Raw genomic sequence first — 57,671 nt, forward strand, 5'->3', positions numbered from 1 at the left:
CCGTTTTAGAGTCAGAGACTCAAAACAAATGAAAGGAGTTAGTCGAAAGGCTGACTCCTTTTTTGTTTTATAAAAACCATTGTCCTTGGAATTAATATTAATCAGCTTCTTTTTGCACGAATCAAATAAGATATATATCTTCGCTATCTAAATCTGTATTCATAGAAAAACATATTATGAAAAGAAGAACTTTTCTTAAATCATCACTTCTGGCTGGTGCAGGGGTTGGAGTCAACCATTCTGTACGGTCTGCTATATTTTCTCAGGGACAAAAAGAAACAAAAAAGAAACCTCATGTTATTTTTATCATGACTGATCAGCATCGTGGGGATGCTTTAGGTTGTATGGGAAATAAGGCAGTTATTTCTCCGAATATTGATAAGTTGGCAGAAGAAGGAACATTATTTGTAAGCGGTTATTCATCGGCCCCCAGTAGTACTCCCGGGCGTGCCGGTTTATTAACGGGGTTATCTCCTTGGCATCACGGTATGCTGGGATATGGACGAATGGCTGAACAATATAAATATGAAATGCCGCAGATGCTTCGTAATCTGGGCTACTTTACTTTTGGTATAGGAAAGATGCACTGGTTCCCTCAAAAAGCACTTCATGGTTTCCATGCAACATTGATAGATGAAAGTGGAAGAGTCGAATCAAAAGATTTTGTCAGCGATTATCGTGAATGGTTTCAACTGAATGCTCCCGGACAAAATCCGGATTTGACGGGCATCGGTTGGAATGATCATGGGGCAGGTATTTATAAACTGGATGAGAAATTGCATCCGACTACCTGGACGGGACAGACTGCCTGTGAACTGATTCGCAATTATAATAATGATAAACCATTATTTATGAAAGTGTCTTTTGCACGTCCTCATAGTCCTTACGATCCACCGAAACGTTATCTGGATATGTATAAAAATGCTGATATCCCTAAACCTGTTATTGGGGATTGGTGCAGTAAGTATGCAGAACGCTTGGACCCGGAAAAAGTAGCTTCGGATGCTCCGTTCGGGAATTTTGGTGATGACTATGCTGTAAATTCCAGGAGACATTATTATGCGAATATCACTTTTATTGATGATCAGATAGGAAAGATAATTGCAGCATTGAAAGAGAAAGGAATGTATGATGATGCGATTATTTGCTTTACGGCCGATCATGGTGATATGCTGGGCGATCATTATCATTGGAGAAAAACATATCCTTATGAAGGTTCAGCCCATATTCCTTATGTTGTGAAATGGCCGTCGTTTGTTAAAAAAGCAGTTCCGAATGGTGTGAAAATAGAACAGCCGGTTGAACTTCGCGATTTTCTTCCTACATTTATAGATCTGGCTGGTGGAACCGTTCCTCCTGATATGGACGGAAGCTCGTTGCTGAAACTGGTACAGGGACATTCGGACGAATGGCGTAAATACATTGATCTGGAACATGCCACCTGTTATAGTGCCGACAATTACTGGTGTGCACTGACAGATGGAAAGTTGAAGTATATATGGAATTTCCATAATGGTGAAGAGCAATTGTTCGATTTGAAAAAGGATCCGGGCGAATTGACGGATTGTTTAGGGAAAAAGGCATATTCCAAGCAACTGAAGGAACTCCGTAAAGCAATGGTTGACCATCTTTCAGAGCGTGGAGATGATTATGTGAAGAATGGCGAATTAGTTACTTTGGGAAAGACTATACTATATAGTCCTAATTTCCCTCAAAAAATATGATTCTTATAAATTCTTTAAACTGCATAGTGTATGGTCAGAAAATGGATACTCCTGCTTGTAGGAGTGAATTGTGTAATTGGATCAGTTATGGCACAAGAAAATCCGATCCTGTTGTTCCCGAAGGGAGCACCCGGTGAGACAACCCAGCTGATAGAGAAAGCAGATAACGATGGAGGGAAAACTGGAGGTGAAACCGTATTACGTATAACCAATGTAAGTGAACCCACAATTACCGTTTATCCGGCTCCGGATGAAGTTGCAACGGGTGCGGCTATGGTTGTTTGTCCTGGTGGTGGATATAATATCCTAGCTTACGACCTGGAGGGAGATGAAGTTTGTGAATGGTTGAACAACCTCGGTATAACCGCAGTATTGCTAAAATATCGTGTTCCCCGCCGGGAAGGTTTGGAAAAGCATACAGCCCCTTTACAGGATCTTCAACGTGCAATCGGTTATGTCAGGGCTCATGCAGAAGAAATGAATATCGATCCGCAGCGTATAGGAGTAATGGGGTTCTCTGCCGGTGGACATCTTTCGGCAATGGCAAGCAATAACTTTGATAAACGTACCTATCCGGCAGTGGATGCAGCCGATAAGGTCAGCTGTCGTCCGGATTTTTGTCTTTTGGTTTATCCGGCTTACCTGGATGGTGAAAACTTCAAGCTGGCTCCGGAGCTTAAAGTGAGTGCAGCTACACCTCCGACTATGCTCGTTCAGACAGAGGATGATAAATCGTATATCAATAGTAGTCTCTTTTATTATTATGCATTGAAGGAGGCGGGTGTTCCTGCACGGATGCATTTATATAGTAAAGGAGGACATGGTTATGGCCTGAGAGATACGGGAGCTGCAGTGAATGAATGGCCGGACAGAGCAGAAGACTGGTTCCGTGAGTTAGGCGTGATAGAATAAAAAAACTAAATAGAGTACGGGGATACAGAGATTCTTTGTATCTTTGTACTCACAAATCATGGGGATGACCGGTTTAGACAGCGGGTAGAAGTGGTTTGTAAGCATGTAGTGCGTGGTTGGCTTGCACTTAAATCTCAGACAACGAACAATTAACTGGCGAAAACAATTACGCTTACGCTGCTTAATCGAAGTATAGTAGATTCAAGCTTAATCCCTGCAAAAGTTGCGGGGACGTGACATCACCCGGATGCTGTGGCTCCGAAGCTTTCCGATTAGGTGGTGCAGCAATATCGGAGATAGTCTGAAATGAGCCTCGGGTCTCAGGCGAAAATTAAGAGGATAAGGATTAAGTGGGTGGCTTCGGTCTTGCTTGATCCCGACAATCGAAGGCGAAGATAAACATGTAGAAAGCAGATTAGTTCCTCGTTTGGACGAGAGTTCGAATCTCTCCATCTCCACAACAAAAAGGCTCACAATTTTATTTGCGAGCCTTTTTGTTATTTATATGATTATAAATCTATTCGTTTGTTGTTCTCCGGCTGGGTAATTCCTGTATAGGAGTATTGGTAATCACCTGCACTTTGGTGAGGAAGTATATTCACTGATTTTACAGCTATGTTTTTTCCAGTCTTAGTTGCTACCAGGCATGTATTATGTAGCTTTCTGTTTTCCAGATCGAAAACTTTCTCCGGATTGAAATGCTGGCCGTTAATACGAACCTCAAAATGTAAGTGTTCAGTAGTGGCTCTTCCGGTACGTCCGGTCAGTCCTACAGGTTCTCCGGCTTTTACACGATCACCTACCTTTACCAGATTCTTGGAGTTATGGCTGTAAACTGTTTCTAATCCGTTATAATGGCGTATAACAACGACATTTCCATAAGCGGCATACGATTTGGCCATGCGAACGATCCCATCGAAAGCGGCAACGATCGTATCGTTGGCACATGTTTTCAGATCGACTCCCGAATGATGTCTTCTACGACCGGCATAAGGAGATATAACTTTTGCACCTGGCAGAGGAAATGCGTAATCTTCTTTAGATATTAATGCCAGGTCTATGATCAATGAATTTTCGTTTGCCAGTAATTTAGGATCGGGAACGGCTATATCTGCTTTTTCCCGGGAAGAGAAGTTCTCTGTTATATCTTTGCGGGCATATTCCGTTTTTTCTAATTCCGGTGTCGGTTGAAGAAATATATATTCTACTGCAGGTAGAGGAATATCTGTTGAAGGAGGTACTATAACTGCTTCCGGTTCAAGGGTAGGAGGCAACGTTTGTACTGTGGAACAGGTACTTAGTGTTAGTATTGTAATGAATGATAATATATAACTATGGATATTAGACATTATAAAAATTCTTTTTGACGAACAAAAATAGAAAAAACTATCCAGTCTAAAGTCTTAATTGGGAATACTTTATAATTCTTTTTTATTTCTTTATGCTTTTCTGAGAATTGTAGGATGATTTTCGAAGGCAATAATACAAAAAGGCGCCAACCGAAGTTTAGCGCCTTTCTTCTATAAATCGATAAGAAATGAAATGTATAAGTTGTTTTATTTCTTAAATAATGATTTGGCTATACCCATTTCGAGGCCTCGAAGTTCAGCTAAACCTCTCAGGCGGCCGATACAGGAATAACCCGGATTTGTTTTCTTTTTCAGATCGTCTATCATCTGATGGCCGTGGTCCGGACGCATAGCAATGGAACAACCGCGCCTTTGCTGTAACTCCAATAGGGCTTTCATTACGCCATACATATCCACATCTCCTTCCAGGTGGTTTGCTTCATAGAAGTTCCCTTCCTCGTCACGCTGTGTGCTGCGGAAATGAACGAAATCAATACGGTCGCCGTAACGTTCCATGATTCCTGCCAGATCGTTGTCACTGCGTACCCCGAATGAACCGGTGCATAAGCACAGTCCGTTACTCTCATTGGGAACCGCTTCAATTAACTTCTTGAAATCTTCTTCCGTACTCAGGATACGCGGCAATCCGAGAATAGAGTAAGGAGGGTCATCCGGGTGGATAACCAGTTTTACACCAGCTTCATCGGCAACCGGAGCAATTTCCTGCAAAAAGTAGATCAGATTGGCACGCAATTTTTCTGCATCGATATTTTTATATCGGTCTAATGCCTCTTGGAATTGTTCTATCGTAAAACTCTCTTCTGATCCAGGCAGACCGGCAATCATGTTACGGGTAAGCAAGTGACGGTCTTCTTCGCTCATTGAGTCGAAGCGGGCTTTTGCTTTTGCTTTTTCTTCTGCCGAATAATCGTTCTCTGCTCCCGGGCGTTTCAGAATGAAAAGGTCGAATGCAACGAAAGCAGCCCGCTCGAAGCGAAGAGCTTTTGAGCCGTCCGGCATGGTATAGGCCAGATCGGTACGTGTCCAATCGAGTACCGGCATGAAATTGTACGTTACAACATTCACACCACATTTACCCAGGTTACGCAGACTTTCCTTATAGTTGTCGATATATTTCTGAAACTCTCCGGTTTGCGTTTTAATGTGTTCATGAACAGGCACGCTTTCCACAACAGACCAGGTTAATCCGACTTCTTCGATCATTTTTTTACGTTTCATGATCTCCTCTACCGTCCATACTTCCCCATTGGGAATATGATGTAAAGCATTTACAATACCGGTTGCGCCGGCTTGTTTGATATCCCAAAGGCTGACGGGGTCATTCGGACCATACCAGCGCCATGTTTGTTCGCATAAATACATATTATGTGTCGTGTTATTGGGTTATTAGATTGAGAAAGCATCGAAACCACCGTCTACGATAGCAATTGTGCCCGTAACGAATTTAGATGCGTCGCTTATTAAATATTGAATGGTTCCAAACAATTCCTCCGGTGCACCCAGACGTCTGAACGGAGTATGAGCGATAACAGATTTAGCGCGGTCAGTATAAGAACCGTCCGGATTTGTCATCAATGTTCTGTTCTGTTCTGTCAGGAAAAATCCGGGAGCAATCGCGTTTACACGCAAACCTTCACCGAATTTGATAGCCAATTCACCAGCCATATATTTTGTCAGGTTGGATATAGCAGCTTTGGCTGCGCCGTATCCTACCACACGTGTCAACGGGCGCAGGGCTGATTCGGAAGAGAAGTTGACGATTGCACCTTCTTTCTGCTGAGCCATAACTTCCGCAAATACCATAGTGGGGAGAACTGTTCCGAACAAATTCAGGTCGACAACTTTTTTGAATGCATCGATCTGTAAATCGAAAATATTACTGTCGGGTCCGATTGTTGCACCTGCCATGTTTCCTCCGGCAGCATTCAATAATGCATCGATACGGCCATATTTAGCAAGGATATCTTTTTTATTCTGTTCAAGGATCTCTTTATTCAGGACGTCTGTCAGAAAAAAGCAAGCTTCTCCGCCTTTTGCTTTGATGTCTGCAACGATTTTTTCACCGATTTCTGCGGCACGGTCAAGGATGACAACTTTAGCTCCTTCTTCAGCCAGGTGACCTGCGATTCCGCTACCTAAAATACCGGCTCCTCCGGTAATAATGACAACTCTGTCTTTAATACAAAATAAATTAGCCATTTTCTATATGTTTTTTATTGTGATATTTTCATTTGTATGCACAATCTGTGCGCGAACACACATCGACTGCAAATGTATACTATTTATTTGTCAAACAAAAAAAATAGAGGATAAAAATGACCGTTTATGTCATTAAATATAATTATTGTAATACTTAATATTCTCTTTTATAAGTATATCAATAGGCATGTAATTGATTTGTTCGACTTTCTCCTTCAGTACCAGATGACGGAATAAGGCTTTTACGCAATTGAATCCCTGCACTTCCGGTCGTTGGGCGATCAGGTGGGTGATGTGCCCGCTATTCAGATAGTTCAGATTAGAGTCGATCACATCATAACCTATCAGTCTGAAACGTCTGTCGGTATCCTGTTGTTGGAAATAATCGCCTAATACATGTGCTCTCGAATTAAAGATGATTCCGGCTTGTATTTCTTCATGTGTGGCAAAGAATGAATCGAGAATATCCTTATTCTCGTTTGATTCGTCTGCATGGATATGTACCGGGAATATCTTACCCAGAAAATCGTGTCCATACAGATAATCACGGAAACCTTCTTCACGTTTCATAACCTGAGTTGAATGCATGTCGCCTTTCCGGATAAAACGGAAGATCGCAATATTGTCTTCTGGCTGGATCTGTTCGAATAACAGGCGACCGGCGATATATCCTGAATCATATGAGTTAGTACCATAATAGGCAATGCAATTCGTATTTTCGATAAATGCATCTATCAGTACGTAAGGTATTTCCAGTTTATCGAGTTGCTGGGTAAGCTGCAAGACACTTTCCTTAAACAAAGTAGCAATGATTACTCCTTGACAATCTGATTTTTCAATCACCGGTATCAGGTTATCGAAACTACTTTTGTCATACTGGTTGAAACACAAATGTTCGATTTCGACATTATAACTAAACAACTCCTGCTCGGCTTTATCAATACCTTCCGATAGTTTGGCCCAGTATTCTCCTTCTGCAAAAGAGGGAGTTAGTGTAATGAAGCGATATTTCTTCTTCAAAGCTAATGAACGCGCTATCAGGTTCGGATGATAGTCTATTTCTTTTAGTACTTTTTCGACCTTTTTCTGAGCTTCTTCAGAAACTTTGCCACGATTGTGCAGGATACGATCGACTGTTCCGGTAGAAACTCCGGATAACTCTGCAATATCTTTTATTCTGTAAGTCTTCCCCATAGGGCTTTTTATTATAATAAATAACCCGCAGTAATAAAAACTGCGGGCTGTTTCGTATTACTATTATGTTATATTTCTTCTGTAATTTGTAAAGGTGCATTCAATTTACGGAATGCATAGGCATACATCATATATATAAGTGGCATTGCCACAAAAATACCTATGCCTAACAAGATAAGCCCTAAAATGCAGATACCGATCATAGCCAGCATCAACATAAAGAGCGACATCCCTTGCCCACGGGTTATTTCCCAGCTACGTTGGAGCGATTCGATTATACCTGCATCATCTTCAACGATCAGAGCCGCATAAAATTGCAACCTGAGGGCCAGATAGATTCCCGGGATAACGAATAAACAGATTCCGAGAAGGACGATAATTCCCATGAGTATATTGGCTACAAGGTAAGTGATGATTTTACGAGCCTGCTGTCCGTAAGCCGAGAACTGCGGCTCTTCTCCGTCCAAAGCCTGGAATATGTTCTTCATATATCCTAAAGCGAAGATTGAAGAAATAATACAACTAATCAGATTGATAATGATCGTTCCTGTTACCGATTTTTGTATAGGCATAGCAAATGCCCCTAATGTAAAAGAAATGATGCTCATGCCTATTATCAGTCCGGCTAAAACCCAGATCTGAGCTTTGGTCCGTTGCCATGAAGTACTACACACTTCGGAAATTGAAAATTTAGGTCCCATCAGATTGTAGATTATTAAGTTTAAAGATAGCTGTAAATTTAAGGTAAATTATTGAATAAACAAATAATGTCCAGACTTTGTATAGCAATTTGGACTAATTTACTTTCGAAAGGTCAAAAAATAAGCTATCTATTTGATCTCTACAGATAAATAAGCTGTTTTTTAGTATAAAAGAATGTATAAACGGGAAAAGTGCAATGAAAAAAAACTAAATTTGTACGCTTTTTTAGATATGAGTCCTTCAATTATCAAGCCTGATAAAACAAGACTTCGAATAGGATGTATACAATGACAGTGGGCAGAAAATATATTAAATAATGAATATGAATAGACAAATGTTGAAAACTACTATTACCCAATTTAGGCAAATTGCGTTATTTGCAGTGGGAATGTCTTTATTAACCGCCTGTGGAAACAGTCAGAGTGGTATGAAATTAGGCGACAGCGAATATGCTGTTTTAGCTGTAAATTCGTCTTCCAGTAATCAGACAACCTCTTATCCGGCAACTATCAGAGGTACGCAGGATATCGAGGTACGTCCTCAGGTGTCAGGGTTTATTGTTAAGTTGTGTGTAGATGAAGGGGCAACTGTCCGTAAAGGCCAGGCCCTGTTTGAGATCGATCCGACGCAGTATAAAGCCGCTTATAATCAGGCAAAAGCTGCTGTTGAAATGGCTCAGGCGAATGTCAGTACATTGGAATTGACAGAGAAGAACAAGAAAGAGTTGTATAATAAGTCTATTATCAGTTCTTTTGAATATCAGACCGCTGTTAACCAGTTGGCATCGGCTAAAGCTACTTTGGCACAATCGGAAGCTTCAAAAGTGAGTGCAAAGCAGAATTTGGATTTTTGTACGGTTACCAGTCCTTCCAACGGAGTAGTTGGAACTTTCCCGTATCGTATTGGTAGTCTGGTCAGTCCGTCTATCTCTGATCCGATGACCACTGTATCAGAGATTGGAGAAGTATATGTTTATTTCTCAATGACGGAAAAGGAATTGCTGCAGCTGACTAAAGCCGGCGGTACCCTGAAAGAACAATTAGATAAGATGCCGGCTGTTCAGTTACAATTGGCAGACGGAACTATGCTGGAAGAGAAAGGAAAGATCGATGCAGTAAGTGGCGTGATCGACCAGTCTACCGGTTCCGTAAGTATGCGTGCCGTATTCCCTAATGACAAGAAAATATTGAGAAGCGGTGGTACGGGAAATGTCGTATTCCCTTATACAATGAATGATATCATTATGATCCCTCAGTCTGCTACGGTAGAAATTCAGGACAAGAAGTTTGTATATGTACTGCAGTCTGATAATACGATCAAGAATACGGAAATTCAGATATCTCCTTTGAGCGACGGGCAGATTTATCTGGTGACCGGAGGATTGAAGGCAGGCGACAAGATTGTTGTCGAAGGTGTCCAGAGCCTGCATGACGGCCAGGAAATCAAACCGATCACTAAAAGTGAACAAGCTGAAAAATTCCAGCAGGCGATGAAAGATCAGAGCGAAGGAAATTTAAAAACAGCTTTTAATTAATTAGAGGTATAGAAAGGATTAGGTTTTGCCTGATTATTTCCGTATATAAAAAAGTAAAATATGAAATTAGATAGATTTATTAACCGTCCGGTGCTTTCAACGGTGATCTCCATCCTGATTGTCATCCTGGGTATATTAGGTTTGCTCACACTGCCTGTAACCCAATATCCGGACATTGCACCTCCTACCGTTTCGGTACGAGCCACTTATACAGGAGCTAATGCGCAGACTGTATTGAATAGTGTGATTGCACCTTTGGAAGACCAGATAAACGGGGTTGAGAACATGATGTACATGACCTCAAATGCCTCTAATAATGGTTCTGCCGATATCTCGATATATTTCAAACAAGGAACAAACCCCGATATGGCGGCTGTCAATGTGCAGAACCGTGTATCTATGGCTCAAGGTCTGTTGCCCGCCGAAGTAACGAAAGTCGGTGTGACGACTCAGAAACGTCAGAACTCCATGTTGATCGTTTTCGCCGTTTATGATGCCGAAGACCGTTACGATCAGAAGTTCCTTGAAAACTATGCAAAGATCAACCTGATCCCGGAAGTACAGCGTGTTCCGGGTGTGGGTGATGCCAACGTGTTGGGTACCGACTACTCTATGCGTATCTGGTTGAAACCGGATGTGATGGCACAATACAAACTTGTTCCTAACGATGTTTCGAATGTATTGGCTGAACAGAACGTGGAAGCAGCTCCGGGTTCTTTCGGTGAACAGGGAAATCAGACATTCCAGTACACCATCCGTTACAAAGGACGTTTGCAGACGGCTGACGAGTTCGAAAATATTGTTGTAAAAGCTCTTGCTGACGGTGAAGTGCTTCGCCTGAAAGATATCGCAGATATTGAACTGGGACGTTTGACTTACAACTTTGTCAATAAAGTAAACGGACATAGCGCCGTTACCTGTATCGTATACCAGATGCCTGGAACGAATGCTACGGAGACTATCAACGAAATTCAGGATCTGTTGGTAAAATCAGAAAAGACGATGCCGCCGGGAATGAAGGTGGAAGTCTCCATGAATGCCAACGACTTCTTGTATGCTTCTATCCATGAAGTATTGAAGACCTTGCTCGAGGCATTTATCCTGGTGTTTATTGTTGTTTATATCTTCCTGCAGGATTTGCGTTCGACCTTGATCCCGGCTATTGCTATTCCGGTGGCCCTGATCGGTACCTTCTTCCTGTTATCATTGATCGGATTCAGTGTAAACTTGCTGACACTTTGTGCGATGGTGCTTGCCATTGCGATTGTGGTCGATGATGCGATTATCGTCGTCGAGGGGGTCCATGCCAAGTTGGACCAGGGTTATAAATCGGCGAAGCAGGCATCTATCGATGCGATGAGTGAACTTGGCGGTGCTATTGTTTCCATTACATTGGTGATGATGTCCGTGTTTATCCCTGTAAGTTTCATGGGAGGTACGGCCGGTATATTCTACCGCCAGTTTGGTGTGACAATGGCTATTGCGATCGGTCTGTCGGCGTTGAATGCCTTGACATTGAGTCCGGCACTGTGTTCTATCTTCCTGAAACCTCATGATGAACATGGCGAAAAGAAATCTACTTTTGTATCCCGTTTCCATACTTCTTTCAATGTGGCATACGATTCATTATTGAAGAGTTATAAGAAACGAGTTTTATTCTTTATACAGAAAAAATGGCTGGCATTCGGTACGGTAGTTGCTTCTATTGCCTTGTTGATTTTCTTCATGCAGGTAACGCCGACCGGTATGGTGCCGAATGAAGATACAGGTACCATTATGGGTGCAGTGACATTACCTCCGGGTACTTCACAGGAACGTACACAGGAAATCATGGAACGTGTAGATAGCCTGATCGCTTCTGACCCGGCCGTTAAATCACGTACAGCCATTACCGGTTTCAGCTTTATCGGTGGTCAGGGACCGTCTTACGGTTCATTCATCTTGAAGTTGAAAGATTGGGATGAACGTTCGATGACACAAAGTGCCGAAGTTGTTTACGCCAGTTTGTTCATGCGTGCCCAGAAAGTAGTGAAGGATGCGCAGGTATTGTTCTTTACTCCGCCTATGATCCCGGGTTATTCGGCATCCAGCGATATCGAGTTGAACATGCAGGATAAAACCGGTGGTAGCCTCGACAGATTCTTTACCGTTTCCAAAGATTATATGGCAGCATTAACAAACCGTCCGGAAATCAAATCGGCACAGACTACTTTTAACCCGAACTTCCCGCAATACATGATCGATATCGATGCGGCAGCCTGTAAGAAAGTAGGCATCAGTCCGAGTGATATTCTTATGACCCTGCAAGGTTACTATGGTGGTTTGTATGCTTCCAACTTCAACCGTTTTGGTAAGATGTATCGTGTAATGGTGCAGGCCGATCCTTCCATGAGAGCCAATATGGAATCGTTGAAGAATATCAAGGTAAGAAACGGAAACGAAATGGCTCCGATCTCCCAGTTCATTACGATCGAGAAAGTGTACGGGCCGGATATCATCAGCCGTTTCAATATGTATACCTCTTTGAAAGTGATGGTTGCTCCGGCTGAAGGATTTACCAGCGGCCAAGCATTGAAAGCGATCGAAGAAGTGGCAAGCACAACGCTTCCTGCCGGTTTCGGTTATGAATTGGGAGGTATGGCACGTGAAGAGGCAGAGACAAGCGGTAGTACGACCGGGTTGATCTTTATCCTTTGTTTCGTGTTCGTCTACCTGTTGTTGAGTGCACAGTATGAAAGTTATATTCTTCCGTTGGCTGTAATGCTTTCAATTCCGTTTGGTTTGATGGGTAGCTTCCTGTTTGTACAAGGTTGGGCTGCTTTAGGAAGCATTCCGGCGTTGAAGATGATTCTGGGAACGATGTCGAACAACATTTATATGCAGATCGCATTGATCATGTTGATGGGGCTGTTGGCAAAGAACGCAATTTTGATCGTAGAGTTCGCCCTCGAACGTCGCCGTATGGGTATGAGTATTACCTGGGCTGCCGTATTGGGAGCTGCCGCCCGTTTGCGTCCTATCCTGATGACCTCTCTGGCGATGGTAGTCGGTTTGTTGCCGATGATGTTCGCCTTCGGTGTAGGTGCACATGGTAACCGTACGTTGGGTACTGCCGCTATCGGTGGTATGTTTGTCGGTATGGTCTTCCAGCTCCTCATCGTTCCGGCACTGTTCGTAGTCTTCCAGTATTTACAGGAAAGACTTAAACCGATCGAGTGGGAAGATCTGGATAACAGCGATTTGAATACGGAAATAGAACAGTACGCTAAAAAATAAGTGAGAAGATAATGAAGAAGAAACAAATTATATATATGATGTGTGCAACCGCTCTATTGAGCAGTTGCCATATCTATAAAGCATACGACCGTCCGGATACGATTAGTACAGACGACATCTATCGCGATCCGGTATCGGCTACCGAGACACTAGCAGCAGATACGACGAATATGGGAAATATACCCTGGAAGGATATTTTTCGTGATCCTAAACTGCAGGTGTTGATTGAAGAAGGTTTGGCTAATAATGTAGATATGCAGGCAGCCGTTCTCCGTGTGGAAGAAGCGAAAGCGTTGCTTACTTCTGCGCGTCTGTCGTTCCTGCCGTCGCTGAACCTTGCCCCGCAAGGATCTGCTACAACAATCGGAAGTTCCAGCTATGCCAAGGCATATACTTTGCCTGCGGCAGCAAGTTGGGAGGTTGACTTGTTCGGTAAGTTGCTCAATGCGAGTCGCGACCAGAAAACAATCTATCTGCAAAGCCAGTATTCGCAGCAGGCAGTACGTTCCCAGTTGATCAGCGGTATTGCCAACTCTTACTTTACTTTGCTGATGCTCGACCGTCAGGTAGAAATCACTACTGAAACTGTCGATATCTATAAAGAAAATGTACGCGCGATGGAGGCAATGAAAGAGGCCGGTATGACTACCGAAGCTGCCGTTGTCCAGATGAAAGCCGTATACCATCAGGTATCCTCGTCACTGATTAACCTGAAACGTCAGGTTCGTGAAGTAGAAAACTCATTGTCGGTACTGTTAGCAAAAGCACCGCAGCAGATCGAGCGTGGAAGACTGGAAGATCAATATATTCCGGATGAACTGATGGCCGGTGTTCCTTTGCAGTTGCTGGAAAACCGACCGGACGTGAAGATCGCAGAAATGTCGCTTGCAAGCGCTTATTATACGACAAACAAAGCCCGTGCTGCTTTCTATCCGGGACTGAACATTACGGCAACAGCCGGTTGGACAAACGGTTCGGGTATCACAGTATCCAATCCGGGACAATTCATGTTTCAGGCATTGGCCTCTCTGGCACAGCCTATCTTCAACAACGGCAAGCTGATGGCTAACCTGAAAGTGTCGAAAGCAGAAGAGAAGATTGCCCAGATGAATTATCAGCAGAAAATTCTGGAAGCCGGCAAGGAGGTAAGTAATGCACTGCATCTGTATGATGCAACCAATAAGATGCTGGCTCAGGATAAGGAGCAGATCGAGCAATTGGAAAAGGCGGTAGAATATACAAAAGCCCTATTCCAGTCAGCCCAGTCCACTTATCTGGAGATTTTATCGGCTCAGCAGAGCCTGCTCAGTGCACAATTGACAGAAGTATCCGACAACGTTCAGCGTATGCAGGCTGTTATCAATCTGTATAGTGCTGTCGGTGGAGGAAGAGAGTAATAACCATTAAAACTTTAGATTATTATGATTAGTCCGTTAGCTTATGTAGATGCCGGGGCCAAACTGGGAGCGAACGTAACTGTTCATCCTTTTGCCTACATCGATAAAAATGTAGAGATCGGTGATGGTTGCGAGATCATGCCTCATGCCAGCATCATGAGTGGTGCACGTTTAGGTAAGAACAATCGCGTGTTCAACGGGGCAGTGATTGCAGCAGAGCCTCAGGATTTCAAATATAAGGGTGACATTACGCTGGTTGTTATCGGCGATGACAATGTGATCCGTGAAAATGTTGTGATTAACCGTGCTACGAATCCGGAAGGACAGACAGTGATCGGTAATGGTTGTTTCCTGCACGAAGGCGTACATGTTTCGCATGATACCCATGTCGGCAACCATTGCGTATTCGGCTATGGTAGTAAGATTTCCGGCAACTGTTTCTTTGAAGATTATTCGATCTTCGGAGGTAACGTGCTGGCAAGTCAGGGAAGCCGTGTCGGAACCTGGTCGATGGTGCAGACCGGTTGCCGTTTCCGCAAGGATGTTCCTCCTTATATCGTGGCAGCTTTAGAGCCGACTTCTTATTATGGAGTTAACTCCGTAATCCTGTCACATCAGGGAGTAAGTGAAAAGATCATTAAGCATATCAGCCATGCTTATCGTATCATCTACCAGGGCAATACAAGTATTTTCGATGCCTTGCTGATGATTAAGGATCAGGTTCCGATGAGCGATGAGATCCAGCATATTATTGATTTTATCAATGACTCGAAACTGGGAATTATCGGAAGATAAATACTCGGTTAAATATATGAAAAGCGGAATCTTCAATTATGAAGGTTCCGCTTTCTTATTGTATTTCCGGTATGTAATGAAATGCTAATGCAGAGGTGGCGCTAATTTCCTCGTTAGGAAGCTCTAATTTCCTGCCGAGGAAATTAGAGTTCCCTGCCCGGGGAATTGCAGTTTCCTGCGGAGGGAACTGGAGTTTCCTGAGATGAAATTATCAGGAAACTAGAGTTTCCATGGGGCGATGCGTGTGTGCATGGCCTCATACCATGTGTATAGTACGCCGTTATCGGCATTCAGTTGTCGGAATATATCAGGCATTCTGTGAAAATGACGGATTATTTCAGTTCTTTGATCTTAACGTTCTTGAAGTGAACTTCATCTCCATGATCCTGTAAAAGGATATGGCCTTCCTCTGCTTCTCCGAAGGCGGGCCAATCGGCATATTTACTTCCGGCTACGAGCGCTCTCCACATTTGGTCGTTACGGTTGTATTCTACTATCAGCATGCCGTTTAGCCAGTGTTCGATATGATTGCCTTTCACTACAATACGGGCGGTGTTGAATTCATTTTTCTTAAACGGTTTCTCCTGGCAGGCCGGGATCAGGTCGTATAATGAGCCGACCGTGCGGTTCCCTTTTCTGCCCAATTTGGCATCCGGATGCTTGTCGTCGTCCAGGATCTGGAACTCGCAACCGATGGCCGATCCTTTTCCTTTATTCAGTTCCGGGTCGACGAAATATTTGATACCGCTATTGGCTCCTTCCGTGATCTTGAAGTCGGCAACCAGTTCGAAGTTTTTGTATGTTTTGATAGTGACGATATCGCCTCCGTTGCCCGACTCTTCTCCTTTGGCTTTCTCTACCACCAGTTCATCGCCGATGATAGTCCAGCCCTTTTGGGGAAATTCCTGCAATTTGGCACCGCGCCAGCCATTGGTTGTTTTTCCGTCCCAGAGAAGTTCCCAGCCTTCATTCTTTTCCTGGCCGGTCAATACGTTATCTGCTTGTGCAAAAGCACTTACAGGAGCTAAAGTGCAACTCATCAGAGCTAAATAGATGAATCCTTTTTTCATGATAAATGAATTGTAAGTTTAATATTTAATTAAATGATCTTATTAATAGTAACCTTCATTCTGCTCTTCACTGATCTCTCCGACTGGGTTCAGGCGGTCGATATGTTTCTGCGGGATCGGACGAAGTTTGTGATATGGTTTTATATGAATAGCTTCCGGATTATATTTCTTCACCCAATCATACAATAATTCGCAACGAACCAGATCTTCCCAACGATTTGTTTCTCCCAGCAATTCGCGTCCCCGTTCGTTGAGGATGAATGTGATAAAATCGTCTTTCAGGTCTGCCACCGTAACTTTCAGCTCCTCATAAGTACTTTTAGTATCGTTTGCGCCTCCTTCGAAAAGCCAGATTTGCTGTTCTTTCTGTTCTCCTTCAGCCCATGCGGCACGTTTACGGATCACATTGATGTATTCGGCAGCTTTATCGAACTCGCCTTTGCGGCCTGCTGCTTCGGCTGCCAATAGATATGTTTCAGCCAGACGCATACGAACCCATTCGCGTGAACCCTTTTCTTCCGAAACAGAAGGACGGTTCGGGTCCAGATATTTGACCAATGACGGGAAATAACGGATCGAATGCATTTCACGGGGGAAGTAAGAATAAGTATAGTTGGCACGGAATTTACGCATGTTATCGCTGTTGGATTCGAATCCGGTCTTTTCCATTGTGTAATAGATAGCCGTATCACCATGCTGGAACTTCAGTTTGCCGTCGATCTGTCCTTTGGATGGGTCCGGGTTGAAATAAACAGTACCATCATACGACAGCGGTCCCCATACGGGCAGCGTGTTTACGTTATTGGCATAATATACCCATTTAAAACTTTTGTAAAAACGTGAATCGTGCAGACGGTCGAACAAGTTGTCCATCGTTTTCTTCGTTGCTACATGGCGACGATACGGACGGCCGTTTGCAATATCACGCAACATGCCTGGCTGGTCTTCATACCAGGACAGCCAGAATAGATGCTGTTTGTTTCCATCGCCGTTAAACATCGGTTCTGTCGTGAACTGTACGGCAAATACGACTTCCGAATTTCCCTGGTTACTGATATCCCACAGGGAAGAGAAGTTTTCCTGAAGGGAAAAGGCTCCGCTATTGATCACTTTTTCAGCATAATATAACGTACTGTCCATGTCTGTTGTTTGCTGGCCGCGCTGGTCGTTGATAGCACTGCCCCTGGTCAGATAAACCTTCGACAATAAATGTGCGGCAGAATAGCAGGTGGCACGTCCTTTGGTCGCAACTTTTACCGGCAGATTTTCTGCGGCGTTGCGTAAATCGCTTATAATTAGATTATATATGTCGGCTATCGGAGCACGTTTGAAATTCGTACGGATATCGAAACTACCTTCAGTCACCAGCGGTATGCGTCCGAACTGTTGTACCAGGTCGAAATAAAGGTAAGCACGGATGAACTGCATTTCTGCGTAACTCTGCGATTTCACATTTTCAAGCAAATCCTGTGAATCCAGAATTTTCTGCATGGCGATATTGGCATCACTGATCCCTTTATAGTGGTTCTCCCACATCTCATATAAAATACCGTCATCCGGATTCAGCTGTGTCGCATACTTGTTATATGATTCGCGGTGACTACCGTCTTCCCCTTCCGTGAACAGGTCCGTACCATGTTCGGTCAGGACATCAAAACGTTCACCTCCGACTCCCCAGCGAAGAAAGCCGTACGCGGCCGTAATGGCTGCATTTACTCCGGCTTCCGTTTCGTAATAGTCGTACGACATTACCGGAGCATCATCTTCACTTAACCAACTGCTGCAACCTGACGTAGAGAGTGTCAAGCCTGCCAGCATATAGTAATATATAGATTTCATTTTCATTCTTTATTTATAAGGTTAAAATTACAAAGTCATGTTTATACCAAATACCCAGGAACTTACACTCGGAGTACCGAAGCCGCTACCGTCTGTTTTAGGATTACCGGAGTCGTCCACCTTGGCTGCTTCCGGATCGATACCTGTGTAATTGGTAAAAATAAACGGATTCTGGGCGGTAAAGTATACGCGTAGCTTTTCTACCATGAACTTCTTGGTAAGATTTTTGGGCAATGTATATCCCAGTGTCATTGTTTTTACACGCAGGTAATCGGCCTTTTCATAATAAGTGGATGTAATATAGATCGGACGTTCTTCATCGATACTGGGACGAGGATAAGCGTTTGTCGGATTATTCGGTGTCCAATAATCTACTTTTACACCACCGTTACGGCCGCAATGTTCCACTGCATAAATATCGTTATACAGCATGGCTCCCATACTGGCATATAAAAAGACCGACAGGTCGAAATTCTTATAATTAAAGGTATTTACCATACTGGCAATCAGTTTCGGACGCGGATTTCCAAGTATCTGCTTATCGGCATCCGTAATCTTATGGTCACCGTTCACATCCTCGATTTTGATATCTCCCGGAACAAAGTCGGTACCGTTGGCTGCAAATTTAGCCATTTCTGCCAGGTCGGCTTCGGTGTTCTGCCAGATTCCAACCTTTTTGTAATCATAATGTACATTGACCGGCTGGCCGATGAACCATTTACTTCCTATATCATCATTTTTACCGTTGTATAATTCGACGATTTCTTCTTTGTTTGAGGATAGCATCAAATCCGTGCTCCACTGGAAGTCTTTCGTATTAATATTCATTGTATTAATAGAAACTTCTATACCTTTATTACGGGTCTTGCCCACGTTTGACAGCACGTTTGGGAAGCCGGAAACAACCGGCAACTGGCGTTCCAGCAGCAGATCGTGTGTGTTCTGCATATATAGATCGATCGTACCGTTGACACGTCCTTTCAAAATTCCGAAATCCAAACCGAGGTTCCACTGGTCGGTCGTTTCCCATGTCAGCAAACTGTTTGCCATGATATTGGGGGCATAACCGATTGTTTCCGAAGCGCCGTTGTCAAACGGATACCGGATCAATGTCAAACGGCCTTTTGTCTGGTAAGGATCTACAGCCGAGTTGCCGGTCTTACCAAAGCCGAGTCGCAGTTTCAGGTTATCCAGCCAACCGGATGTATTAGCCATGAAAGACTCTTCGTTAATACGCCATGCCAGGGCGGCGGAAGGGAAAAGAACCCATTTGTGTCCGTCTGCCAAACGGGAAGAACCGTCGTAACGGGCAGATACAGTTAACAGATACCGTCCTAAATAGTTATAATTGATACGTCCCATGAACGATGCCATATTCCATTTAACCATCGAGCTACCGATCGTGTTGGTCACCAATCCTGATCCTAAATCGTAATATTTAAGATTATCCGACGGCAGGTTTTCCATAGCGACATTGACATTTTCCTTTTTATCTTCCTGGATCGATTGCAATAAGGTTACACCCAATGTGTGTTTATCGTTAAAGGTCTTATCATAGAAAAGCATATTTTCCAATGTAAACATCGTATACTTGTCTACGGCATTTTTAGCGTAGGAAGTACCCATACCCCGGTTACTTGTTTTTGCTGATCTGAATTCGTAATCTTGTACGGTACGTGAGTCGATACCTAAGTTCGAACGGAATTTCAAACCGTCGACAGGTAATTTGATATCCAGGAAATAGCTACCCAGATAGCGGGTCGTTTTCAACGGACGGTCTACTGCTCCAGGAACGAGATCCATCATCGTATTATATACATTGTAAGAACCAGGTAGCGGGATAAGCTCTCCCTTGTCATCCCACAACTGGGCCAGGGGGCTTAAACGCCAACCACTGGCAAGTCCGGAACCGCGTTGTTGAGTAGCGTGTGAATATTGTGTCTGTGCCCCGATCTTTACATACTTGTTGATCTCATGATTCAGGTTCAAACGAATAGAGTAACGTTCATAATCTTCATCTTTAAAAATACCGTTATTATTATTGTAAGTAGCAGAAGCCAGGAAGTTGGTCCGTTCGCCGCCACCGCGGATACTCAGCTGATGGTCGGTCACCATACCGGTACGGGTTACGTTATCCATATAATGCGTAGTACGTACCCGGGACGGATCATAAACGCCATTGTCGCCCCAACCCATCATTACAGATTCCATGATAGACGCGTCACGTGTGAATCCCGGACAAACCAGGTCCTGATCTCTGGAAGCTACATCCGAATTGTATCGTATCGCAGAGTTTGCTGTGTTGCGATAAGCTTCACGAGTGTATTCCGCATATTCTCCGCCATCCCATAATTCCAACTGGTTCAGGATGGTTTGTGCGCCCACATAGCCGTTGTAGTCAATTTGGGTTTTGCCGGATTTGCCTTGTTTGGTACTGATCAGGATAACACCGTTAGCACCACGGGCTCCATAGATGGCTGTTGCGGAGGCATCTTTCAATACTTCCATGGACTCGATATCCGAAGGGCTGATCTCTCCCATGCCACCGGTAACGGGCACACCGTCGATTACATACAATGGGTCGTTGCTGGCTTTAATAGAACGTTTACCACGGATCATTACACTGGGAGTTGCCCCCGGCGACCAGTTGGAGTTGGATACTACGACGCCCGGGATACGTCCTTGCAGCGCTTCGGCAGCAGTGGTAGTCGGAACAGCCGTGATCTTGGCGGCATTGACAGAGGCGACAGCTCCGGTCAGGTCTCTTTTCTTAACGGTACCATAACCGACAACAACCACTTCGTCCAGTCCCTGCGCATCCTCTTTCAGCAAAACATCTATTTTGCTGGCGTTCGATACCTTAACTTCTACGGGAAGGTAACCGATGTAAGAGATCAGTAATGATTCTCCGGATGCTGTGTTAAGGGTGAAATTACCGTCGATATCGGTTATTGTTCCATTGGTCGTGCCTTTTACAACAACATTGGCACCAATCACAGGTATACCTGTTTCGTCCAGTACAACCCCGGTAATTGTTTTTTCCGCTTGTTTGCCGGAAGCTTTAGCCGGAGCTTTGACGATTACGATTGTCTTGTTACTGATTTTGTAAGAAAGACCTTGTTTTTCCAGTACTAGATTCAGGACCTCCTGTAAAGGACGGTCTGTTACTGAAACTACAATATTCGGATTTTCACTCAGGATAATATCCCGGTAAACAACGGATAAAGAAGATTGAGCTTCTATTTTATTAAAGAACTCTTTCAGCGTGACATTCTGCAGATTCATTGATATTTTTTGCGAAATGTCCTGCGCATACATTGTTGAACAGAAGAATAGGAGTACAATACTCCAAAACACTTGCTTCATGATTACTTTAAATTAGATTTAAGTTGATATTTAATATTAATACATACTCTGTTGATAGATAAATACTTCATTTCATAGGCTTACTTATTTTTTTTATTTATTAGACTTATTGATTACTACTTTGTTTCCTGTTATTTCATAATTGAATCCGTATTGAATTTTCAAAGCCTCCATTACATAAGGCAATTGTTCGTTCTTGAAGGAACCGGAAATACGGTCGTTGGCTATTTCCGGACATTTCAATTCAATATTTACACCATACCATCGCTCTATTTTATGGAATACGGAGCTGAGCTTTTCTGATTCGAAAACCAGGTGGTCGCGTGTCCAGGCCGTTTCTTTTACATTATCCGTATTGTAAAGGCTGATTTTCCGGTTGCCGGAATAGATTGCTTTCTGGTTGGGTTTTAATATGAATGTTTCGGAAGGATATTTCGAATCATAAAGACGGATAGACCCTTCTATCAGGGATGTTTCGATCGAATTATTGTCGTTGTCGAGACAAACGTTGAAGCTGGTCCCCAGTACTTCTATGTTTAAATCTCCCGTTTGTACGACAAAAGGATGTTCCTTATCTTTTGAGACATGAAAATAGGCTTCCCCTGCCAGTTTGACGACACGTTTTCCGTTTTGATAGGTATATGACAGGGTACTTTCCGAATTTAATTTGACGGAGCTTTTATCCGGTAATGTTAATTGTACTTTGTTTCCTGCCGGAACTTCAGCCAGGAAGGGATCATCCGAGTCCTTTTTTTGCATAACGGATATGTTCCAGACTGTTACGGATAGTAATGCGATCACTGCGACGGTCGCAGCAATATGACGCCAGTACATAAACGTTTTCTTCTGTTGAGGCATTATTTGCTCGTGAAGTTTTTTGTGGATATTTTGTTTATGCTGTATATCCATAGCCGGATAGTTCTCATTTTCCAACCAGAATTTTTCCATCTTTTGGGATAGTTCGGTATCCGGAAGTCGATTCAAAGACTCTTTGAAGTCTTTGAATCTTTCCCGATCGGTATTTCCATTTAGGAATTGAGAATATAATTTGTTGAATGAATCAGTCATATTTTTGTCATCGTTTATAGTTACACGTAATAGCATCAAAATAGTACCACCTATTTTGATGTGTTGTAAAACATATTTGTTCGGACTTAAATAAAAAGGGCAAAGATGAAGTTGTATTTGCGTAATTCGGTGCGCAGTATCTTTAGTGCGGCGGATAAATGATTCTTTACTGTCTGCTCCGACAGGTTTGAGGCTGCTGCTATTTCAGCGTTACTCATTCCTTCTTCACGGCTGAGTTCGAAGATATTCCGTTGGGCAGGAGTAAGCTTTTGTTTGGCAATCGCCAACTTTTCCAGAAAATCGTCGTAATATATTTTCTCGACGGAGGTATTATCGAGCAAGTTTTCATCTTCACAGAAAGAAATGTAATCTTCGAAATTCGGCCGGTTTATTTGTTGGCGGAAAATATCGATCACATGATTTTTTGCAATGGTGAACAACATGGATTTGAAAGATCCTTCCACAGATAGGGAAGCCCTCATGCTCCACAATTTAAGGAAAGTCTCCTGAACAATATCTTCTGCTTGTACAACCGACTTGGTATGTAATAAGGCAAACCCGTACAGGGAATCTGCGTATACATTATATAATGTATCAAAAGCTTCGTGAGAACCTTCACGAAGCTTATTTATAGTTTCGCTATGTATGGATTTTTCATGCATAATATAATACTGGCTTGTCTTAGGCATGTAAAGATAGAAATTGTTATAAACAAAAAAAGAGAATTCCACCCGGAATCCTCTTTTTTTGTTTATTTCAGTCGTTTACCTGCTTATAAGGCACCAACTTCTTTCAATGCTTCGTTTGTGCTCTTAACAGCAGCAGCGCTCTTAGCGAACAATTCTTTTTCTTCAGCAGTCAGTTCCAGTTCAACGATCTTTTCAACACCGTTGCGGCCGATGATAGCCGGAACACCGATACAGATGTCTGACTGTCCGTATTCGCCTTCCAAGGCTACGCAAGAAGGAATCATCTTCTTCTGGTCGTGAAGGATAGATTCTACTACATAGGCTCCTGCTGCACCCGGTGCATACCATGCAGAAGTACCCAGCAGTTTAGTCAGTGTAGCACCACCAACCATAGTAGAAGCAACCACTTCCTGCAGCTTTTCAGCGCTCAACAATTTGCTGACAGGGATACCTTTGTAAGTAGCCAGACGAGCCAACGGAATCATTGTAGTATCACCGTGACCACCGATTACCATACCTTCTACTTCATTAGCATTGCATCCCAGCGCCTGAGACAAGAAATATTTGAAACGTGAGCTATCCAGTGCACCACCCATACCGATGATACGGTTTTTCGGCAGACCCAGAGATTTCAATGACAGGTAAGTCATTGTATCCATCGGGTTAGAGATAACTACGATAATTGCATTCGGAGAATATTTCAGGGTGTTTTGAGCTACACTTTTAACGATACCAGCGTTAACACCGATCAACTCTTCACGAGTCATACCCGGTTTACGAGGAATACCTGAAGTGATAACTACAACATCAGAATTTGCAGTTTGAGCATAGTCGTTAGTGCAACCTACAACTGTTGTATCAAAACCCAGCAGCTGAGCTGTCTGCATCATATCCATTGCTTTACCTTCGGAAACACCTTCCTTAACATCAAGCATTACAACTTCGTCTGCCACTTCATTGAAGGCAAGAACATTTGCGCAAGTAGCACCTACATTACCGGCGCCAACAACTGTTACTTTAGACATAATAATAAGTTTTATATGTTATTACTTATAAAAATACTTCCTGTTTTTAACGTGGACAAAGGTACAATGTATTGGCGAATAAAGAAATATTTCCGTAAATAATTTATCGGCTCCTATTATTAATTATCACTAAATGCTAATCGCTATTCCTTCTTCTACAAATGACACGTTGCGTAGACGATAGAAGGAGAGCGAACAAATTGTGGATATAAATGAACAATCATTGCTGTTCCGGCGTTTTTATCATAAGGGGTCTTTTAATCTTAAATCAGTTGTAATATGACTAATTCATTTAATACCTGTTTAAGGGGGGTAATCACCTTCACTTTCCTGTTGTTTCTTGGTTGCCGGTTTACGGCTCAGGCGCAGATCGCTCCGTTATTACCGGATACGTTCCGGACGACTGTTCCCGACAGTGTGATAATGGATGATGAGATGGCTATCGGGTATGCTACTGGTAGCCAGCGGACTATTTCCGGTTCAATCGATAAGGTTTCCGAGAAACGTATGAATAAGGGCTTTGTATCCAGTTCACTGAATGCTCTGAGCGGGCAGGCAGCGGGTGTCAGTATTTCTACGGGAGCCAACAGGGCGGCTGCTTTGAGTTCCGTCCGGGTGAGGGGGACAACTTCACTGACAGGTGGTAACGATCCGTTGGTCATTATCGACGGGGTTTCTTCCGACCTGAATACGCTTAGTGCCATTTATCCGGCGGATATAGAGAGTTTTACTATCCTGAAAGATGCTTCCGAAACAGCGCAGTATGGTTCGCGTGGTGCTTCGGGGGTGATCGAGGTGGCGACGAAGAAAGGGAAAGGCGGTGCGTTCAGTATCAGTTATGACGGTAGTTTCGGGGTTGAGGCTGTCTATAAGAATATGAAGATGTTGTCGGGGGATGATTTCCGGGTAGTGGCGGCGGACCGCAATATCGATATACTCGATCTGGGATATAATACGAATTTCCCGGATGAGATTACTCGTACAGGGATCGTACAGAATCACCATATCGCTTTGGGCGGTGGTTCGGAGACTTCCAATTACCGTGCATCCCTGGGTGTTATGGATCGTGACGGGGTGGTTCGGACAAATGATTTCCAGAATTTTACCGTTAAACTGGATATTTCCCAGAAGGCTTTCAACGACAGGCTGAAGATCGATATGGGAGTATTTGGTTCTCTACAAAAGAACAGTTACCTGAATGATATTCAAAAGACGTTTTATTCGGCGGCGGCGTTCAACCCGACATTCCCCAATCACCGGGATGAACAGACCGGAGGATGGAACGGGGTAACCAATGCCAGCCAGATCACCAATCCACTAGCCTGGCTGGAGGTGAAGGATGACGATTCGAATGCTCATTTTAATACGCATTTGAAGTTTACGGTCAACCTGAATAAATATCTTAAGTTTTCGGCATTCGGCTCCTATACTTATAATGTAATAGACAATTCCCAATATCTGCCTACTACGGTATGGGCGCATGGGCAGGCCTATAAAGGAGAAAGGAAGATGGAAGATATATTGGGGAATATCATGTTGAGTTACTCCAACAGTTGGGGTAAGCATCAACTGGATGCGCTTGGGCTGGCAGAGGCACAGAAGAATATCCTAACCGGCTTTTATACGACGGTAACGAATTTCTCGACGGATAAATTCGGTTATAATAACCTGCAGGCAGGTGCGGTTCGTTTGTGGGAAGGTACCAATTCGTATTATGAAGATCCCCGACTGAGTTCTTTCCTGGGACGTGTGAATTATGTTTATGCCGGGCGTTATGTGGCAACGGTCAATGCCCGTGCGGATGCTTCGTCGAAGGTCGGGAAAAATAATAAATGGGGATTCTTTCCTTCCGTTTCGGCTGCCTGGGTGGTGAGTGAAGAGGCGCTTATGAAGCAATTTACGTTTCTGAATAACCTGAAGATACGTGCCGGTTACGGTTTATCCGGTAACCAGGATGCTATCGACTCTTATAACTCCCTTCAGTTGGTTAAACCTAACGGGGTTGTTTCTGTCGGAGGAACCCCGACCGTGACGATGGGGGTTATACGAAACGCTAATCCTGATTTAAAGTGGGAGGTGAAGCGTACGGTGAATGCAGGTATAGATGTCGGCTTTTTCCGTAACCGGCTGTTGATGACTGTTGATTATTATAATTCGAAGACGAGTGATATGCTTTACCTGTATGATGTGAGCGTTCCGCCCTTTGCTTATAATAAATTGTTGGCAAATCTGGGAGCTATGCGTAACAGTGGTGTCGAACTGGGGTTCGGGGTTACTCCTTTACAAACAAAAGACCTGGAGCTGAGTGTAAATGTCAATGTGACCTTCCAGCAGAACAAATTGCTTTCCCTGAGTGGAGTTTATAAGGGAGAACAAATGTCGGCTCCCCAATATACCAGTATCTCCGACTTGAACGGGGCAGGTTTCCACGGGGGATATAATCATATTGTCTATCAGGTGGTAGGACAACCGTTGGGTGTTTTTTATCTTCCTCATTGTACCGGGTTGACACAGATGGAAAATGGTGGTTATAAATATGAAATAGCCGACCTGAATGGTGGTGGTGTGAATATTGAAGATGGGGAAGACCGTTATATAGCCGGGCAAGCTACTCCTAAAACAATGCTGGGGTCGAATATCAGTTTCCGGTATAAATACTTCGATATTTCTTTACAGATAAATGGTGCTTTCGGCCATAAGATTTATAATGGTACAGCTCTTACCTATATGAATATGAATAGTTTTCCCGATTACAACGTGATGAAAGGAGCACCAGAACAGAATATCCAGGATCAGACGGCAACAGACTACTGGCTGGAAAAAGGCGATTATATCAACTTCGATTACCTGACTGTCGGGTGGAATGTCCCGCTGGGTAAATGGAAGAAATATGTGCGGAACCTGCGCTTGTCGTGTTCAGTCAACAATCTGGCGACAATTACCGGATATTCCGGCCTTACGCCTATGATTAACAGTTATATTGTAAATAATACTCTGGGAATAGACGATAAGCGGAATTATCCGGTTTACCGTTCTTATACTGTCGGTCTGAGTTTCCAATTTTAATGGTTTATTATGATGAAAAAGTTAGTTTTACTATCCGGTATATTAGGTGTCTGTACGTTTTTGTCATGCAGTAAGTTCCTGGAAGAGAACCCGCGGGATCAGATATCGGAGGAAGATGCTTATGATAATGCCACCTCGGCTTATCTGAATACGGTGGCTACTCTTTATAATTATGTCGGAGGTTTCGCTGACAGTCAGGGATTACAAGGTACTTACCGGGGAGTCTACGACCTGAATACTTTTACTACCGACGAAGCGATCCTACCTACCCGCGGCGGCGACTGGTATGACGGTGGTTTCTGGCAAGGGTTGTTCCTGCATAAATGGGGTGTCAACAGCGATGCGATACGGGCGACCTGGGAATATTTGTATAAGGTGATCGTGTTGAGTAACAAATCGCTGGAACGTCTGGATGAGTTTTACAAGCAGACAAACAATAAATATATTCCGGCTTATATGGCTGAGGTCAGGGCTTTCCGGGCGATGTATTATTACTATCTGGTCGATCTGTTCGGACGTGTTCCGCTGGTATTGTCTTCTTCCACCCCGATGAAGGAGGTGAAGCAGAGTACCCGTGCAGAAGTCTTTGAATTTGTCGTGAAGGAGTTGCAAGAGTCGTTACCGTTTCTAAGTATGGAGCGGAGTAACCGCTTGGGCGACTATTACGGTCGTATGACCCGTCCGGTGGCTTATTTCTTGTTGGCAAAATTGGCGTTGAATGCGGAGGTTTATACGAATAACAACTGGACAAGCGGTAGCCGTCCGGATGGAAAGAGCCTGTTCTTTGAGGTGGGCGATCAACGCTTGAATGCCTGGCAAACAGTAATGGCATACTGCGATTCCATTACTATACAAGGTTATCAGCTATCCCCTGATTATGAAAATAACTTTTCTGTGTTCAATGAAACATCGGTAGAGAATATATTTACCATTCCAATGGATAAGAATTTTTACACTAACCAGATGCAATATCTGTTTCGTTCCCGCCATTATAACCATGCCAAGGCGTATGGGCTATCGGGTGAAAACGGTTCCTCTGCGACTATCGAGGCACTTCGTACTTTCGGCTATGATACGGATTCGGTAGATGCGCGTTTCGATAAATGTTATTTTGCCGGTATCATGCTTGACCTGAATGGCGATACCATCCGGCTGGATAACGGGGATATCTTGGTTTATTTGCCCTGGGAGGTGGATCTCGATGTGTCGGGAAGAGCTTCCGAAAAGGTGGCTGGTGCCCGTATGAAGAAATATGCGATCGATAAAACAGGCACTAAGGATGGTAAACTGTCGGATAACGATATTGTTTTGTTTCGTTATGCCGATGTTTTGTTGATGAAAAGTGAAGCAAAAGTACGTAACGGAGAGAATGGTGATGCGGAATTGAATCAAGTTCGTTCACGTGTGGGAATGCCTGACAGGAGGGCTACTCTGCATAATTTGCTGGCAGAACGCCAGCTTGAGTTTGCCTGGGAAGGATGGAGGCGCCAGGATTTGGTCCGTTTTGGCCTGTTTACTCGTTCGTATAGTAGTCGTCCGCAATTGCCGGATGAAGAGAATGGATATACGACCGTTTTTCCTATACCTGAAAATATTTTATTATTGAACGGTAACCTGACACAGAATCCGGGATATTGATTTAAACAAAAAAGGATGTTCCATTTTTGGAACATCCTTTTTATATCTGTTATAGAATTATTTCTTATAACTGGATCCAGCGAATGTATGCGAAGTCCATACGATGAGGTAATTCTTTATTTACAGGGTAAATACGGAAGCCCATCTTGTGAATACCTGCTTCACTCGGAGTTGTTTTCAATTCGAAGAACAGTTTAGATCCTTCTTCTTTCTTCAACTCGAACTGTTTTGTGTAAACTAATTCAAGCTGGTGATTTTCTGAATTTTCTTTGGTTACAACCACTTCAGCACCTAACATTCCCTGAAGATCTTTACGATCGATCACCAGGTTGAATGAATATTCCTTACCAACAACAGGGCTGTCGACAGCCAAGTCCTGGCTACAAGTAAATGAATCTACCTGGAAGCTATCCCAATGCTGGGCAACTTCTTCTTTCCATGCTGCGATAGCTTTGGCTTCGGCAAAACTGCTTTCGCGCAGATGGGCCGAACGGGTAGCCAGTTTATTATAGAAACGGTCAATATAGTCGTCCAACATACGTTTCATCGTATAGTCAGGAGCGATCTGTGACATAGAGTTCTTGATGCACTGAATCCATTCCGGAGAGTATCCTTTACTGTTTTTAGCATAGTAAGTCGGGATGATCTCTGTTTCCAGGATATGATAGATTGTTGCAGCATCCAGTTGATCCTGGTACTGTTGGTTTTCGTAAGTACGTTTGTCGGTCAATGCCCAACCTGCACCTTCTTTATAACCTTCATACCACCATCCGTCAAGAACAGAGAAGTTCAATACACCGTTCATTTCAGCTTTTTCGCCGGATGTACCGGAAGCTTCCAACGGACGTGTCGGAGTGTTCAACCAAACATCGACACCTGCGATCAGGTGACGCGCCAGACGCATGTCGTAGTTTTCGAGGAAGATGATCTTTCCCAGGAATTCCGGACGGCGTGAGATTTCAACGATATGTTTGATCAATCCCTGGCCACCACCGTCTGCCGGGTGAGCTTTTCCTGTAAATACGAACTGGATCGGATATTTTTCATTGTTTACGATCTTAGCCAGGCGGTCAAGGTCAGTGAACAACAAGTGAGCACGTTTGTAAGTCGCGAAACGACGTCCGAAACCGATCAACAATGCGTTCGGGTTGATCTTTTCAAGAACAGATACTACCTTTGATGGATCGCCCTGGTTTTTCAGCCAGTTCTGTTTGTACTGAACTTTGATATATTCGATCAGCTTCTTCTTTAATGTTTTGCGGATATCCCAGATATCATCGTCGCCTATATTCTGAATAGCTTCCCAGTATTTTTTGTTTGACTGGTCGGCGAAGAACTTCTTGTCAAAGTGTTCGTGGAAGAAACGTTTCCATTCGGTAGAAGCCCATGTAGGCATGTGTACACCGTTGGTAACCCAGCTAACATGAAGTTCATCGGGGAAATAACCTTTCCATACCGGAGCGAACATCTTTTGTGATACTTTACCGTGCAACCAGCTTACGCCGTTTGCTTCCTGGCAAGTGTTCAGAGCGAATACACTCATAGAGAACTTTTCGTTTGAACCCGGGTTTTCGCGTCCCATATCGATAAATTCCTGCCAGCTGATACCCAGCTTGCCGGGGAATTCACCCATGTAACGACCGAACAGGCCTTCGTCAAAATAGTCATGTCCTGCGGGAACCGGCGTATGTACTGTATAAAGGGCAGACGCACGTACAACTTCTAATGCTTGGTTAAAGGTTAGTCCGTCGTTCTGAATGAAGTCAACCAGGCGTTGAGCATTTATCAATGCTGCATGGCCTTCGTTACAATGGTAAATTTGTTTTTTGATACCAAGTTTGTTGAGCATCATGATACCACCGATACCTAACAGGTATTCCTGTTTCATACGGTTTTCCCAGTCGCCACCATATAACTGGTGAGTGATCGAACGGTCCCATTCGCTGTTCTGAGGAATGTCAGTATCCATCAGGTATAAAGGCACACGGCCCACGCTTACCTTCCAGATATGAGCATATACGGTTCTGCCTGGGTAAGGAACTTCCAATACCATCGGTTCGCCGTTAGACTGCATAACCTGGGTGAGAGGCAATGCGTTGAAGTTTTGCGGTTCGTAGTTTGCGATCTGCTGTCCATCCATTGACAGTGATTGGGTGAAGTATCCGTAACGATACAAGAAACCGACTGCTGTCAGGTCGATATTACTGTCGCTGGCTTCTTTCAGATAGTCGCCGGCCAGAACACCCAGACCTCCTGAATAGATCTTCAGGATATTAGTCAGACCATATTCCATACTGAAATAGGCTACAGAAGGTTTTGTTGTGTCGGGTTTAGCGTCTACATATTTTCTGAAGCTTGCATAAACTTCCTGGATTTCAGCCATCAGAACTTTGTCTGCCTGAATCTCCTCAATACGTTTGTATGATAAGCTTTGGAGTAGAAGAACCGGATTTCCTTCTGTGGAAACCCATAGGTCTTTGTCGATTTTTCCAAATAATTTAGCTCCGTCATGATTCCATACCCACCAAAGATTGGTAGCAATTTCGTGTAAGGGCTGGAGTGCTTCTGGGAGCATCGAATGTGAATAAACGTCCTTCCAGATCGGACTGTTTGCGTTATTCGCTTTGATTTTCATTATTGTGAGATTTAAAAATGTTTCATTAAATAAAATGTAAAAACCGCTGCAAAGATAGGATTATCTTGTTAATAATGAGCAATATTTAATTGTTTCTTTTAGCGGCAGCCTTTAATGCTTCGTTGAAGGCTATCTGATAATAAACAATGAATTTGCTCCATTCTGCTTTCTTTGCAAGTTCAAAACAACGTTTACGTATTTCTTCAACCTCTTTTTCGTTTTTCTTCACGAGTGAGAGAATTGAAGCAGTGATAGCATCGGCAACGTCGAAATAATTGAAGTCGGTTCGGTCGATAACGGCCACTCCGTCGCTGATGTTCTTGCCGGAGACACTTTTTTCCGCCCAAAGACCGAATCCGGCCAGATTGGTGGTCACTGTCGGTATGCCAAAAGCAACACTTTCCAGTGGAGTGTATCCCCAGGGTTCGTAGTACGATGGATAAACGGTAACATCCATACCGATCAGCAGATCGTAATATGGCTTATTGAAGATACCGTCGCGCCCATCCAGATAACAGGGTACAAATACTATTTTCAATTTTTCGATAGCCTGATTGGTAAATCCGGCGTGCGAAATATAATTTAAAACCTTATCCTGCTCCATTAGGTTCATCCAATGGGTAATAAAAGGCATTTGTAGGGGAGAAGTAGTCTTGATATTCTTTTCGATGACTTCCTTCAGGTCTGCACGAGCATCGCGAACCCAGGCCGGAACCATAATGAATGCCACGACTTCACGTTGCAATTCTCCGGAGTTACGAACACGGTTCATAGCTTCGATAAAAACGTCGATACCTTTATTACGGTATTCGTAACGTCCGCTGGTCGATACCAGCAATGCATCCGGTGAGATGGTACAGCCCAGTAACTTTTCAGCTACATTAATCAATGTTTGACGGGCCTCCGTACGTTTTTTTGTATATTCTTTTCCTTCAGGAACAAAATTCGGTTCAAAGCCATTCGGGGTAACAATATCCGGAGCTTTGTCCAGTAATTGTTTGCATTCGCAGGCTGTGATGTCACTAACGGTAGTAAAACAATCCACATGATGGGCAGCCTGTTTTTCCAGCGAGTGTTTTGCTTCCATGTTCAACTCCTTCGCCATCTGGTCGCCGTTGTATCCATCCATATAAGCATACAGTGCTTTGTTATTTCCTGCAATGGAACGGCCTATGGAGGTGGCATGGGTGGTGAATAAAGTGGCAATAGCAGGGATCTGCTTTTTTATGTAAAGCGCTCCCATACCAAGCATCCATTCGTTGAACAGTGCTGTGACCTTCTTGTCTGAAAGATTGTAGAAGTTGTAAAAACTTTCAATTACTTTACCTACAGCATAAGCAAAAATGCAGGACTCGTCGTAGTCGCCGTAAGCATGCATCGAATCTACACGGAAGTTCTCCCACATAGAATAAAAGAATGCATCTCTCTCACTGAAAAAAGGTTTGAAGTCGACCAATACGACAGGAGGAGTACCCGGCACATTCCAACGGCCGACCTTCATTCTTAGTTTATCAATGGTTTTTGCATGTTGTATCCAATCTGCAAACAGCGTGTTGTCTTCAAGAAAATCGGGGGCATTTGTGTTACCCCACACATCAGGTCCGATAAAGATCACCTTATCGTTAAACATCTGTTGCAGTGTATGCGCCTTTGTTGAAAGAACAGTGTAGATGCCTCCTACCTTATTACAGACTTCCCAACTGCTTTCAAAGAGATAATCTGGCGTTGTAATCTTTGTATCCATAAACGATTTTGTTTATAATCAGAGAATTCGAAGGTGCAAAGATACATTATTTTTATCTTTTTTCCCCGTGTATGAGTTATTTAATAAAGGATTTTGTAGATTTGTGGATATTTTAATATGAAAATTATGGCTAAAAGAAGAATTTTAAAGAAAGAAATCAGCTACGTAGCAGGTGAGTTATTTTCTGAAGTATTGGTATGTAAACTCTTCATTCCTGGTATTGAAGAAGATAAGGCTGATGTGCTGATGGCAAGAATACTTGATATGCAGGACGAATTTATCCGTCGTGCCGGTACTCCGGATGCAAAGGATAATAAAACGTTGGTAAAAGAATATTATCGTAAACTCAGAAACGATTTGCAAACAGAAGTAAACGCCATTGCAGACGAAATAGGAGCGCTAAGCAAAGATAAGTAAATAATGAAGAAAGCAATCAGTAAGGCACTTCTTCGCATGGCCGGATGGAAAATGGGACCGCTGGGCGAAGATGTGCCGAAGTGTGTGATATGCGTTGCCCCGCATACCAGCAACTGGGATTTTATTATCGGAAAGTTATTTTATACGGCGGCAGGGCGTAACGCCAGTTTTCTTATCAAAAAGGAGTGGTTCTTTTTTCCATTCAACCTGCTGTTTTCGTGGCTGGGTGGGGTACCTGTCGACCGGCATCAACGGACTTCGGTAACCGATCAGATGGTTGAAGTGTTTAATAAACGTAAGATCTTCCAATTGGCCGTTACCCCGGAAGGTACGCGGAAGAAAGCGGAGGAGTGGAAAAAAGGTTTTTATTATATAGCGGAGAAAGCACAGGTCCCTATTATGATTGCCTATTTCGATTATGCAAAGAAGGAGGCGGGAATTAAGGGACTGTTTTATCCGACTGGGAATGCAGAAAAGGATATTCATACAATTCGCGAATATTATCGGGATGTGACAGCTTGTCATCCGGAGAATTTCGTAAAAGTTTAATTTACTATTATGGCAGACAGTTTACGTATCAGTATGATCCAATCCCATATTATTTGGGAGGATAGAGACGAGAATCTTGGTTACTATGGGGAGTTGCTCCGGCGTGTGAGCGGAAAGACGGATATTGCCGTTCTTCCGGAAACATTTACAACCGGTTTTTCCATGGATGTGGAAAGATTGGCTGATACGATGGACGGGCCGACTATACCGACAATAAAAGGTTGGACTAAAAAGTATAACCTGGCAGTTGTCGGTAGTTTTATTGTAAAGGAAGGTGAGAACTATTTCAACCGTGCTTTTTTCATCACTCCTGAAGGAGAAGAATTTTATTACGACAAGCGGCATCTGTTTCGTATGGCTGGGGAAGATAAGCATTTTACGGCAGGAAATGAACGGACGATCGTAAGGTATAAGGACTGGAGTATTTGTTTACAGGTTTGCTACGACCTTCGTTTTCCGGTATGGAGCCGTAACATAAATAATGAATATGATCTGTTGATCTATGTTGCAAACTGGCCTGAACCTCGTAAAAAGGTATGGAAGTCGCTTCTTCCTGCCCGGGCCATTGAAAATATGGCTTATGTCTGTGGTGTAAACCGTGTGGGTATCGATGGAAAAGGTATTACTTATCGGGGTGATTCCATGCTCTTTTCTCCGAAAGGGAAGAAGCTGGCGGATGCCGGTAAGCGGGAAGAAATTACGAGAACCTGCATTTTGTTGAAGAGCGAATTGAACGATCTGAGGGAAAAATTTCCAGCCTGGAAAGATTCCGATTCTTTTTCGATAGACTAAATAGATCAGGCTGGAGAGTGTAAAGGTAGCGTTATGGTAAAACGACTACCTTTTTTTTCTTCTGACAGAAGTTGGATTTTGCCACCAAAACGTTGAATAATTATTTGACAAATAGCCAAACCTAATCCTGTTCCTTGAGCAAATTCATCCAGTTTATTGAAACGTTCGAAAACACCTTGTTGTTTATCCAGAGGAATACCGATACCTGTGTCTTCTACAAATATATCTACCATTTTTTGTTCCGGATTATTGATATATCCGATTTTTATATACCCGTTTTGGGTAAACTTCGAAGCATTATTTATAAAATTGGTTATGACTTGAGTTAAGCGGTGGAAGTCCGTTTCAAGCATACAGGCTTGATCGGGTATTTCTAACTTCAGTTCTACTCCCGAAGGCATCAACAACTGGTGTGTGTGATATATCTTATTCATCAAATCAGTCAGATTGCATATAGCAAAGGTGAATTCCATCTTTCCGGATTCAATGCGTGATAAATCCAGAATATCGTTTATTAGTTTTAATAACAAGTCTGAATTAGAACTGATCAAGTCCTGAATTTCTTTTTTTTCTGCTATTGATAATTCAACATCCTCTTCTGTTATAATATTAGAGAAACCTACGATTGCATTTAGTGGAGTTCGTATTTCATGGCTCATATTTGCAAGAAACGCCGACTTCATTTTATCTGATTCTTCGGCTTTTTGCCGTGCTTCTATTAATTCCTGTTCGGCTTCTTTTATTTTTTGAATGTTAAAGCATAGTCCGTTGAAAATATCCTTCTCTTTATTATATATGTATCTGAATTCCCACCATTGATATCTTTGATTGTTGAAATTACATCGGAACCGTGTGATATTGTTTGTATTGATGCCGGCATAGGCATCTATAATGCTTTGTTTGAAAATAGTTAAGTCCTCTGGATAAATGTAGGCTTCAAACTCATGCAGTGTGAAATCTTTTTCTGTTATTCCTACAAATGTGTAAAATTCTTTATCAAAAGAAAATTGCTTGTCATTCAGTTCGAATGCGAATACTTTTCCTCCTACTACTGCCAGAGATAGAAACCGTTCTCCTTTCTTTAATTTTTCCAGTGCCTGTCGTTTGTTTTTGTTTTCTCGCAAATAGAGGTATGTCAGATAACTGATCAGAGAGAGGATGGCGAGTATTAAAAATGATCCGAAGGATACGATATAAGATTTGTATCGTGTATGGAATGGCATATTGATAATATTATAGTTTGCAGGAATATCATTCCTTGAAACGCTCCAGCGTTCGACATCGGCCCAATCCAGTATATACTCTTTGGGGCTTCTTTTGATAGGTATATTTTCGACATTGCATCCTTTTAGTATTTGAGTAACTATGTTTACAGACTCCTTAATCTGGGTCTCATAAGATGTGATATAACCACCAATAATGCCTTCTTTAAAGCCAAAACCTTCATTTACGACAGTGAATGTAGGGGCATCGGCATATAACCCCAGACGTTTGGATGAAAAATCCCTTTTGCTTTGTACGAAAACAGAGTTGCGCGCTAATCCGGATAACGACCATAACAGACTGTTGGAAGATGATTCACGGGAATTAATCAGCGCATAAAACATTTTTGAAGGTTTTATCATCTGTGTATATGAGAGACTGTCAGGTATCATTGTTATAGTCCTGTCTTCATTCACTATATATTTAAAATTACCGGGTTTATCAGGTTTAGGAGTTTTTATTTCTTCAAAGAATCTGTCTGTCGTTTGCCTACCTAAATAAGTATTGTCCATCCAGATGTTAATTTTCATTGGACCAAAAAGCTTTTCGATCATTTGACTTGTCTTGATAAATTCAGGTCTATCCCATAAGCCGGTAACATTGGGATATTGTTTTATTATGTTCCAATTCGGAAAATTTACTCCTGCAAAGACAACCGGAACTTCTTTAACAAAAGGATGCTGACACGCAAATAGGGAGTAAGTAGCTTGGTCATCGTATACTAGGATTACTTCCGGATGCCAGTTTTGTATGGTGTCCAGGAAATTATATATTCTGGTTTTTTCATCCGATTCATTGTATGAATCGCAGTCCAGATAGAAAAAATGTAATTCTATATTATGATTTTGCTTTTTCAATTCGGCAAAGATATCGTGCTCTACTTTGGCATATCCGCTATATTCTTGTTCATATGATTGTATGACTAATATTCTGTGTCTTTGCTTTGAACCGGAATGGGCACAAGAACTAAGTGCTACTATGAATAGCAGCATTAACAGAATAGAAATCTGTGAAAGCAGACGTTTTTGCATAATCGTTATACTAGCGGGTGCAAATATAATAAGGAGGCTTTGATTATCTATGAATGATTGCAATTTTATTTCATGAAAAAAGCGACTGCCAGATATTTGTCCGACAATCGCTTTTTATCTTATGTGGTAAATGTAATCTTACTTTACTTCCTCGAAGTCTACATCGGTTACGCCACCGTCTTTGCTACCACCGGCATTGCCGTTAGCTTGCTGTTGGCTACCGAAATCAGGACCTGGTTGTGCACCGCCCTGAGCATTCTGAGCGTTATACATCTCCTGGCTTGCTGCCTGGAATACGGTATTCAGTTCAGTCATAGCAGCATCGATACCTGCAACGTCCTGGGCTTTGTGAGCTTCTTTCAGCTTGTTCAAAGCAGCTTCGATAGGAGCTTTTTTGTCAGCCGGAAGTTTATCACCCAGATCTTTCAACTGCTTTTCAGTCTGGAAGATCATACTGTCTGCCTGGTTCAGTTTGTCGATACGTTCTTTTTCTTTCTTATCGGCTTCTGCGTTTGCGGCAGCTTCGTCTTTCATACGTTTTACTTCGTCGTCGCTCAAGCCACTGGAAGCTTCGATACGGATACTCTGTACTTTACCAGTTCCTTTATCTTTTGCAGATACATTCAGGATACCGTTAGCATCAATATCGAAAGTTACTTCGATCTGAGGCACACCACGCTGTGCAGCAGGTATTCCATCAAGATGGAAGCGGCCGATCGATTTGTTATCCTTAGCCAAAGAGCGTTCACCCTGCAGGATGTGGATTTCTACAGACGGTTGGTTGTCGACAGCTGTTGTAAATGTTTCCGATTTCTTGGTAGGGATAGTTGTGTTAGCTTCGATCAGCTTAGTCATCACACCACCCATTGTTTCGATACCCAGAGACAACGGAGTAACATCCAGCAGCAATACGTCTTTTACTTCACCTGTCAATACACCACCCTGGATTGCAGCACCTACAGCTACTACTTCATCCGGGTTAACACCTTTGGAAGGAGCTTTACCGAAGAATTTTTCAACGATAGCCTGTACAGCAGGGATACGTGTAGAACCACCTACCAGGATTACTTCGTCGATATCGGAAGTACTCAAACCAGCATCTTTCAATGACTGACGGCAAGGTTCGATACAAGCCTGGATCAGGCTGTCTGCCAATTGTTCGAATTTAGCACGTGTCAATGTTTTAACGAGGTGCTTTGGAATGCCGTTAACCGGCATAATATACGGTAGATTGATTTCTGTACTTGTGGTACTTGATAATTCGATCTTTGCTTTTTCAGCAGCTTCTTTCAGACGTTGCAATGCCATCGGGTCTTTACGCAGGTCGACACCTTCTTCACGCAGGAATTCTTCTGCCAGCCAGTCGATGATCACGTGGTCAAAGTCATCACCACCCAAGTGAGTATCACCGTTTGTTGATTTTACTTCGAATACACCGTCACCTAATTCAAGGATTGAAATATCGAATGTACCGCCACCAAGGTCGAATACGGCAATCTTCATATCTTTGCTTGTCTTGTCAAGACCATAAGCCAATGATGCGGCAGTCGGTTCGTTCACGATACGACGAACATTCAGACCTGCAATTTCACCTGCTTCTTTTGTTGCCTGACGTTGAGCGTCGCTAAAGTAAGCCGGAACAGTGATAACTGCATCTGTAACTTCCTGTCCTAAATAATCTTCGGCTGTTTTCTTCATCTTCTGAAGAACCATTGCTGAAATTTCCTGCGGAGTGTACAGACGACCTTCGATATCCACACGCGGAGTGTTATTGTCGCCGCGTACTACTTTATAAGGTACACGATTGATTTCTTTTGTTACCTGATCGTATGTTTCACCCATGAAACGTTTGATAGAGAATATTGTTTTTTCAGGATTGGTGATAGCCTGACGTTTTGCGGGATCACCTACCTTACGTTCGCCGCCTTCTACAAAAGCAACGATTGAAGGAGTTGTTCTTTTACCTTCGCTGTTAGCAATAACAACCGGTTCGTTACCTTCCAGTACGGCAACACATGAGTTGGTTGTTCCTAAGTCGATACCAATAATTTTTCCCATAATTCGATAATATTTTAATTGTTATTATTTTTCGTCTTTGCTTTTTCTCTTGTCGAGTTGCACCAATTAGTATACAAAACGTATGCCAAAGTAACAATGAATGGTTCTGAATTGTTTTTGCTGTCAGAAATAATGACAATACGGCAGTTGTTAAAACGATATATTTTTATCTTTGTGGCATAAGAAGGAATATGGCATAATTTATATGTAAAGAAAAGACTATTATCAATTAAATCGTTTATAAAATGAAAAACTATCTAGTTTTTACCATGGCTACACTTTTATTGGGGACTTCCTGTTCCTCTAATAAAAAAGAACAGCTTGAAGGGTTTACAGGTGCTCCGGGGGAAGTCAAACTCATAACACTCGATCCCGGTCATTTTCATGCGGCCCTGGTACAGAAAGTATCTTATCCACAAGTTTGTAAAGATGTTTATGTGTACGCACCCGGTGGCTTTGATGTGGATGAACACCTGAAACGTATTGAAGGGTTCAATACACGTGCAGAGAACCCGACCGGGTGGAATGAAATTGTTTATACAGGTTCCGATTACTTGGAAAAGATGCTCTCAGAAAAGAGCGGGAATGTAATGATTCAGGCCGGTAACAACGGAAAGAAGACCGAATATATAAAGAAGACACTTGAAGCCGGTATTAATGTGCTTTCAGACAAGCCTATGGCGATCAATAGTCAGAATTTTAAATTGCTGGAAGAGTGTTTCGATATTGCCAGGCAAAAGAATATTCTGCTATATGACATTATGACGGAAAGGAATGAGATCACAACCCTACTGCAACGTGAACTTTCAATGATCCCGGCTGTATATGGAGAGCAATTGAAAGGATCTCCGGAGGAGCCGGCTATTGTGAAGGAAAGTGTTCATCACCTATTTAAACTGGTGGATAATAAACCATTGACCCGTCCGGTGTGGTATTTTGACGTGACTCAGCAGGGGGAAGGTATTGTTGATGTAACGACTCATCTTGTGGATCTCGTTCAGTGGGAAGCTTTTCCCGGGCAGATCATCGACTATAAAAAAGATATTGAGTTAGTCGATGCGAACCGTTGGACGACTTCAATCAGTCCGGAAGAGTTTAAACAAGTGACTGGTACTGATGCTTATCCCGATTTCTTGAAAAAGGATGTCGTAAACGATACGTTGAAAGTATATTGTAACGGTGATATCGTATATAAGATCAAAGATGTAACGGCTAAAGTTTCAGTTATCTGGAATTACACTTTCCCGAAAGGTGGTGGTGATACTCATTTCTCCGTCATGAAAGGAAGTAAGGCCGACTTGATTATCCGTCAGGGTAAAGAGCAGGGCTATAAGCCGGAATTATATATAGAGGCACTGTCCGATATTGATCTGGCTACTTATGAAAAAGAACTGGCTGCTGCCATGTCGACCGTGGCTGATAAATATCCGGGAATTGCTTTAAATAAGATTTTGGATAATGTATGGCAGGTTCAGATTCCTGCAACATACAGGGTAGGGCATGAAGCTCATTTCGGACAGGTGATGGAAAATTATCTGCAATATTTGCAGGATGGAAAATTGCCGGACTGGGAAGTCCCGAATATGATCGCCAAGTATTATGTGACAACGCATGCGTTGGAGATGGCGAAGGCAAAGAAGTAAGGAAATGTGATAAAAAAAGCCCCGGAGCGATAACTTCGGGGCTTTTTTTATTACTTCATTTCCTTTTCCTCCATCATGTCGAGTTCATTCTTGTCGGAATCAATAAATTTGTATTCCAGAAAACCCAGACTTTGGTTAGGAATGACTTTCATACTCATGGAGTATTTCAGTTTCCATTTCATGCTAAGGGGATAAAGCCCCTTGTTTACGAATGCTGCTACGTAAGGATGTACGTGCAGGGCGAATTTCTTCACATTGTGTTTGTTTACCAGACAGTCGATCTTTCCCTCCAGATTGTCGGTGAATAGGATCGAAGGTTTGATTGTTCCTGTGCCGAAACAGGTGGGGCAAGATTCCGTTGTATCTACATCCATTGCCGGGCGAACCCTTTGGCGGGTAATCTGCATCAGACCAAACTTACTTAAAGGCAGGATGTTGTGTTTGGCCCGGTCGTTTACCATCGCTTTAGACATGTGTTCGAACAGCTTCTGTCGGTTGGCTGCTTCAGCCATATCGATGAAGTCGACCACAATAATACCGCCCATATCGCGAAGACGAAGCTGGCGTGCTATTTCGTCGGCGGCAGCTGTGTTTACGTCGATAGCTGTTTTTTCCTGGGCATCGCTTCCTTTGGAACGATTGCCGCTGTTAACGTCTATCACATGCATGGCTTCGGTGTGCTCGATAATCAGGTAAGCTCCACTTTTATACGTAACCGTACGTCCGAACAACGATTTGATTTGCTTGGTGATACTGAAATTGTCGAAGATCGGCAGTTCACCGGTATATCGCTGTACGATCTCTTCCCTCCCGGGAGCGATCAGGCTGACATAATCGCGGATGTTATGGTAAACATCTGCATCGTTTACGTAAATATTCTGGAAAGACGGGTTGAATATATCACGGAGCAAGGCCACAGTACGTGCCGTTTCTTCATATACGATCGACGGTACTTTTAACTTTGGAACCTTGACGATGTTTTCTTCCCACCGTTTCACTAATGTCTTTAATTCATGGTCGAGTTCTGCAACACGTTTACCTTCTGAAGAAGTACGCACTATAACACTGAAGTTTTTCGGCTTGATGCTCTGGATTAACTGCCGCAAACGGGCACGTTCCTCACTCGACTTGATTTTTGTGGAGACTGAGACCTTATCGGCAAATGGTATCAACACGATATATCTTCCGGCAAAAGATAGTTCGGAAGTCAATCGCGGACCTTTTGTTGAGATCGGCTCTTTGGCAATTTGCACCAACACCTCTTGTCCGACTTTAAGCACATTACTTATACTTCCGTCTTTTTCAATTTCGGGGAGTATCTGCATTTTTGAAATGGCAGGGATCTTTTTCTGATCGCTGAGTGCCTGTTTGAGGAACTTCTGTTGGGTGTTGAAGTTCGGACCTAAGTCCAGATAGTGAAGAAATGCGTCCTTTTTATACCCTACATCAATGAAAGCAGCATTCAACCCCGGCATCAGTTTTTTTACTTTGCCAAGATAGATATCGCCGACGGCAAACGAAACATTGCGGGCCTCTTTTTGTAGCTCCACAAGGTTTTTGTCTTCCAGGACGGCAATAGATACCTCTTTGGGTTGTACATCAACTACTAATTCACTTATCACTTGAAAGTGGGTTTTAATTCAGACCTTTCTAAATACGCAAAGAACAAACTTAAAAGGTCACTTATTAAGTTTGTTCTTTAGAGTTTTCTTGTCAGATAGACTTATTTCTTTTTATGTCTATTCTTTTTCAGTCTCTTTTTGCGCTTGTGCGTAGACATTTTATGTCTTTTTCTTTTCTTTCCGCTAGGCATTGTTTCTAAATTTTAAATTAAACTATAATTACTAATTACTTAACTTCGTTCAGGAAGGTTTTAGCCGGCTTGAATGAAGGGATGTTATGCTCCGGAATGATGATCGTAGTATTCTTTGAAATATTACGAGCAGTTTTCTGAGCTCTCTTCTTAATAACGAAACTTCCGAATCCCCTCAGGTAAACGTTTTCTCCTTCAGATAATGAACTTTTTACAATATCCATAAAAGATTCTACGCTACTCAATACCGTCTGCTTATCGATACCGGTACTTTTAGCAATTTCGCTAACAATATCTGCTTTAGTCATGTCTATAAATTAATTAATGATTTGGACCTATTAATTTTTTGGAATGCAAATATATAGCTTTTTATTTAAGTGGAAAAAGAATTGCCCGCCATTTTTTAATAAAAAAGATTCCTTACAATTCATTATATCTGTGTATGTTTGCATTAATCAACGAGTTGAGAGTTTTAAAAGTACGAAAACAGGACAAATATGTCACAATTGAAAAATGAACTGGAAACCAGCAATATGCTGCTTGACTGGTACAAAACGAATAAAAGGGCTTTACCATGGAGGGAGTCGTCCGATCCCTATATAATCTGGATATCAGAAATAATTCTTCAACAAACCCGTGTTGCTCAGGGGATGGATTATTTTTATCGTTTCACCGGGCGTTTCCCCGATGTGGCTTCTCTGGCCTCTGCCGAAGAAGACGAGGTATTGAAATATTGGCAGGGATTGGGTTATTACAGCCGTGCCCGGAATCTGCACGCGGCAGCCAAAAGTATCATGGATACCTTTGGGGGTGTTTTCCCGAGTGAATATAAAGATGTATTGTCTTTAAAAGGGATCGGCGAATATACGGCTGCCGCCATTGTGTCTTTTGTTTGGAATAAACCTTATCCGGTTGTCGACGGGAATGTTTTCCGGGTGTTATCCCGTTTGTATGCGGTCGATACGCCTATCGATACGGCAAGCGGTAAAAAACAGTTTACCGAGTTGGCGGGGATCGTGATGAATCCGGAAAAGGCCGGACTTCACAACCAGGCAATCATGGAGTTCGGCGCCTTACAATGTGTGCCTCAAAATCCGGATTGCGACATTTGCCCGTTAAAAGAACGTTGTATGGCATATGCTTCCAACCAGATACAACGTTTTCCGGTAAAGCAGAATAAAACAAAAACACGTCCCCGCTATTTCCATTATCTATACATTATATATAAAGGGCAGACCTGGCTTTCGCGCCGGGGTAAAAAGGATATATGGGAAGGGCTTTATGAATTTCCCCTTATCGAGACGGAGCAACCTATGGACTTTGCCGGTTTACAAAAAACGGAAGCTTTCAAACTGTTGTTCGAAGGAGCCGGCCAGTTGAATGTCTCAGTAGATATACCGGAAATAAAGCACGTCTTGTCCCATCAGGTCTTGCATACGGCTTTTTACCGGATAGAAATAGAGAAAATCAACGAGGCTTTGAATTCGTATCTGGTTGTTCCGTATGAAGATATCGAGCGTTATGCCGTTCCCCGTCTTATACATATTTATTTAGAGAAATTAAATGGAAACTTGTCAGAATGATCGAATTTATGTTTCTTTGTAAGATATTAAAAGAATTATTACTATGTCATTGAATAAAGTCATTTTGATCGGTAACGTGGGCAAAGATCCCGACGTTCGTTATTTCGACAGCGGTGCCGCTGTTGCAAACTTCCCTTTGGCAACTTCGGAAAGAGGTTACACACTTGCAAATGGTACGGTTGTGCCCGAAAGGACAGAATGGCACAATATTGTGGTGCGTCGCGACCAGGTTGCCTTTGTTGAAAAATGGGTGAAGAAAGGTTCGGGCGTTTATGTGGAAGGAAAGATCCGTACCCGTAGCTATGACGATCAAAGTGGTGTAAAGCGCTATGTTACGGAAATTCATGCAGACCGTATCGAATTTTATAACACAGGCTCGAAGCCCGCTGACGGAGCGTCATCTAATAGCGGAACAGGTTTCCAGCAGGGAGGACAACCGCAGGCAACGTCTTATCAGCAACCGGTTTCACAACAACCGGATATTTCTTCGGATTCAAACAGTGCGGATGATCTTCCGTTCTGATATTGTTTAACTAATACGGTTCCCCTTGGACTCAGACTATTATTTATCGGGCTTATTTGACCAGGTAACTATGCAGGCACTTACAGCAGGTCCTGTTATAGCATTAAGCCTCGCTTGTATACTGCTGTTAGTGTCCGGCTTCGTGTCGGCATCAGAAGTGGCATTCTTTTCTCTTACCCCGGGTGACATCAATGACATCCGGGAAGAGAATTCTCCTTCAGATCCACTTATCAGAAAACTTCTGGACCGTTCCGAATATTTGCTTGCAGCTATTCTGATTGCAAATAACTTTGTGAATGTAGCTGTCGTTATGCTTTGTACCTATGGTATCAATGCCCTGGTTAACTTCTCGGCTGTACCGGCTTTAGGCTTTGTGCTCGAAACGATCATACTTACTTTTCTCCTTTTACTTTTTGGCGAGATCATGCCCAAGATCTACGCACAGAAGAACTCTCTTCGCTTTGTTCGCCGTTCGGTTTCTGTTTTGAATATGATCGAACGTATCTGTCGCCCGCTATCGAAGGTGTTGGTGACTTCTACCTCTGTTATTAACAAGGCGCTCGTTAAAAAGAGATACGACCTTTCTGTCGATGAACTTTCTAAAGCGCTCGAACTGACTTCTACTGAAATTCCTGAAGAGAAAGAAATGTTGGCCGAGATCATCAAGTTCTATAATAAAACGGCAGATGAGATTATGACTCCCCGTCTGGATATGGAAGATATCGAGATAAAGACCAACTTTCGTAATGTGATCGATTTCATTATTAAGTCCGGTTATTCCCGTATCCCCATATATGCAGACTCGGAGGATAATATCAAAGGTATTCTCTATATCAAGGACTTGCTGCCCTATATCGAAAAACCGGATACATTCCGTTGGCAGAGCCTGATCCGTCCGGCTTACTTTGTTCCTGAGACGAAGAAGATCGACGACCTGCTGGAAGAATTCCGGACTAACAAGATACATATGGCGATCGTGGTAGACGAGTTCGGCGGAACTTCCGGTATCGTTACGATGGAAGATATCCTGGAAGAAATTGTCGGAGAGATTTCCGATGAATATGATGAAGATGAGAAACAATTCATCCGTCTGGCAGACGGTAGCCTGATTTTCGAAGCCAAGATACTGTTGACAGACTTTTTCCGTGTGATCAATGCCGACCCGTCTGAGTTTGGAAAGTTGACGGAAGATGTGGAAACACTGGCCGGCCTTCTGTTGGAGATAAAAGGAGATTTCCCTCGTCGTCGGGAGATTCTCGATTATGACAAGTATCGTTTCCAGGTTCTCGAAATGGATAACCGTCGGATCCTTAAGGTGAAATTTAATCGTATTCCAGCTGGAGAGAAAGGAGAGGAGTGATGAAGTCTATTCTGTCGGGTCTGTTTTTCCTGTTTTTTCTGTTGTGTATCTCCTGTACGGAATATACGCCGAAACCGCGTGGTTATTTCCGGATCGAACCACCACAGGCCCGTTATCAGCCTTTACCTCTCGACAGTTTACCTTACGGGTTTAATGTCTCCCAGTTGGTAACCGTAGAACTTCCTCCGCAGGGAAGTCCGGAGGGATGGATCAACCTGTCTTATCCTTCTTTAGGTGTAAAAGTATATTGCAGTTACCTGCCTGTTACACGCAAAACATTACAGACAGCCGAGATGGAGTCCCGTTCGTTGGTTTCCCGGCAGGCCAAACAAGCCAATGCCGTGAAGGAACAGGCTTACAGCAATCCGGATGAAAAAGTATACGGTTCCTTGTTTTTGCTCGACGGCGAGTCAGCATCTCCTGTGCAGTTCATGCTGACGGACAGTTCTTCAAACTTTTTTCGTGGGGCTTTATATTATGATTGTGTGCCGAACGCTGACTCTTTGGCCCCCCTGACTGATTATTTGCGGAAGGATATTATTGAGTTGATACAATCTTTTAGCTGGAAGAAATAATGCCTGTCATCCTGAAACATACATCACCTTTGCTGGGTGTCTGGAAGATTGAAGAGACTTCGGATGAATTACTCTCCATGTTGGATTTCCGCCCGGATTATTTACCGTTTCTCCAACATATAAAAACAGAGAAACGTCGCCAGGAATGGTTAGCCAGCCGTGTCCTCCTGAAAGAACTGGCCGGTTCGGAACTTATCATCCGCTATCATGAAGACGGTGCACCCTATTTGTCCGACTCTGCTTATCATCTGAGTATTTCCCATACGAATGGTTATGCCGCCGTTCTATTGCAACAACAGCCCGCTGCCGGTATAGATATCGAATATTATTCTCTGCGGATATTGAAGATACGCCGCCGTTTTATGTCTCCTGAAGAGGATGCCTCCGTTTCTTCTATTAATGAAGTCAATCATTTACTTATCTATTGGTGTGCTAAAGAAGCCTTATTTAAAATGATCCGGCAGCAGGATGTCGACTTTATCGAACATTTGCATATCGAACCTTTCACTTATGCAGACTCCGGACAAATCCACGCCTACGAAACCCGGACGCCGGATGCCAGGTCCTACACTTTGAACTATGAAGTATATCCCGCCTTCATACTGGTGTATAGTATCTCTCAATAAATAAGACCGGGCCTTTCATTCCCTTGGCTGTGTTTTGCCATTTAAAACGCAATGTTTTGCCATACTTATAATAGATCCTTGCCAATAGGATGGCAGAGTTCTGCCAATGGTGTGGCAGGGTCTTGCCAACCGTATGGCAAAACATCCAGCTGCCATAGAACCCTAAACATAATAACAGTTATCTTGTTTTAATTTATAAAGTCTTTGCTTTACCGGATAACGTTTATAATTAGATATGGGGCGAAAAAAGAAAATAGCAAAATATATTTTCCCGGCAATCGGATTGCTGGTTGTGTTGCTTACTGCCCTGAACCTGTATCTGAACCATCGGCTTGAACGGTATCTGAAGAAGGAACTGAGCCGCCGGACGACAGAGGCTACGGATGGTTTTTATAATCTTTCGTTTGATGATCTCTCTATCGGTTTCATAAAAGGAGAATTGAAGATAAAAGGCGTCAGGCTTATGCCCGATACGACAGTCTTCCGGCAATGGGCGGCTATCGACAGTCTTCCGCAGACTTATGTGAAGGCAGAGATCGGCGTGATCGATTTTAAAGGGGTGAACCTGACATGGCGTTGGAGTTATAAGAAGCTACACTTTAACTCCTTTGAAATTAAGGGCCCGGAGATAGAAATATTCGATTCGTACGACTCCGGACGCACGGAGAAGAAGGCCCGGAATGTCAGTTCCAAATCATTGTACGAAGTCATTTCACCGTATATAAATGTGTTGAGTGTGCGGACGCTGAATCTGGAAGATGCGAGTGTCTCGTATACGGTTGAGAATCCGGTGACACCGATCCTGTATGCATTGACCGATGTCAGTTTCCGTGCATATGATTTCAGGCTGGATGAAAATTCTTCCCGAAGCGGCAAGTTGCTCTATTGCGATAATTTTGAGTTTGTAACCAACCAGCCTCAGACTCTGCTTGCCAATAACGATTTCGTGTTGAAAACAGACAGTATCAAGCTGAGTACGCTGGATTCGATCATTTATATAGAAAGAATCAATCTGATTCCGCAGGAGAAGTTGTGGATAGAGAAAAACCGGCAACCGGATAGCTATGTGGATGCATTGGTCCGGACGATTGAAGTAAACGGCATACAGTTTAAACGGGAAGAGGCTCTGAATTATCTGACAGCCCGTTCTTTTGATATTTCATCATCGGATATCCAGGTGTTTAACCTGGCGGCTGATACGGCGCCTAAAGACAAAACGGTCGATAAACCTGCAACCATGAATACCGATTCATTGGTACAGGCCTTGTCTCTTTATGATATTATATCGCCGGTATTACATAGTGTTGCTATTCAGTCCATCGGTATACAGGATGCCAAAGTGGCCTATTCACAGGCTGTGAAAGATTCTGTCGAGGTCTATAAACTGGATAATTTTAATTTTCAGGCGAATGAATTCCTGGTAGATTCGGTTTCCGAAGTGAAGCATGGTTTATGGTATTCGCGCAGTTTTGCTTTTGAAGCAACAGGGATCAGCGGGATGATGACGGCCCGTAACCATCGCCTGGATGTGGAACGTATGGCACTGAACACGGAAACCGGCGATTTCAGTATTGAGAATATCCGGTTGAAACCTATCTCCGTTAGATCGCGCAACGATTATATGTCGGGCAGTATTGATACGATCGCTATAAAAGGTTTACTGTATGATAAAGGGATCAGTGCCGGTCTGTTTAAGATAGACCGTCCGAATCTCCGGTACAATAAGGCACCCTCTTATAATAAGGAAAATAAAGAACAGAAAATGCCGGTCGATACCCGGGCGGATATTGAAGATATATTGAATCCGTTACTCCAATATTTATCTATTAAACAGATTCGTCTGAATCATGCTTTTGTCACGTTGAACGATAGGAGCGTGCCTGATCCTGTCGTTTATAAACTGAAAGATTTCAATTTCTATGCAACCAATTTCCTGATAGACGACAGTACGAACCGGAGCAACGGATTGTTTTTCCAGTGCGATAATTTTGGATTCAGTCTAAAAGACTTTGATAATTACCTGCCGGGAAAAGAATACCGGTTGTATGTGAGTAAAGGCGATTTCTCCACTCAGAAAGGCCTGTTTCGTTTGCAGGATGTAAAGTTGATCCCGCAGGATTCGTTGTGGAAAAAGGCTTCGAAGTCGCATATAAGGTTTGAGGTCCCTTTAGTTTCGGTTTCCGGAATGAACCGCTTACCGGATAAACTTGCCCAAAGCCTGGAAACAGGAGCCGTTCATCTGAAGTCGCCGTATCTGGAGGTCGTCGATAAGGATGGGACTTTTTATAAAGCCGGACTGAAAGATATAGGGATCAGTAAAATTAGATGGGACAGCCTGCATTTTGCTGTTGGCGATATTTCATTGGTTGATCCTGTTTTTTCTTATAAGCCGGGGAATGTTCCGGATAAGGAGAAAAAGAAACCTGCCGCAGGCGAGTTGGAGGATGTGTATGAAATGCTCGGACGTTTTACGCCTGACCTTTCACTGGAGAAATTGGATATATCGAATGCCGTATTGAATAACGATACGGCCAGCCTGCTATTGGAAGGATTACATGTCAATGCAGCAGACCGTCTGTTTAAGCTGAAAACAATCCGGTTCAATACGAAAGACCTGTCTTTCCCGTTGGATAATGGCTTTTATACATTGAGTATCGGCGAAGTGAGCCTGAATAATACGCAGCTCGACCTGGCGGATATCCACCTGCTTTCCAAATATCCTAAGATGGAATTTGCCTATCTCCAACCCGAACATAAAGACTGGTTTGATGTCAAAGTGGGACGTTTGAATCTTGCGGGGATCGACTTGCCGGCCTGGATTACACAGCAAGTGATAAAAGTAAGAAAGGTGCAGGTGGATGATGCCGTCCTTCAGAATTTTAAGAACCAACAAATAATCGTACCCCGTCATATTGTTCCGATGATTTACTCCGGTCTGCAGAAAGCTCCCGTTAAAATAGCTGTCGATAGCCTGGATGTCAATAACTTTTCTGTCGTTTATGAAGAGCTGGCCCGGAAGGGGATAAAACCGGGAAAATTATTCTTTACGGAGATGAACGGTAAGTTTTCCGGATTTACGAATATCGTTACCCGTCCGGATCAGTATATCCGTCTCGACGCAAATGGAAAGCTGATGGGATCAGGCTATTTTACAGCGACCTGGTTGTTGCCTGTCGATTCATTGAACGATCGTTTTATCCTGAATGCCCATATGAAAGATTTCGACCTGACAGCCTTGAATGAATTGATAACCCCGCTGGCATTTGCCAAGATCGAAAGCGGGAAACTGGATGATTTTACATTTAGTACGGAAGCCTCCAGCAAAGGAGCTAACGTCGATATGCTGTTCCTTTACCGAGACCTGAAAGCAGAACTTTTCAAAGAAAAGCATGGAGAGGTGATTGATAACAAGTTTTTATCACGCCTGGCAAACCTGGTGTTGAAACATGATAACCCGGATCATCCGGAAAAGGGAAGGCATACACCCAGGCAGTCTCATCTGACTATTGAACGGGATCCTTATCATTCTACATTTAATTATTTATGGCAGATACTGCGTCCGCCCCTGATCGAGTCGGTGGGTGTTTCTAAAAAGACACAGGATGTCGCCAAAGAAGTCAGTGGCTTTTTAACTAAAATAAAGAATCTCTTTCATCCCAAAAGAACCAAAGCGCAGACCGAAAAGAAAGATGATAAAAACGAAATAACGAATGAACTTATCCGGAGGTAAAGTGTTTTATATTAAAGAGCGTTGTTTTGTAGATAAATAATAAACGAATACATGGAATATGATATAATTCATCACCCGGAGAAATATCGCTTCGAGGTGAAAACGAATGATTTAACGGCCTTTGTGCAATACAGGCTTGTCGGCAATAATCTGGATATTATTCATACAATAGTTCCGGAACCTCTGGAGGGGCAAGGTATTGCCGCTTCCCTAGTGAAAGCGGCTTTCGACTACGCATTAGAGAATCAATTAAAGCCACGGGCAATCTGCTCGTACGCGGTAGCATGGTTAAAAAGACATCAGGAATATGCAAGATAACCAGTTTGAAAATGATGATTATCCTTTGATTGTAACACCCAGTAAATGGGCTAGTTCAAGTGCTTGCAGGGAAGTTACTGCAGCTCCACGTAACTCACAACCTGTAATGGGACTTATCCGTATGCCGGATATGTCGCAATTGCTTAAATCTGTACCTTTCAAGGAAGTACGGTAAAATTCCGCTTCTTTCAGGTTACACGCATCGAATACCGTATAGGCAAACTGGCAACTTTCCAACGAACCACTTTTCAGGTCGCATTGGTTGAAGCCCACATATTTCAGTTTGCTCATGGTCAGGTTGATATATTCTGCTTTGCAGTTACTGAAAGTAATATGATTTAATGACGATTCCGCGAAGTTCACGCCGATCAGTTTACAATCGATAAACTCGACACGATGGAAGCCGGATTCGGAGAAATTGACATTCGAAAGATCGCAGTTCCGGAAGATTATATCGCTGAACTGCGATTTTTTTATGCCACAGCCAATCAACATACAGTTCGTGAACAGGCAGGACTGCATATTTATATTTTTTGTCTTGATCTCAAATACCCGTTGGTTTTTGAAAGAATATTCCGTCACGTCTTCTCCATCATTTAGGAGTGTCTCGTCCAATGGGGCGTCTTCTTTTAAAACAGCTGTTACCCGGGGAGCAGTTATCTTCATGTTATATTGCTTTTAATGGATTAATTTAACAGACATGATATATACACTTACATAGTGGCAATCTGTTTGGATAGGATAGGGCTGTAGGCCAGATAATTCTGGTTATTGGCATAAATAAACAGCAACGAACCGCCCTTGATCGTATTAATGATCGGTTTGCTGACCGACTGTGGTAGGGCCGGACAACCGAAACTACGTCCCAGGCGACCGGATGAAGCGATAACGGAAGGGTTGGAGTAAGCCGCCCCATGAATCACGATCGCCCGCTCTTTGGCGCGGTCGTTAATCCCTTTTTCCAGACCGTTTAGTACTAATGAATAACCGTTTTTCCCCTGATAAGTATTTTCTGTCACAAAGAATCCCAATGAGCTTTTGAGAGACCCGTTCTCGTTCGAAAAAGAGGTGGCATAATTCCCTCCGCTGTTCTTCCCATGGGAGACGAGCGAGGTGAACAACAACTTTTTATGTCTCATATCGAATACATAAAAACGTTCCTCCGTAGAAGGTTTGCTGAAATCGACCAGCGTAAGTATTTCTTTACTTTTTTGTTCGATCTTATTATATCCGGCTATGGCCTGTTCGAAGGCTGCATAATTGACAATCCCTTCCAGTTCCATTTCCATATATAACTGCCGGCAGCTTGAAGTAGCGGACGTGCGTGGCACCGGCCGACTCATCGAAGAGAAGTTTGCCGGAATAAACAAAAGGAACAGATATAAGAAAATTTTGTGCATGTCAGTGTGAATCAGACTGCAAAGTTATCATTTTTAATCAAAAACAAAAACAAGAGTTTCCTCGATAGGTGCCCAATCGTAAATAAATTTAGCATGCGAGGTCGCATTCCTTACGCACATATGGGAGCGGGGAGTCGTACCCAGCGACGGGCTGAATTCAATCAAATTTTTCCGTGGCGCATTGACGGGTACACCATGTATATAGCCCCCGTTGGTAAAGCGGCTGGCATAAGGGGCAAAGCCGCCGGTCTCCGTCGTCCCGTCTACCAGGTAGATCATCCGTGGTTTCTTTTCCTGGATCACGAAAATGCCGGGAGGGGTTTCCTGGGCATAAGGCGGCCTGTGCAAACCGGTGGTTGCCGGGTTCATACTTCTGACCAGCCATTTGTCGCCGACGTGTTCCATTGTCGCTATATTCTGGTTTTTTGTATCGACAAAGATCGCCTTTCTGAATACAACCGTGTCGGCGATGGTTTCGATATATTTGCGGGGCACCATCCATTCTTTTCCCGTATGCACGGAAGCTACCTTTATGAAGTTTGTATAGTCTTCCAGATGTTTCACCAGCGAACCGTCGCGGCCGTACAATTCGGGAACGGAGGTATCGGCCGGTAAATACAGCGGTACGCCCTGGAAACGTTCTACTCCCAGCGAGTCGGCGACCCGGCGGTAAGAGTCGCGGTGATAGTTCTTGACTAACGGAGCTTCGCCGTTCTTGTTCCTGTAGTTTTGCAGGATCGACCAGGTGGTCGGTTCCCGTTGGGTCGACTCGAGCCAGGTAAGCCGTTCGCGTATCTTATCCCATTGGAATTCGCGGGTGGTATCTTTGTAAGGATAGCTGTCGGCCAGGGTATGCTGGTCGTAGAGTAGCTCCTTTTCAATGATAATTTCTTTGGGAGCCACCTCCACCTCTTTCGCAACATCGACAACCGTTGAGTCCGGTACCGGTAAATCACCGGATACGGGCTTGTCGGTCTTCGTTGTACAATAACTGAGGGCAACGAGACAAAATACCGGAAATAAGACCGCTCTTTTCATACTGGTTTCTTTTTATGGTGAATATATACTTTATTATTGATATAACCACCGAATTATCAGGAAAAGAGGTTATCCCATCCGGAATAACCTCTTCACTTTTTACTCTGCTAACGCTGGTCGATGAGACATTTGTCTCACTCAATCATATTTAATAACGCTGACCGGACAGCTTTCAGCTGCTTCCTTTATTCCTTCTTCGTAGTCGTTAAAGTTTACTCCTTCATTTACGTGGGAACGGTCGGTTACGTGAAAAACTTCCGGGCAGATGCCTTCGCAAGTACCGCAGGCGATACAGTCCTCTTCTATCCAAACACTTCTAATTGCCATAGTTGTATACATTAAAGATGATTTATATAAGTATAACAAATCAAGGGGCGAAATGGTTGATGTAATTTATACACGAAATGATGTCCGATTAAAACTAATTTAACGCTTAAGTCGCTATGAATTAAAATTATTTTACTACGTTTACAGCACATAAAATCTTTGATTAACTATTCATAAACTAAAAACAACATGGATAACGCTATTTTTAGATTTCCTAAGCCTATTAATGAACCGGTAAAATCGTATGCTCCCGGATCGAGTGAAAAAGCAGCATTGAAAAGCACGTTAGCACAATTGTCCAATGAAGAATGGGATATTCCATTGATCATCGGAGGTAAAGAAGTTCGTACAGGCAACACCGGTAAGGTGGTTATGCCGCATGATCATCATCATGTACTGGCCACTTATCATAAAGCCGGCGAAAAAGAGGTACAGATGGCCATCGACGCAGCTATGAAAGCGCATAAGGAATGGTCGGAACTTCCCTGGGTGGAACGCGCTTCGGTTATGTTGCGGGTGGCAGAGCTTTTCGCTACAAAATATCGTTATCTGTTGAATGCTTCGGTGATGCTGGGGCAGAGTAAAAATCCTTATCAGGCAGAGATCGATGCTCCCTGCGAGCTGATCGACTTCCTGCGTTTCAGTACATTCTATGCCAGCCAGGTATATGCCGACCAGCCTTATTCGGATACAGGTATCCTGAACCGGATGGAATACCGTGCACTGGAAGGTTTCGTGTTCTCGTTGACACCGTTCAACTTCACCTCTATTGCCAGCAACCTGAATATGGCTCCTGCCATGATGGGTAACGTGGCCGTATGGAAACCGTCTACAACTGCTATCCATTCGAATTATCTCTTGATGAAGGTGTTCCAGGAAGCCGGACTTCCTGACGGTGTAGTCAACTTTATCCCCGGACAGGGAAGCGTGATCGGTAAGGTGGTGACAGCCAGCCGCGATCTGGCAGGTTTCCATTTCACCGGATCTACTTCTACTTTCAATACCTTATGGCGTCAGATGGGTGAGAACCTGGGTCATTATAAATCGTATCCGAAGATCGTGGGTGAAACAGGCGGTAAGAACTTTATCTTCGCCCATCCTTCAGCTCCGGCAGCAGACGTGGCAACAGCCATCGTTCGCGGTGCATTCGAATATCAGGGACAGAAATGTTCGGCCGGTTCACGTGCTTACATTCCTGCTTCTATGTGGAAGGAAGTGAAAGAAATGGTAGGCGATATGCTGAAAGATATCAAGATGGGGGATGTGCAGGACTTCACCAACTTCGTCAATGCCGTGATCGACGAACCTTCGTTCGATAATATCATGGGATATATCAATTATGCGAAACAGGCATCGGATGCAGAAGTTATATTCGGAGGTAACGGTGACAAGTCGGTAGGTTATTATATCGAACCGACAGTGATCCAGACTACAAATCCGTCATTCAAATCGATGGTGGAAGAAATCTTCGGTCCGGTAATTACTATCTATGTTTATGAAGACAGCAAGTTTGAAGAAACGCTGGAAATCTGCGACCAGACATCTCCTTACGGATTGACCGGCTCGATCTTCTCACGTGACCGTTTCGCTATCGATAAAGCGTTCAACAAACTGCGTTATGCAGCAGGTAACTTCTATATCAACGATAAACCGACAGGTGCCGTTATCGCACAGCAGCCGTTCGGCGGTTCGAGAGCATCCGGAACGAACGACAAGGCCGGTGGCCCGTTGAACCTGATCCGCTGGACGAATCCCCGTTGTATCAAGGAGGCTTTGGTTCCGCCCACTTCTTACGGTTATCCGTTCTTAGGAGAAAAATAGTATATAAGTTGACAGTCGGCAAACGGCGGTGTTTTTAGCTATCCGTTGCCGACTGTTATCTATCATCTTTTAAATCAAATACTATGTTAGACTTTGATAATACCGAGATTGCATTTTCATCTAAATCGCAGTCTGAATTGAAAAACGCTTATTTGCTGTTCAATACAATAAAATACCCGTGGCTGGTGAAATTCGCCAGTGTAGCCAGTAATATCGCTTTAAAGATCCATTTCCCTCTGGCCTGGGCTGTGAAGCCTACTTTATACAAGCAGTTTGTCGGTGGGGAGACACTGCAGGACTGTACGAAGGCAATCGACCATCTGCGGAAGTTCAACGTTCGTTCCACACTTGATTTTTCAGCCGAGGGCGAACAAACCCCCGAAGGTATTCAGGCTACGTTTGAAGAGACATTGCGTTCGATCGATTTTGCTAAAGGCAACGATAACCTGGCTTATGCCGTATTCAAACCTTCCACCATTACGACCGATGAATTACTTGCCAAAGCTTCTGAAAAACGAAGCGAACTGACCATAGAAGAAGTAAAAGCTTTCCGCGAATTTAAAGAACGCTTTATGGCTTTCTGCCAGCGTGCTTACGATAATGATGTTCGTTTGATCGTCGATGCTGAAGATTACTGTTTTCAGGATGCTTTGGATGAACTGACAGACGAAGCGATGCGGAAGTTCAATAAAAAGCGGGCGATCGTATTTGCCACTTTGCAGATGTATCGCCACGACCGTATGCCTTACCTGCGTCGTATTCTGGATGACGCTAAAGAAAAGGGCTATATTGCCGGCGTTAAATTTGTGCGCGGTGCTTATATGGAGGCAGAGCGTGCGCGTGCAGCTGCTTTAGGTTATCCGGATCCGATCTGTAAAGATAAAAAGGCAACTGACGAGAACTTTGACGCGGCCGTTCGTTTCACGATGGATCACCTGGATCATTTTGAAATGTTTATGGGAACGCACAATGAGGAAAGTAATTATAAACTGGCTAAGCTGATCGATGAAAAAGGCATTGCCAGAAACGATTCCCGCATCTTCTTTGCCCAGTTGTTGGGAATGAGTGATAATATTTCATTCAATCTGGCCAATGAAGGATATAATGTAACCAAATATGTTCCTTATGCCGCGGTTCGCGATGTACTGCCTTACCTGATCCGTCGTGCAGAAGAAAACACTTCGGTAGCAGGACAGACCAGCCGGGAACTAAAGATGTTGCAGTCGGAAATGAACCGGCGAAAGAAGGTGAATTGATAAACACTCACAGAATGTTTTTGGTATTTTGTTTGCCATTTGCAATATGCTGACGCAATGTGTTGTTGAACAGTTGTATACGCTATTGCAAATGCTTTTTTCCGTTTGCCATGTTATTTGTCATTTGCCATAATCAACCGTAAGAGGGATGATGACAAATGGCAAATAAATACTGAAAACATTGTGTATAAAAGATGTTTTATCATGTATCACTTCTGAAACTATTGCTCCCTTCCGGTCTAAGTAAATCAAACCCTATAATAAACTAATTGTTAACTCCTTACTCAGTACAACTACCCTGTACA

General features: G+C 43.2%; 41 protein-coding genes, 1 other RNA gene and 1 pseudogene. 22 read left to right on the forward strand and 21 right to left on the reverse strand.

All coding sequences use genetic code 11. The features are described from left to right. The first annotated feature begins 176 nt into the window (after positions 1-176). The 3 genes from QZ076_RS09820 (at position 177) to ssrA (ending at position 3,097) form a co-directional block, all read left to right on the forward strand. Positions 177-1,724, forward strand: coding sequence for an arylsulfatase (locus QZ076_RS09820; protein ID WP_293712908.1), 1,548 nt, complete (start codon positions 177-179; stop codon positions 1,722-1,724). A gap of 30 nt (positions 1,725-1,754) precedes the next feature. Next, positions 1,755-2,636: an alpha/beta hydrolase gene (locus tag QZ076_RS09825; protein WP_293712910.1), complete on the forward strand. Its 882-nt coding sequence runs from the start codon at positions 1,755-1,757 to the stop codon at positions 2,634-2,636. A 60-nt stretch (positions 2,637-2,696) separates the two neighbouring features. Next, positions 2,697-3,097, forward strand: a transfer-messenger RNA (tmRNA) gene (gene ssrA / locus QZ076_RS09830). Between the two features lie 48 nt (positions 3,098-3,145). Here ssrA and QZ076_RS09835 read toward each other — a convergent pair. The 5 genes from QZ076_RS09835 to QZ076_RS09855 form a co-directional block, all read right to left on the reverse strand. Next, complete coding sequence (locus QZ076_RS09835; protein ID WP_293713024.1) at positions 3,146-3,988, reverse strand: M23 family metallopeptidase; 843 nt, start codon at positions 3,986-3,988, stop codon at positions 3,146-3,148. A 204-nt stretch (positions 3,989-4,192) separates the two neighbouring features. After that, on the reverse strand, positions 4,193-5,368 hold the full coding sequence (uxuA, locus tag QZ076_RS09840; RefSeq protein ID WP_293712912.1) for a mannonate dehydratase: 1,176 nt from the start codon (positions 5,366-5,368) through the stop codon (positions 4,193-4,195). Between the two features lie 24 nt (positions 5,369-5,392). Further along, complete coding sequence (locus QZ076_RS09845) at positions 5,393-6,205, reverse strand: SDR family oxidoreductase (protein ID WP_293712914.1); 813 nt, start codon at positions 6,203-6,205, stop codon at positions 5,393-5,395. A gap of 132 nt (positions 6,206-6,337) precedes the next feature. Beyond that, a complete protein-coding gene (locus tag QZ076_RS09850; RefSeq protein WP_293712916.1) occupies positions 6,338-7,399 on the reverse strand; it encodes a LacI family DNA-binding transcriptional regulator in 1,062 nt (353 codons plus the stop codon). A gap of 68 nt (positions 7,400-7,467) precedes the next feature. Beyond that, positions 7,468-8,100: a hypothetical protein gene (locus QZ076_RS09855; protein ID WP_293712918.1), complete on the reverse strand. Its 633-nt coding sequence runs from the start codon at positions 8,098-8,100 to the stop codon at positions 7,468-7,470. A 323-nt stretch (positions 8,101-8,423) separates the two neighbouring features. On the opposite strand from QZ076_RS09855, the gene QZ076_RS09860 reads away from it, so the two are divergent. The 4 genes from QZ076_RS09860 to lpxA are packed head-to-tail and all read left to right on the forward strand — an operon-like array spanning position 8,424 to position 15,103. After that, on the forward strand, positions 8,424-9,635 hold the full coding sequence (locus tag QZ076_RS09860) for an efflux RND transporter periplasmic adaptor subunit (RefSeq protein WP_293712922.1): 1,212 nt from the start codon (positions 8,424-8,426) through the stop codon (positions 9,633-9,635). 60 nt (positions 9,636-9,695) lie between these two features. Further along, on the forward strand, positions 9,696-12,911 hold the full coding sequence (locus QZ076_RS09865; RefSeq protein ID WP_293712924.1) for an efflux RND transporter permease subunit: 3,216 nt from the start codon (positions 9,696-9,698) through the stop codon (positions 12,909-12,911). A gap of 11 nt (positions 12,912-12,922) precedes the next feature. Continuing rightward, a complete protein-coding gene (locus QZ076_RS09870; RefSeq protein ID WP_293712926.1) occupies positions 12,923-14,308 on the forward strand; it encodes a TolC family protein in 1,386 nt (461 codons plus the stop codon). A 24-nt stretch (positions 14,309-14,332) separates the two neighbouring features. Beyond that, entirely contained in the window at positions 14,333-15,103 is a 771-nt protein-coding gene (gene lpxA, locus QZ076_RS09875) for an acyl-ACP--UDP-N-acetylglucosamine O-acyltransferase (protein ID WP_293712928.1), read from the forward strand. Positions 15,104-15,435: 332 nt separating this feature from the next. Here lpxA and QZ076_RS09880 read toward each other — a convergent pair. The 6 genes and pseudogenes from QZ076_RS09880 to mdh all read right to left on the reverse strand — a co-directional run. Further along, positions 15,436-16,071: pseudogene (locus tag QZ076_RS09880) on the reverse strand (DUF1080 domain-containing protein); the annotation flags it as partial. Between the two features lie 144 nt (positions 16,072-16,215). Continuing rightward, positions 16,216-18,018: a RagB/SusD family nutrient uptake outer membrane protein gene (locus tag QZ076_RS09885; RefSeq protein WP_293712932.1), complete on the reverse strand. Its 1,803-nt coding sequence runs from the start codon at positions 18,016-18,018 to the stop codon at positions 16,216-16,218. A gap of 21 nt (positions 18,019-18,039) precedes the next feature. After that, a complete protein-coding gene (locus tag QZ076_RS09890) occupies positions 18,040-21,378 on the reverse strand; it encodes a TonB-dependent receptor (protein WP_293712934.1) in 3,339 nt (1,112 codons plus the stop codon). 93 nt (positions 21,379-21,471) lie between these two features. Then, positions 21,472-22,446: a FecR domain-containing protein gene (locus tag QZ076_RS09895; RefSeq protein WP_293712936.1), complete on the reverse strand. Its 975-nt coding sequence runs from the start codon at positions 22,444-22,446 to the stop codon at positions 21,472-21,474. A gap of 86 nt (positions 22,447-22,532) precedes the next feature. Continuing rightward, entirely contained in the window at positions 22,533-23,135 is a 603-nt protein-coding gene (locus QZ076_RS09900) for an RNA polymerase sigma-70 factor (RefSeq protein ID WP_293712938.1), read from the reverse strand. Between the two features lie 83 nt (positions 23,136-23,218). After that, positions 23,219-24,160: a malate dehydrogenase gene (mdh, locus tag QZ076_RS09905; protein ID WP_293712940.1), complete on the reverse strand. Its 942-nt coding sequence runs from the start codon at positions 24,158-24,160 to the stop codon at positions 23,219-23,221. A gap of 279 nt (positions 24,161-24,439) precedes the next feature. Here mdh and QZ076_RS09910 point away from each other — a divergent pair, with 279 nt between their 5' ends. Continuing rightward, positions 24,440-27,226: a SusC/RagA family TonB-linked outer membrane protein gene (locus QZ076_RS09910; protein ID WP_293712942.1), complete on the forward strand. Its 2,787-nt coding sequence runs from the start codon at positions 24,440-24,442 to the stop codon at positions 27,224-27,226. A 12-nt stretch (positions 27,227-27,238) separates the two neighbouring features. Next, positions 27,239-28,864 carry a RagB/SusD family nutrient uptake outer membrane protein gene (locus QZ076_RS09915; protein ID WP_293713026.1) on the forward strand — a complete coding sequence of 542 codons (1,626 nt, stop codon included), beginning with the start codon at positions 27,239-27,241 and terminating at the stop codon, positions 28,862-28,864. Between the two features lie 64 nt (positions 28,865-28,928). Here the strand turns inward: QZ076_RS09915 and glgP are convergent, their stop codons facing one another. Beyond that, positions 28,929-31,499, reverse strand: coding sequence for an alpha-glucan family phosphorylase (glgP, locus tag QZ076_RS09920; protein WP_293712944.1), 2,571 nt, complete (start codon positions 31,497-31,499; stop codon positions 28,929-28,931). A gap of 85 nt (positions 31,500-31,584) precedes the next feature. Next, positions 31,585-33,243, reverse strand: a complete 1,659-nt coding sequence (locus tag QZ076_RS09925; RefSeq protein WP_293712946.1) for a glycosyltransferase — start codon at positions 33,241-33,243, stop codon at positions 31,585-31,587. Between the two features lie 126 nt (positions 33,244-33,369). Between QZ076_RS09925 and QZ076_RS09930 the strand changes: the two genes are divergently transcribed. Genes QZ076_RS09930 through QZ076_RS09940 form a run of 3 tightly spaced genes read left to right on the forward strand, consistent with a single transcriptional unit; the run spans position 33,370 to position 35,001 of the window. Then, a complete protein-coding gene (locus QZ076_RS09930; protein ID WP_293712947.1) occupies positions 33,370-33,660 on the forward strand; it encodes a hypothetical protein in 291 nt (96 codons plus the stop codon). A gap of 3 nt (positions 33,661-33,663) precedes the next feature. Then, positions 33,664-34,209 carry a lysophospholipid acyltransferase family protein gene (locus QZ076_RS09935; RefSeq protein WP_293712948.1) on the forward strand — a complete coding sequence of 182 codons (546 nt, stop codon included), beginning with the start codon at positions 33,664-33,666 and terminating at the stop codon, positions 34,207-34,209. Positions 34,210-34,218: 9 nt separating this feature from the next. Then, positions 34,219-35,001, forward strand: a complete 783-nt coding sequence (locus QZ076_RS09940; RefSeq protein ID WP_293712950.1) for an amidohydrolase — start codon at positions 34,219-34,221, stop codon at positions 34,999-35,001. Between the two features lie 5 nt (positions 35,002-35,006). On the opposite strand, the gene QZ076_RS09945 is transcribed toward QZ076_RS09940, so the two are convergent. Both QZ076_RS09945 and dnaK read right to left on the reverse strand, forming a co-directional pair. Beyond that, on the reverse strand, positions 35,007-37,295 hold the full coding sequence (locus QZ076_RS09945) for a HAMP domain-containing sensor histidine kinase (RefSeq protein WP_293712952.1): 2,289 nt from the start codon (positions 37,293-37,295) through the stop codon (positions 35,007-35,009). Positions 37,296-37,433: 138 nt separating this feature from the next. Continuing rightward, positions 37,434-39,353, reverse strand: a complete 1,920-nt coding sequence (gene dnaK / locus QZ076_RS09950; protein WP_293712954.1) for a molecular chaperone DnaK — start codon at positions 39,351-39,353, stop codon at positions 37,434-37,436. Between the two features lie 245 nt (positions 39,354-39,598). Here dnaK and QZ076_RS09955 point away from each other — a divergent pair, with 245 nt between their 5' ends. Further along, positions 39,599-40,996 (forward strand): putative oxidoreductase C-terminal domain-containing protein, encoded by a 1,398-nt coding sequence (locus tag QZ076_RS09955; RefSeq protein ID WP_293712956.1) that lies wholly within the window; start codon positions 39,599-39,601, stop codon positions 40,994-40,996. Between the two features lie 50 nt (positions 40,997-41,046). Here QZ076_RS09955 and QZ076_RS09960 read toward each other — a convergent pair whose 3' ends face one another. Further along, positions 41,047-42,618: an Rne/Rng family ribonuclease gene (locus tag QZ076_RS09960; RefSeq protein WP_075558581.1), complete on the reverse strand. Its 1,572-nt coding sequence runs from the start codon at positions 42,616-42,618 to the stop codon at positions 41,047-41,049. Positions 42,619-42,844: 226 nt separating this feature from the next. Continuing rightward, positions 42,845-43,117 (reverse strand): HU family DNA-binding protein, encoded by a 273-nt coding sequence (locus tag QZ076_RS09965; RefSeq protein WP_075558580.1) that lies wholly within the window; start codon positions 43,115-43,117, stop codon positions 42,845-42,847. Between the two features lie 189 nt (positions 43,118-43,306). Here QZ076_RS09965 and mutY point away from each other — a divergent pair, with 189 nt between their 5' ends. The 7 genes from mutY (at position 43,307) to QZ076_RS10000 (ending at position 51,524) form a co-directional block, all read left to right on the forward strand. After that, positions 43,307-44,392 carry an A/G-specific adenine glycosylase gene (gene mutY, locus QZ076_RS09970; RefSeq protein ID WP_293712959.1) on the forward strand — a complete coding sequence of 362 codons (1,086 nt, stop codon included), beginning with the start codon at positions 43,307-43,309 and terminating at the stop codon, positions 44,390-44,392. A 43-nt stretch (positions 44,393-44,435) separates the two neighbouring features. Then, positions 44,436-44,915 carry a single-stranded DNA-binding protein gene (ssb, locus tag QZ076_RS09975; RefSeq protein WP_293712961.1) on the forward strand — a complete coding sequence of 160 codons (480 nt, stop codon included), beginning with the start codon at positions 44,436-44,438 and terminating at the stop codon, positions 44,913-44,915. A 25-nt stretch (positions 44,916-44,940) separates the two neighbouring features. After that, positions 44,941-46,275, forward strand: a complete 1,335-nt coding sequence (gldE, locus tag QZ076_RS09980) for a gliding motility-associated protein GldE (protein WP_293712963.1) — start codon at positions 44,941-44,943, stop codon at positions 46,273-46,275. Next, on the forward strand, positions 46,275-46,850 hold the full coding sequence (locus QZ076_RS09985) for a gliding motility protein GldD (protein WP_293712965.1): 576 nt from the start codon (positions 46,275-46,277) through the stop codon (positions 46,848-46,850). Before gldE ends, QZ076_RS09985 begins: the two co-directional genes overlap by 1 nt. Further along, entirely contained in the window at positions 46,850-47,476 is a 627-nt protein-coding gene (locus QZ076_RS09990; protein ID WP_293712967.1) for a 4'-phosphopantetheinyl transferase superfamily protein, read from the forward strand. The genes QZ076_RS09985 and QZ076_RS09990 overlap by 1 nt, the downstream gene beginning before the upstream one ends. 235 nt (positions 47,477-47,711) lie before the next feature. Further along, on the forward strand, positions 47,712-51,206 hold the full coding sequence (locus QZ076_RS09995) for a hypothetical protein (protein ID WP_293712969.1): 3,495 nt from the start codon (positions 47,712-47,714) through the stop codon (positions 51,204-51,206). 51 nt (positions 51,207-51,257) lie between these two features. Then, complete coding sequence (locus QZ076_RS10000) at positions 51,258-51,524, forward strand: GNAT family N-acetyltransferase (RefSeq protein ID WP_293712971.1); 267 nt, start codon at positions 51,258-51,260, stop codon at positions 51,522-51,524. An 18-nt stretch (positions 51,525-51,542) separates the two neighbouring features. Here the strand turns inward: QZ076_RS10000 and QZ076_RS10005 are convergent, their stop codons facing one another. The 4 genes from QZ076_RS10005 to QZ076_RS10020 form a co-directional block, all read right to left on the reverse strand. Then, a complete protein-coding gene (locus QZ076_RS10005) occupies positions 51,543-52,190 on the reverse strand; it encodes a pentapeptide repeat-containing protein (protein WP_129732379.1) in 648 nt (215 codons plus the stop codon). Between the two features lie 47 nt (positions 52,191-52,237). After that, the gene (locus tag QZ076_RS10010; RefSeq protein ID WP_293712975.1) at positions 52,238-52,924 is read right to left on the reverse strand and encodes a murein L,D-transpeptidase catalytic domain family protein; all 687 of its coding nucleotides are present in this window, start codon (positions 52,922-52,924) and stop codon (positions 52,238-52,240) included. 33 nt (positions 52,925-52,957) lie between these two features. Continuing rightward, a complete protein-coding gene (locus QZ076_RS10015) occupies positions 52,958-53,962 on the reverse strand; it encodes a L,D-transpeptidase (RefSeq protein ID WP_293712977.1) in 1,005 nt (334 codons plus the stop codon). Positions 53,963-54,100: 138 nt separating this feature from the next. Continuing rightward, the gene (locus tag QZ076_RS10020; protein WP_293712979.1) at positions 54,101-54,289 is read right to left on the reverse strand and encodes a ferredoxin; all 189 of its coding nucleotides are present in this window, start codon (positions 54,287-54,289) and stop codon (positions 54,101-54,103) included. A 189-nt stretch (positions 54,290-54,478) separates the two neighbouring features. Between QZ076_RS10020 and pruA the strand changes: the two genes are divergently transcribed. Then, positions 54,479-56,110 (forward strand): L-glutamate gamma-semialdehyde dehydrogenase, encoded by a 1,632-nt coding sequence (gene pruA, locus QZ076_RS10025; RefSeq protein ID WP_293712981.1) that lies wholly within the window; start codon positions 54,479-54,481, stop codon positions 56,108-56,110. 83 nt (positions 56,111-56,193) lie between these two features. Next, positions 56,194-57,366: a proline dehydrogenase family protein gene (locus tag QZ076_RS10030; protein WP_293712983.1), complete on the forward strand. Its 1,173-nt coding sequence runs from the start codon at positions 56,194-56,196 to the stop codon at positions 57,364-57,366. Positions 57,367-57,671: the final 305 nt, after the last annotated feature.

Source organism: uncultured Parabacteroides sp. (assembly GCF_905196875.1).
Lineage (GTDB): Bacteria > Bacteroidota > Bacteroidia > Bacteroidales > Tannerellaceae > Parabacteroides.

Coding starts and splice junctions, on each gene's coding strand:
- uxuA (WP_293712912.1), bottom strand. CDS start 5,368: ATGTATTTATGCGAACAAACATGGCGCTGGTATGGTCCGAATGACCCC.
- mutY (WP_293712959.1), top strand. CDS start 43,307: ATGTCACAATTGAAAAATGAACTGGAAACCAGCAATATGCTGCTTGAC.
- QZ076_RS09900 (WP_293712938.1), bottom strand. CDS start 23,135: ATGCCTAAGACAAGCCAGTATTATATTATGCATGAAAAATCCATACAT.
- pruA (WP_293712981.1), top strand. CDS start 54,479: ATGGATAACGCTATTTTTAGATTTCCTAAGCCTATTAATGAACCGGTA.
- QZ076_RS09965 (WP_075558580.1), bottom strand. CDS start 43,117: ATGACTAAAGCAGATATTGTTAGCGAAATTGCTAAAAGTACCGGTATC.
- mdh (WP_293712940.1), bottom strand. CDS start 24,160: ATGTCTAAAGTAACAGTTGTTGGCGCCGGTAATGTAGGTGCTACTTGC.
- QZ076_RS09925 (WP_293712946.1), bottom strand. CDS start 33,243: ATGGATACAAAGATTACAACGCCAGATTATCTCTTTGAAAGCAGTTGG.
- QZ076_RS09855 (WP_293712918.1), bottom strand. CDS start 8,100: ATGGGACCTAAATTTTCAATTTCCGAAGTGTGTAGTACTTCATGGCAA.
- QZ076_RS09955 (WP_293712956.1), top strand. CDS start 39,599: ATGAAAAACTATCTAGTTTTTACCATGGCTACACTTTTATTGGGGACT.
- QZ076_RS09910 (WP_293712942.1), top strand. CDS start 24,440: ATGACTAATTCATTTAATACCTGTTTAAGGGGGGTAATCACCTTCACT.
- QZ076_RS10000 (WP_293712971.1), top strand. CDS start 51,258: ATGGAATATGATATAATTCATCACCCGGAGAAATATCGCTTCGAGGTG.
- QZ076_RS09985 (WP_293712965.1), top strand. CDS start 46,275: ATGAAGTCTATTCTGTCGGGTCTGTTTTTCCTGTTTTTTCTGTTGTGT.
- QZ076_RS09820 (WP_293712908.1), top strand. CDS start 177: ATGAAAAGAAGAACTTTTCTTAAATCATCACTTCTGGCTGGTGCAGGG.
- QZ076_RS10030 (WP_293712983.1), top strand. CDS start 56,194: ATGTTAGACTTTGATAATACCGAGATTGCATTTTCATCTAAATCGCAG.
- QZ076_RS10015 (WP_293712977.1), bottom strand. CDS start 53,962: ATGAAAAGAGCGGTCTTATTTCCGGTATTTTGTCTCGTTGCCCTCAGT.
- QZ076_RS09895 (WP_293712936.1), bottom strand. CDS start 22,446: ATGACTGATTCATTCAACAAATTATATTCTCAATTCCTAAATGGAAAT.
- dnaK (WP_293712954.1), bottom strand. CDS start 39,353: ATGGGAAAAATTATTGGTATCGACTTAGGAACAACCAACTCATGTGTT.
- QZ076_RS09845 (WP_293712914.1), bottom strand. CDS start 6,205: ATGGCTAATTTATTTTGTATTAAAGACAGAGTTGTCATTATTACCGGA.
- ssb (WP_293712961.1), top strand. CDS start 44,436: ATGTCATTGAATAAAGTCATTTTGATCGGTAACGTGGGCAAAGATCCC.
- QZ076_RS09935 (WP_293712948.1), top strand. CDS start 33,664: ATGAAGAAAGCAATCAGTAAGGCACTTCTTCGCATGGCCGGATGGAAA.
- QZ076_RS09945 (WP_293712952.1), bottom strand. CDS start 37,295: ATGCAAAAACGTCTGCTTTCACAGATTTCTATTCTGTTAATGCTGCTA.
- QZ076_RS09865 (WP_293712924.1), top strand. CDS start 9,696: ATGAAATTAGATAGATTTATTAACCGTCCGGTGCTTTCAACGGTGATC.
- QZ076_RS10020 (WP_293712979.1), bottom strand. CDS start 54,289: ATGGCAATTAGAAGTGTTTGGATAGAAGAGGACTGTATCGCCTGCGGT.
- QZ076_RS09825 (WP_293712910.1), top strand. CDS start 1,755: ATGGTCAGAAAATGGATACTCCTGCTTGTAGGAGTGAATTGTGTAATT.
- QZ076_RS09870 (WP_293712926.1), top strand. CDS start 12,923: ATGAAGAAGAAACAAATTATATATATGATGTGTGCAACCGCTCTATTG.
- QZ076_RS09990 (WP_293712967.1), top strand. CDS start 46,850: ATGCCTGTCATCCTGAAACATACATCACCTTTGCTGGGTGTCTGGAAG.
- QZ076_RS09890 (WP_293712934.1), bottom strand. CDS start 21,378: ATGAAGCAAGTGTTTTGGAGTATTGTACTCCTATTCTTCTGTTCAACA.
- QZ076_RS09885 (WP_293712932.1), bottom strand. CDS start 18,018: ATGAAAATGAAATCTATATATTACTATATGCTGGCAGGCTTGACACTC.
- QZ076_RS10005 (WP_129732379.1), bottom strand. CDS start 52,190: ATGAAGATAACTGCTCCCCGGGTAACAGCTGTTTTAAAAGAAGACGCC.
- QZ076_RS09850 (WP_293712916.1), bottom strand. CDS start 7,399: ATGGGGAAGACTTACAGAATAAAAGATATTGCAGAGTTATCCGGAGTT.
- QZ076_RS09940 (WP_293712950.1), top strand. CDS start 34,219: ATGGCAGACAGTTTACGTATCAGTATGATCCAATCCCATATTATTTGG.
- QZ076_RS09995 (WP_293712969.1), top strand. CDS start 47,712: ATGGGGCGAAAAAAGAAAATAGCAAAATATATTTTCCCGGCAATCGGA.
- QZ076_RS10010 (WP_293712975.1), bottom strand. CDS start 52,924: ATGCACAAAATTTTCTTATATCTGTTCCTTTTGTTTATTCCGGCAAAC.
- QZ076_RS09915 (WP_293713026.1), top strand. CDS start 27,239: ATGAAAAAGTTAGTTTTACTATCCGGTATATTAGGTGTCTGTACGTTT.
- glgP (WP_293712944.1), bottom strand. CDS start 31,499: ATGAAAATCAAAGCGAATAACGCAAACAGTCCGATCTGGAAGGACGTT.
- lpxA (WP_293712928.1), top strand. CDS start 14,333: ATGATTAGTCCGTTAGCTTATGTAGATGCCGGGGCCAAACTGGGAGCG.
- QZ076_RS09930 (WP_293712947.1), top strand. CDS start 33,370: ATGGCTAAAAGAAGAATTTTAAAGAAAGAAATCAGCTACGTAGCAGGT.
- QZ076_RS09860 (WP_293712922.1), top strand. CDS start 8,424: ATGAATAGACAAATGTTGAAAACTACTATTACCCAATTTAGGCAAATT.